Raw genomic sequence first — 56923 nt, forward strand, 5'->3', positions numbered from 1 at the left:
GGGGCGGGACCTGCATGATCTCACCGGTGAGCGCGGCCACGCCCGCCCGGATCGCCTCCTCGGCCACGTCCGCGGCCGAAGCGGTCGCGGTGACCTCGCCCTCGGCGTCGTCGGTGTTCGTGCCCACACCCAGCCGGATCGTGGCCTCGTACACCTTCTCGGTCAGCGCCAGGTGACCGAGCAGCCTGGTCGCCTTCTCCACGCCGACCACGAGCACGCCGGTCGCCATCGGGTCGAGCGTGCCGGCGTGCCCGACCCGGCGGGTGCCCGCCAGGCGGCGCAGCCTGGCCACCACGTCGTGGGACGTCCAACCGGCGGGTTTGTCGACGATGATCAAGCCGCTTTCGGCCATCACGCCTCTCTCAGCAGGGCCCTGAACTTCGCCATCGTGGCCTCGGGGCTGTCGTACGAGGTGAAACCGGCCGCGTTGTGGTGGCCGCCGCCGCCCAGCGCGGCGCACACGTGCGCCACGTCGATGCGGCCCTTGGAACGGGTCGACACCTGCCAGGCGCCCTGGTCGTCCTCCTTGAGCACCGCCGCCACGTCGGCCTCGTCGGTGCGCCGCACCACGTCGATGATGCCTTCGAGCTCGGTGTACGGGAGCCCGTACGCGGCCCGGTCGACCCGCGTCACGTAGGTCCACACCAGGCCGTCGTCGAGCGTCACCCGGCCGAGCGCCGCGGCCAGCACCTTGAGATAGCCGAACGGGGCGCGGTCCCACAGCTCCCTGGCGATCTCGTCGGTGTGCAGGCCGGTGGCCACCAGCCGGGCTGCCATCTGGTGTGCGGCCGGGCTGGTCGAGGAGTGGCGGAACGAGCCGGTGTCGGTGACCAGCCCCGCGTACAGGCAGGTGGCGATGTCGCGGTCGAGCGAGCCGCCGAGCCGGTAGATGAGCTGCTCGGCGAGCATCGCGGTGGCCGCCGCCCGGGCGTCGATGAGGTCGACGGTGCCGAAACCCTCGTTGGACGGGTGGTGGTCGACCACGATGAGCGTGCGGGCCCGGCGGACGCTGCCCTCCAGCAGCCCCAGCCGGGCGATCGACGGCGAGTCGAAGGTGATCATGAGGTCGGGCTCGGCCGGGTAGCGGTCGGGGGGCACCAGCATGTCCTGCCCCGGCAGGAAGCGGAGCAGGCGCGGCACGGTGAAGTCGTGGTCACCGAAGGAGGCGGCCACCCGCTTGCCCATCGAGCGCAGCACGAACCCGACGGCGAGCATCGAGCCGAGCGCGTCGCCGTCCGGCGAGATGTGGCAGGCCAGCGCGACCTCGTCGGCCTCGGAGATGAGACCGACCGCCCGTTCCCAGGCGTCCTCGGACACCGTGACGGAACCGCTCCTGGCCGGACGGCCCGGTCTGTCGCGCACGTCGGGGGTCACAGCGCCGAAGGCCCGTCCTGCTCGTCCTCTTCCGGCTTGCGGTAGGGGTCGGACTCGCCGGCGTAGGAGGCGCTCTGCGCCCGCTTCGCCACCTCGGCGTCACGCGCGCGCGCCGCCGAGATCAGGTCGTCGAGCTGGCGGGCGCTGTCGGGCAGCGGGTCGTGCTTGAACGTCAGCGTCGGGGTGAAGCGCACACCTGTCTGACGGCCCACCTCGGACCTGATGACGCCCTTGGCGCTCTCCAGGGCGGCCGCGCTGTCGGCGCGCTCGGCGTCGGAGCCGAACACTGTGTAGAAGACCGTCGCCTCGCGCAGGTCGGCGGTGATCCGCGTGTCCGTCACGGTGACGAAGCCCAGACGCGGGTCCTTGATCCGGCGCTCCAGCATCTCGGCGACGATCTGCTGGATGCGGTCGGCGAGCTTGCGTGCTCGTGCTGCATCCACCATGTTCGCTCCCCCTCACGCACGACGAGCGGTCGTGCTTTCGTTCAGTCATCGTCGTTGTAGAGCCGCTGCCTGGCGGACAGGAGCTCGATCTCGGGGCGGAAGGCCACCAGCCGCTCGCAGGCGTCCATCACCTCTTTGCAGTTACCCGCGGAGGCGGAGATCACCGCGACGCCGACCTCGGCCCGCCTGTGCAGGTCGAGATGGCCGACCTCGGCCACGGCCACGGCGGGAAAGCGCCGGTGCAGCTCGGCGACCAGGGGACGCACGACGGATCGCTTCTGCTTCAGCGAGTGCACGTCGCCGAGCAGGATGTCCAGGGTCAGGGCACCCACATACATCGTTGGCAACCGCCGCTTGCACTGGTGTCGAGCGCACGCCGGGCCGGTGCGGCGGAGACCGGCCCGGACGCGCGGAAGGCGCCCGGCGGATGGCCCGCCGGGCGCCCGGCCACGGATCAGGCCCGCGGCTTCTCCCGCATCTCGAACGTCTCGATGACGTCGTCGATCCTGATGTCGTTGTAGCCGACGCCGATGCCGCACTCGAAGCCCTCACGGACCTCGGTCGCGTCATCCTTGAACCGGCGCAGCGACGAGACGGTCAGGTTGTCCGCGATGACGACGCCGTCGCGGATCAGCCTGGCCTTGCTGTTGCGGGTGATCACGCCCGAACGGACCAGCGAACCGGCGACGTTGCCGATCTTCGGCACCTTGAAGACCTCGCGGACCTCCGCCGTGCCCATCTGGACCTCTTCGAACTCGGGCTTGAGCATGCCCTTGAGCGCCGCCTCGATCTCCTCGATCGCCTGGTAGATGATCGAGTAGTAGCGGATGTCGACGCCCTCGCGCTCGGCCAGGTCGCGCGCCCGAGGCTCGGGGCGCACGTTGAAGCCGATGATGACCGCGTTGTCGTCGGCGACGGCGAGGTTGACGTCGTACTCGGTGATCGCACCGACGGCGCGGTGCAGGACACGGAGCCTGACCTCGTCGCCGACGTCGATCTTGAGCAGCGCGTCTTCCAGCGCCTCCACCGAACCGGACACGTCACCCTTGATGATGAGCTTGAGCTCGTCGACGCGGCCCTTCTCGAGGTCGCTGAACAGCTCCTCGAGGGTGAGGCGGCGGCTCGACTTCGCCATGTCGGCGCTGCGCTTGCGCGCCGCGCGCTGCTGGGCGATCTGCCGGGCCATCCGGTCGTCGGTGACCACGATGAAGTTGTCACCCGCGCTCGGCACCGCCGTCAGACCCATCACCAGGACGGGACGCGACGGGGTGGCCTCCTCCACCGGCTCGCCGGTGTCGTCGAGCATCGCCCGGACGCGGCCGTAGGCCTCGCCACAGACGATCGAGTCGCCGACGCGGAGCGTGCCGCGCTGGACCAGGACCGTCGCCACCGGGCCGCGGCCCTTGTCGAGGTAGGCCTCGATCGCGATGCCCTGAGCGTCCATCGTCGGGTTGGCGCGCAGGTCGAGCTCGGCGTCCGCGGTCAGCAGGATGGCCTCGAGGAGGTTCTCGATGCCCTGACCCTTGAGCGCGGAGATGTCGACGAACAGCGTCGAGCCGCCGTACTCCTCGGCCACCAGGCCGTACTCGGTGAGCTGGGCCCTGACCTTGCTCGGGTCGGCGCCCTCCTTGTCGACCTTGTTGACCGCGACCACGATCGGCACGTCGGCCGCCTGGGCGTGGTTGAGCGCCTCGATCGTCTGCGGCTTGACACCGTCGTCGGCCGCGACCACCAGCACCGCGATGTCCGTGGACTTCGCGCCTCGGGCACGCATGGCGGTGAACGCCTCGTGACCCGGGGTGTCGATGAAGGTGACCTTGCGCTCCTGGCCTTCGTGCTCGGTGGTGACCTGGTAGGCGCCGATGTGCTGGGTGATGCCACCCGCCTCGCGCGCCGCCGTGTTGGTCTTGCGGATGGCGTCGAGCAGCTTGGTCTTACCGTGGTCGACGTGACCCATGACGGTCACGACCGGCGGCCGCGCGGCCAGGTCGGCCTCGTCGCCCTCGTTCTCGCCGAACTCGATGTCGAAGGCCTCGAGAAGCTCGCGGTCCTCCTCCTCGGGGCTGACGACCTGGATGTTGTAGTCCAGCTCGGCGCCGAGCAGCTGCAGCGTCTCCTCGTTGACCGACTGCGTGGCCGTCACCATCTCGCCGAGGTGCAGCATGATCTGCACCAGCGAGGCGGGGTTGGCCCCGATGCGGTCGGCGAAGTCGGACAGCGAGGCGCCGCGCGGCAGCCGGATCGTCGCGCCGTTGCCGCGAGCGACCTGCACGCCGCCGATCGCCGGCGCCGACATGTTGTCGAACTCCTGGCGCCTCTGGCGCTTGGACTTGCGGCCACGGGCCGGACGGCCACCGGGACGCCCGAAGGCGCCCGCCGTGCCGCCACCGCGACCACGGCCACCACCGCCGGGACGGCCGGCGAAACCGCCGCCGCCACCGGGACCACCGGTGCCCGTGCGCTGACCGCCGCCACCCGGGCGACCGGCGAAACCGCCGCCGCCACCGGGACGACCGCCACCGCCACCCGGACGGCCACCGCCACCCGGACGGCCGCCACCGCCGCCGCCGGGACCACCGGGACGGCCACCGCCGCCACCGGGGCCGGACGGACGGCCCTGCGGCATCATCATCGGGTTGGGACGCGGGCCACCGGGACGCGGGCCACCCGCACCAGGACCGGGACGCGGGCCACCGGCGCCGGGACCCGGACGCGGACCGGCCGCACCGGGCGGGCCGGGACGCGGACCGGGCGTGGGCCTGTCGCCGCCGCGACCCTGCGGCGGGCGCGGAGCGGCGCCGTCACGCGGCGGACCGTCGCGACGGTCGCGCGGGCCCGCGCCCGCACCGTCACGGTTGCCACCGGGACGCGGGCGCGCCTGGCCCATGCCGCTCGCGTTGGACGAGAACGGGTTGTTGCCGGGACGCGGGCCGCGCGGGCCCGGCTTGGGGCCGGGACGCGGGCCGCGGTCCGACGGCGCGCCGCCGGGGCGCGGAGCCTGCGCGGCGCCGCCACCCTCACGGCCGGCGCCGGGACGCGGGGCCGGACCCGGCTTGGGGCCGGGACGGGCCGCGGGACCGGGACGCGGGCCGGGCGTCGGCCGCTGCTGGCCGGTGTCGAACCGGGCCTGCGGGGCGCTGGGCGCCTCGCCGCGGGCGGCCTCGGGCTCCTGTCGCGGCTGCTGCTGCGGCTGCGGTGGCTGCTGCTGCTGAGGCATCGGCACCGGCGGGCGAGGCGTGCCGCCTGCCGGGCCGGGACGCGGACCGGGCTTGGGCCCGGGACGCGGAGGTGATGAGGGGACCGACGCCTGAGGGGCGCCGTTTCCGGCCTGGCTGTCCGCCGGCCGGGGGGCAGCCTTCGGCGGCTGCGGTTTGCGGGACGGCGAACCGCCGCCCCTCGAGGGCGCGCCCTTCGACGCACCCAGAGCTTCGGTGAGCCTGCGGACCACCGGCGCTTCGATGGTGGAGGACGCCGAACGGACGAACTCCCCCATCTCCTGGAGCTTGGCCATGACGACCTTGCTCTCTACGCCGAACTCCTTAGCGAGCTCGTATACCCGGACCTTCGCCACTGCACTCCCTAACTCGGCCCGGGAGGCTGGCTGTGCCGTCCGGACCGTCGCTACCTTGACGTCTTCATCGCCGCGTGCTCATCAGGCGCTCATAGCAATCTGACTCCGCCCCATCAACTCGGCGTCCTACATGACATTTCGTGGTTCTCCTTCAGGTGTGCCCGCACGCGCGAGACGTCGAGCGGCCCCGGCACGCGAAACGCGCGCGGGAACGCCCGGCGACGCTCGGCGAGCTCCAGACAGTTCATGGACGGGTGCAGCGATGCACCCCTGCCAGGAAGCTGTCCTCGCTGGTCGGGGACCACCTGGTCCTCGACCAGCACCAGTCGGAGCAGCTCGGACTTGTCCGTGCGAACCCTGCAGCCCACACAGGTGCGCTGTGGGGCCGCGTGGCAACCATATTCCAGATTACCGTGTCGACGCATCTACGGAACCGGCGGCATCCTCTGCCTGGGTGTCGGGACGGATGTCGATCCGCCAGCCTGTCAGCCGCGCGGCAAGCCGGGCATTCTGCCCTTCCTTGCCGATGGCCAGCGAGAGCTGGTAGTCGGGCACGATGACCCGGGCCACCCGTCCGTCGAGATCGAGAACCTCGACATGGGAAACACGGGCGGGCGACAGGGCATTCCCGACGAACTCAGCAGGGTCCTCGGACCAGTCGATGATGTCGATCTTCTCGCCGTGCAGCTCGGTCATCACGTTGCGCACCCGCGAGCCCATCGGGCCGATGCAGGCGCCCTTGGCGTTGACGCCGGGCTTGCGCGACCGTACGGCGATCTTGGTGCGGTGGCCGGCCTCGCGCGCCACCGCGGCGATCTCGACGGTGCCGTCGGCGATCTCCGGCACCTCCAGCGCGAACAGCTTCTTCACCAGGCCCGGGTGGGTGCGCGAGAGCGTGACCGACGGGCCCTTGTGGCCCTTCTTCACCTGCACCACGTAGGCGCGGATGCGCTCGCCGTGGGTGTATTCCTCGCCCGGCACCTGCTCGTGGGCGGGCAGCACGGCCTCGATCTTGCCGAGGTCGACCAGCACCACCCGCGGATCCTTGCCCTGCTGGATCACGCCGGAGACCAGCTCGCCCTCGCGGCTGGCGAACTCGCCGAAGTTGATCTCGTCCTCGGCGTCGCGCAGCTGCTGCAGGATGACCTGCTTGGCGGTGGTGGCCGCGATCCGGCTGAAGTTGCCCGGAGTGTCGTCGTACTCGCGCGCGATCTCGCCGTCCTCGTCGAGCTCGGCCGCCCAGATCGTGACGTGGCCGGTCGCCTTGTCGAGCTCGGCGCGCGCCTTGGCGCCGGCTCCCTCGGTGCGGAAGTAGGCGATCAGCAGCGCGTCTTCGATGGCCTTGACGACCAGGTCGAAGGAGATGTCCTTCTCCCGCTCCAGGCTGCGCAGGACGCTCATGTCGATGTCCACGAGGCTCCCCCTAGCCCTCGTCGCCGTCGACGTCGTCGATGCGGCGAAACTCCACCTGCACCCGCCCGCGGGCCAGGTCTTGATAGTCGAGCCTGCGAGCGGCGCCGTCGACCTCGAGGTCGACTCCGGCGTCGTCGGCTGACAACACCCTGCCCTCGATGAGGCCGCCGTCTCGCATCTCCGCCTTGACCAGCCGCTTGGCGGCGCGCCTCCAGTGGCGCGGCTCGGTCAGCGGACGGTCGACCCCGGGCGAGGACACCTCGAGCGTGTAGGGAGCGGCGCCCATCGCGTCGTCCTCGTCGAGGGCCGCCGAGACGGCCTGGCTCACGTCGGCCACGTCGTCGAGGCTCACGCCGCCGTCACGGTCGACGACCACACGGAGCAGCCGCCGCTTGCCGGCCTTGGTGACCGTCACGTCCTCCAGGTCGAGGCCCTCAGCGGCGACCACGGGCTCCAGGAGCTTCATCAGGTGGTCGCGGGGTGACGCGCTGCCCATATCGACCTCCCCTATTGTCGAGTCACAGCCGGGCGGACCTCGCCACTGGCTCAGCGTCGCCGGCCCGCTCGGCCAGCGACGACAGTTGACACCCTATCTGTTCGGCGGCCTGCGCAGAGCGTCACTCACCCCGCTCACCGTGATCCCCGCACACGCCGCGCCTGACCGCGTGCGGGGGTGCCAGCCCGTACGATGCTCTCTGCGGTCCGCAACAGTGAAAGGTCCTGCTCGTGCGCCAGCCTCACCTCTCCAGGCGAGCCCTGCTGGCGGGCGGGGCCGTCGTGGCGTTGCTCGCGGGCTGCAGCGCGCCGCCCGACCCCCAGCCGGTACGCGACACCCCCGAGCAGGCGCTGGCCCGCGTCCTCATCGCCGACAAGGAGCGGACGATCGCGCTCTACGCGGCGCTGATCGCCGACGGCGGCAAGCTCACCGCCTATCGCGACCGCCACCTCGCCCACCTGGCCGAGCTGCGGCGGCGCTTCCCCGGGCTGACCGCCCGGCCTCCCGCGCAGTCCCCCAGCCCGGCCGCCAGCCCGTCGGCTACAGCATCGGCCACGGCGTCGGTCTCCCCCACCGCCACGGCCGCGCCCAAGATGACGCTGTCGCGGCTGCGGGCGCTAGAGCGCGAGGCGGCGGCGCGGCGGCCCGCCCAGCTCGCGGGTGTGGCGCCCGCCCTGGCCCAGCTGGTGGCGAGCATCGGCGCCTGCGAGGCCCTGCACGCCGCCTCCGTCGTCAAGCCGCCCCGGCCGCCTGCCGCCGGCGCCCACGGCGATCCTGGAGACGTCGAGAAGCTCCGCAAGGCGCTCTCGGCCGAGCACGCCGCGGTCTTCGCGTACGGCCTGATGGGCGCCCGCACCACCGGCTCCCTGCGCACCCGCCTCACCCGCGCCTTCGACGCGCACCGCGACCGCCGCGACCAGTTGCGCCGCCTCATCACCGCCCGCGGCGGGCAGCCCAGCGAGGCCCAGGCCTCCTACGCGCTGCCGTCCGTCCCGTCGAGCGCTGCGGCGGCCTCCCGGCTCGCGGCCCACGTCGAGACCGGGCTCACCGCGTCCTATCTGGAGCTGGTGGCGGCCGGGGACACCGCGCTGCGGCGCTACGCGGCGGTGGCCGTGCAGGAGGCGGTGGTCCGGGCCCACTCCTTCCACCGGGGCGTCACCACGGCCTTCCCGGGCATGCCGGCGCCCGCCGCTCCCGCCCCGTCCGTCACCCCGACTCCCGGCGGCTGACCTTCGGCAGCGTGGTCCGCTCCCTTGGAGGGCTCGGCGAAGTAGTTGACATCGACTAGCCGACGCCGGATAGTTGATCCTGACTACAGGAGGCGTGATGGCGGGGAAGCGCAAAGTGGGAAACCTGCTGGCGCTGGCCGTCCTGTCCTATCTGAGCCGGCGTCCCATGCACCCGTACGAGCTCGGCCGGACCCTGCGCGAGCACGGGGACGCCCGCAGCATCAAGTACAACCACGGCTCGCTCTACATGGTCGTCGGTCAGCTGGCCCGCGCCGGGCTCATCGTCGAGGTCGGCACGAGCCGGCAGGGACAGTTGCCGGAGCGGACCGTGTACGGGCTCACCGACGAAGGGCGGCGGGAGCTGCGTGACTGGCTCAGCGAGCTGGTGGAGCAGCCGAAGCACGAGTATCCGGGGTTCGTGGCCGCGCTGTCGCTGATCGGCGCGCTGCCGCCGGACCAGGTCGTGGAGCTGCTGCGCAGGCGGCTGGAACGGCTCGCCGCGCAGCGCGCGGAGATCGCCGCCCTGATCGAGGACACGGTGGGCTCCGGCATGCCGGAGCTGTTCGTCGTCGAGGAGGAGTATCGGCTCGCGCTCCTGGAGGCCGAGACGGCGTTCGTCGAACGGTTCGTCCGGCGGATCACGGACCCGGAGACCGGCTGGGGCCCCCAGTGGGCGCGGGCGCACGCCGCCTGGAGCGCCGACGGGGGTGGTCCGCCGGGCTGACCCCGCTCAACGGACTGCCGCCACGGCAGGCCCGAGGGGCAGGACCCCGGTGCGGTGCGGGAACACCGCGACCGGGGTCGGCCTCGTATGCAGATCCCGCGGGAACGGAACCCGGTGCACGAGGTCGGCAACCGCAAGGGTAACCGGGATTCCTCCCCGTGGGGCACGTCGATCACTGGAGGAGTTCTGTCATGTTCCGTCCCGCTTACCCGTTAACCGCTCCATGGATGGCCCTGGGGGCGGTCGCCGGGCCCGCGCTGTTCGCGCTGTCCTGGGTCGTGCTCGGCCTGGTCAGCCCGGGCTACACGCTCTTCGGCCACCGGTTCACCGGATACTCGCCCATCAGCCAGCCCGTCAGCGGGCTCGGCATGGGCGTCACCGGGCCCTTCATGAACGCCGCGTTCGTCGTCACCGGGCTGATGCTGATCGCCGGTGTGGCCGGCGTCTTCCGCACGTTCGCGGGGCCCGGCCGCCTGGCCTGCGTGGTGCTGCTCGGGCTGAGCGGCGTGGGCCAGATCCTCTGCGGGATCTTCACCCTTGAGGAGATGATGCCGCACACGCTCGGCTACCTGCTGGCGATCGGCACGCCGGTGATCGGCTTCCTGGTGGCGGGGAGGTACTTCCGCCGGATGCCCGGCCTGCGCCGGTTCGGCACGTGGCTGCTCGTGGGCAGCCCGCTGACGCTGGTGCTGCTCGTGCTGTTCTTCCTGACCTTCCAGCCCACGGCCGACGGGGCCGAGCAGGGGGTGGCCGGGCTGGTGCAGCGGCTGGGGATCGTCGAGGTGCACGCCTGGTTCGCGGCCATGGGCGTGCTTGCCTTCAGGAGGCGGGTATGAGGACCGCCCGCGAGCGCTGACGCGTCGCCGCCTCGCTTCCGGGCGAGGCGGCGACCCTCCCGAAGAGGTCAGCGGCGGCGGCAGATCATGAGCTCGGTGGTCGGGCTCTCGCGGAGCACCCGGACCAGGCGGCGTTCGAGCGGATGCAGCAGGGCGCCGGCCAGCCAGCCTGTGATCTCGGTCAGCGTGACCGCGCGCAGGAAGCCGCCCCACAGCTTGCGCCAGACGGGGTTGGCGTCCACCTGGGCGTTCATCAGGACGAGCATGGGGACGCGGCGCAGCACCTCGAACCCGGCCTCGTCGAGGGCCGCGGTGATCCACGGCAGCGTGTGGTTGACCTGGTAGTCGGAGCGCTGCTCGGGCCGGTGCAGGAAGTTCTCCGACAGCACGAAGACGCCGCCGGGCTTGACCGCCCTGCCGATGTTGGTCAGGGCGGCGCGGTAGCGCGTGTCGTCGGTGATGTGGAAGAGCATGTCCATCGCCGACACGACGTCGTAGGAGGCGTCTTCGAGTGCGTCGCCGGGGTCGGCGATGTCGAGCCGCAGGAACGCGTCGCGGGGGAAGCGGCCGCGCAGGCGGTCGACGGCCGCCTCGGTGAGGTCGCTGCCCGTGATGGACTCGGCGCCCAGCGCCCGCCACTGGCGGACGTAGAAGCCGGTGCCCGACCCGATGTCGAGGACCCGGGACTTGGGCAGGTCGAGACCCAGGGCGGTGACCTCGCGGCGGAAGCCCTCGGCGCGGACTCGGTACATCCAGATGTTGAACGCCCTGCCGAGGGCCTTGTAGCCGACGCCGCTCTCGGTCCAGTCGGACTGCAGGCGTCGCTCCCAGAAGTCTTTCAGTTCGACGTGTGGCTTCACCGGGTCGAGACTTACAGCCCCCCACCGCCCCGTCAAACCGGGGCGGTGTTTCGCCGGAATTGTCAGGATGAGCAGGCGGCGACGACCCGGTCGGCGGCCTCCGCGAGCGGGATCTCCTGCTTCTCGCCGGTCACCCGGTCGCGCAGCTCGGCCACCCCCTGGGCCAGGCCGCGGCCGATCACCACGATCGTCGGGACGCCCAGCAGCTCGGCGTCCTTGAACTTGACGCCGGGCGACACCTGGGGCCGGTCGTCGACGAGCACCCGCAGGCCGCGCGACTCCAGCTCGGCGGCCAGCTCCAGGGCGGCCTCGACCTGGCGGTCCTTGCCGGTGCCGACGATGTGCACGTCGGCGGGGGCGACCTCGCGCGGCCAGACCAGGCCGAGCTCGTCGTGGGCCTGCTCGGCGATGACCGCCACCGCGCGGGAGACGCCGATGCCGTAGGAGCCCATGGTGACGCGGACCGGCTTGCCGTCGGGGCCGAGCGCGTCGAGCCCGGCGGCGTCGGCGTACTTGCGGCCGAGCTGGAAGATGTGGCCGATCTCGATGCCCCGGTCGATGGAGAGCGCCGAGCCGCAGCGGGGGCAGGGGTCGCCGGCGCGCACCTCGGCCGCCTCGACGGTGCCGTCGGGCTCGAAGTCGCGGCCCGCGACGACGTCGGCGGCGTGCTTGCCCGGCTCGTTGGCGCCGGTCACCCAGGCGGTGCCGGTGACGACCCGGGGGTCGACGAGGTAGCGGATGCCGAGCTCGCGCAGCACCTGCGGGCCGATGTAGCCGCGGACCAGGCCGGGATGCCTGGCGAAGTCGTCGGCCTCGAAGATGGCGGGCTCGCCGGGGGCGAGCGCGGCCTCCAGCCGCTTGAAGTCGACCTCGCGGTCGCCGGGCACGCCGATGACCAGGGTCTCGACCTTGTCGGAGCCGGGCGTGGACACCTTGACGACGACGTTCTTGAGCGTCTCGGCGGCGGTGATCGACAGACCGTGGTGCTCGTTGACGTGCGAGACCAGCGACTCGATGGTCGGGGTGTCGGGGGTGTCCATGACGCGCAGGGCGGGCAGCCCGTCGAGGGCGCGGGCGGGCGGCGCGGGAGTGGTGACGGCCTCGGCGTTGGCCGCGTAGCCGCACGAGTGGCAGGCCACGAACGTGTCCTCGCCGGTGGGCGTGGGCGCCAGGAACTCCTCCGAGGCCGACCCGCCCATCGCGCCCGACGTGGCGAACACGATCTTGTAGCGGATGCCGAGCCGGTCGAAGGTGCGGATGTAGGTCTCGCGGTGCTGCTCGTAGGAGTGCTTGAGGCCGTCGTCGTCGAGGTCGAAGGAGTAGGAGTCCTTCATGAGGAACTCGCGGCCGCGCAGGATGCCCGCCCGGGGCCTGGCCTCGTCGCGGTATTTGGTCTGGATCTGGTAGAGCGTGACCGGGTAGTCCTTGTAGGAGGAGTATTCGCCCTTGACCATGTCGGTGAAGAGCTCCTCGTGGGTGGGCCCGAGCAGGTAGTCGGCGCCCTTGCGGTCGTGCAGCCGGAAGAGCGTGTCGCCGTACTCGGTCCAGCGGCCGGTGGCCTCGTAGTATTCGCGGGGCAGCAGCGCGGGGAAGAGCACCTCCTGGGCGCCCATCCGGTTCATCTCCTCGCGGACGACGCGGGCGATGTTCTCCAGCACCATCTTGCCGAGGGGCAGCCACGAGTAGATTCCGGGCGCTACCCGGCGGACGTATCCGGCGCGAACGAGGAGCTTGTGGCTCGGCACTTCCGCGTCTGCCGGGTCGTCCCGCAGGGTGCGAAGAAACAACGACGACATGCGCAGCAACACGGCTACTCCTTGCTCGAAACCGGCTTGAAGGATTACAGGCTATCGATTCCGAGGAGGCGTACGCGCGCGCTTATCCCCCGGGCAGGACGGCCAGCCCCATGGCGAACAGCCCGGCGATGACGGCGGCCAGCGCGAGAGCGCGCGCCCTGGCCGGCCCCGTGCGGCGCAGCAGGAGCACGGCGGCGGCCGCAAGGGCCCCCACGGGCAGGGCTGGCAGCGGCCAGAAGTACGGCTCGGCGGCGATGAACCCGGGCGTCGCCCGGTCCACGACGTCGGTCACCACGGCGGCGCCGATCACCCCGGCCGCGAGATCGCCCCACCGGTCGTCCCTGCGGGTCGCGTAGGCGAGCAGCCCGAGCCCGACGAGCAGGGCGAACGTCCAGTGGAGCCCGGCCGGCGTGCCACCGAGAAGGGTGACGTCGAGATCGCCGCGCAGGGCGCCGCCGCCCATGGTGGCCACCACGGTCGACACCGCTGCCAGGAACGTGGTCAGCAGCGCCCAACCGAAGCCGGTGGCGGTGGCGCCGACGGCGACCGTCAGGGCCAGATAGGCGTACGGGTCGTAGACCTGGCCAGCCCAGCCGGGGATCCGGCCGGCGCCGAGCATGCCGACGAGGCCGACGGCCAGTCCGGCGAAGAAGGCCACCACCAAGTGGATCTCGATGCGTCGCTGACGACGGTCGAATTCGAGAAAGTAGTCGTGGTCGATCGTGCTTGTCTTCATCTCAATACTCAGGTCATCCCTCCTCAGGCAGACGCCGCGGACGACCAGTTCCACATTATGTGACCGTACAAGAAAGGCAAATTTCGGTTAACCGGAAGTAACGTCAGCCGCCCAGGAGTTCTTCCCACGGATGGCGGGTGTTGGTGCGGCGGGTGGTGTCGAGCGCCTCGGCCAGGCGCCAGAGGCCGGGGCGGGCGCGCACTCGTGCCCGGCCCATCGGGTCGATGGCGCGCAGCTCGAAGCGGACGCCCATGACGTCGAGCACGGCGCAGGAGTCGCCGCTCGTGCCCGTCGTGACCAGGCCAGGCATACGGTCGGAGAGCAGGGCCGCCACCTCGGCGGCGAACGGGCCGTCGCGCCACTCGACGTGCCAGCTCGGGTCGGCGCCGCGCCACCAGGTCAGGTCGCGGCAGGATTCGATGAAGTCGGCCTCGGTCGCGAGCGCGGCCATGACCCGGCCGAACGCCTCGTAATGCACCGCGCCGCCGGCCGGCAGGTCGGCCGCGGCGGGCGGCGTGCCGTCCTTCGTCCGTCGCAGCGCGTGCTTTCGCCTCACGGGCAACACTGTGATCGGCGTGGACGCGTTTCCGCAAGGGGCGGGTGGGTCAGAAGTGCGGGGCCCGGCGGCTGCGGACATAGGCCGAGATAGGCGGATATCGACAGACGTCACGTTCGGGCGGTATGCACGAAGGGCGGGGGTTCATCCGTACGGACGATCGGGGATAAATCGATCACACCGGCAGGTTGCACCTGGTGGGGCGTGTGCCCACTGGTACACAATCTCCGGAACGAGGGAGGCAGCGTGACGTTGCGCGTGGCGGTCATCGGATCCGGTCCTGCTGGGATCTACACGGCGGAGGCCTTGATCAAGCAGTCCGGCGGAGCCGTGGAGGTGGACGTCCTCGAACGGCTGCCAACCCCGTACGGGCTGGTCAGGTACGGCGTCGCGCCCGACCACACGTCGATCAAGTCGATCGCCAACTACCTGCGCAAGGTGCTGGAGCAGCCGGAGGTGCGCTTCCTCGGCGGCGTCACGCTGGGCGAGCACGTGACCGTCGAGGACCTGCTGGCCTGCTACGACGCGGTCGTCTACTGCACCGGCGCGATGGTGGACCGGCGGCTGGGCATCCCCGGCGAGGACCTGCCGGGCAGTGTCGCCGCCACCGACTTCGTGAACTGGTACTGCGGCCACCCCGACGTGGACCCGTCGCGGTTCACGCTCGACAGCCCCGAGGTGGCGGTGATCGGCGTCGGCAACGTGGCCGTCGACGTGGTGCGGATCCTGGCCAAGACCTCCGAGGAGCTGAGCGCCACCGACGTGCCCCACGAGGTGCTGGAGCGGCTGGAGAGCAGCCAGGTCAAGGCCATCCACATGATCGGCCGCCGTGGGCCCGAGCACGCCAAGTTCACCCTGAAGGAGCTGCGCGAGCTGGGCGAGCTCGCCAACGCCGACGTGTGCGTGCGCCCCGATGAGGCCGTCGTGCTCGGCGCCGACTTCCCCCGCCAGATCCGGGGCAACATCGAGGTGCTGCGCTCGTGGTCGGAGCGCAGCCCGGCCGGCCGGCCGCGCCGCCTGGACGTGCGGTTCTGGCTGCGTCCGGTGGAGATCCTGGGCACCGAGCGGGTCGAGGGGCTCAAGCTGGAGCGCACGATCCTCTCGCCGGAGGGCCGCGTGGTCGGCACCGGCGAGTACGAGACGCTGCCGGTCGGCATGGTGCTCCGCTCGGTCGGCTACCAGAGCGTCCCGCTGCCCGGGGTGCCGTTCTCGGAGAAGACGATGACCGTGCCGAACGCGGCGGGGCGGGTTCGCGAGCGCGAGTACGTCGCCGGCTGGCTCAAGCGCGGCCCGACCGGCGTGATCGGCACGAACAAGTCCGACGCCGCCGAGACCGTCCGCACGCTGCTGTCCGACCTGTCCGGGCAGGCGCCGCGCGACCTCAGGCCGCTCGACGCGCTGCTGTCCGAGCGCGGGGTGCACCCGGTGACGTACGAGGAATGGCTGGCGATCGAGTCGGCCGAGGCCGAGCTGGCCAAGTCGCTGGGCCGCGGCGAGCGGGTCAAGCTGACCGGCCTGGAGGCGATGCTGCGGGCCTGCCGTCCCTGAGAGGAACGCATGCGTACCACCGTCCCGTCAGGCGTGCCCGGCTTCCCCGAGGTCTACCGGCTGCAGCAGGAGCGCTACCCCGCGGCCGAGCCCGGCTGGCAGCCCGTGCACACCGTGTACGTGCCCGCCGACCGGTTCGGCGCCGGCACCGTGGCCGCGTGGGGCGACGAGGCGCTGGCACTGGCTAAGGCGCACCTGGCCACGCCCGCCGAGCTGGCCGAGGTGTTCGACGTGCCGGCGGAGCTGTCGGCCGCCGTGCACGAGCGGGTGCTGCGCAAGCTCGCCGGCGAGCCGGTCGAGGACCTGCGGGTGGACTTCGAGGACGGGTACGGCGTGCGCCCGGACGAGGAGGACGGCCACGTCGAGCAGGCGGTCGAGGCGCTGGCCGCGATGCGCGCGGCGGGCACGCTGCCGCGCCGGTGGGGGCCTCGGGTGAAGTCGTTCGCCGACGGGGACCCGGAGCGGTCCGTGCGGACGCTCGACGGGTTCGTCACCGGGATCGTCGAGCGGCTCGGCGAGCTGCCGGACGGTTTCGTGGTGACCTTCCCCAAGGTGCTGATGGAGGCGTACCTCGGGCAGTTCGTCGCGTTCCTGGAGCGGCTGGAGCGGGCGCTGGGGCTCTCCCCGCTGCGGTTCGAGATCCAGGTGGAGGCGCCGCAGACCGTGCGGTTCCTGCGCGCCGAGCTGGCCGGCGAGCTGGGCGGGCGGCTGTCGGCGGCGCACTTCGGGGTGTTCGACTACACCGCGGCGCTCGGGCTGCCGCCGCACGAGCAGCGGCTCGACCATCCGGCCTGCGACCACGCGCGGCACGTGACGCAGACGGCGTTCGCGGGCACCGGGGTGGAGCTGTCGGACGGTTCGCTGGCCGCCTCCCCCGCCTCCGGCTCGTCCGCCGACGTGCGGGCGCTGTGGCGGCGGCATGCGGCGCTGGTGCGTCACTCCCTGGCGCACGGGTTCCACCAGGGGTGGGACATGCATCCGTCGCATCTGGTGAGCCGGTTCGCCACCGTCTACGCCTTCCATCTGGCGCGTTACGACGCCTACCGGGAGCGGGTGCGCGCCTGGGAGGAGCGGCGCGCGGCCGGGGGCGGCGTGATGGACGAGCCGGCGACCGTCAAGACGCTGGTGGCGGCCCTGCGCCGGGCCGACGCGGCCCTGCCCTGACCGGCTAGTCGCGTTCGACGAGCGAGCGCCAGCGGCGGACCAGCTGCGCGTCCACCGGGTCCGTCCAGCTCCGCCGGACCGCCGAGCCGACGTGGAAGGCGCGTACGCCGTAGTCCAGCAGGTCCGCCACGTGCCGGGGCCTGAGACCGCCGCCGGCCATGATGATGGAGCCGTCGCCGGCGTCGGCGCGGCCCTTGAGCACGGGCAGCCCGTCCCCCACGCCGTGCGGCGAGCCCGCCGTCAGCACCGTGGCGAGGTTGGGCAGCAGGCGGACGGCCCGCCAGGAGGCCTGTGTGTCGGCCGCGTGGTCGACCGCCCGGTGGAACGTCCAGGGCAGCGGGGACACCGCGTGGATGAGCGCCTCGGTGGCCGCCAGGTCCACGGCTCCCGCCTCGTCCAGGAACCCGAAGACGAACCCGGCCGCGCCCGCCTGCGCCAGCTCGCGGGCGTCGGCGCGCAGCCTTTCCAGCACGTCGCCGTCCGCGGCGAACCCGCCGTCGCAGCGGAGCATCACCATCTGCGGCAGCGGGCACTCGGCTGCGATGGCCGCGACCGTCTCGGGCGCCGGAGTGAGCCCGCCCTCCGCCATCCCGGTGACGACCTCCAGGCGGTCGGCGCCACCTTGTTCAGCCGCCACGGCGTCACGCACGCCGAGCGCGATGACCTCCAGCAGGGATCCCGTCATGCTGGAGAGGGTATAGGCAGCTCTGCCCTGATTTGCCCGCCGAGGTGGGGAAATCCTCCTGGCGGGCCGGCATACGCCGGACACCCGGGGAGCGCGGGCGACGGCCCGCACTCCCTGTCAGCCACCGGCCGGACCGGCCATGCTGTGAACGTGAACATCGCCGGCCACGCGGAACGGATCCGGAGTCAGGCGACGATCAGTTCCGGTGCCGTGAGGTCGCGGAAGGCCGTGATCGCCGGGTCGGCGGCCCTGCGCTGGAACAGCGCGCCCGACGCGCGATGCGGCAGGTCCACCGTGCGCACGTGACGGAAGCCGCGGCGCCGGTAGTAGCTCTGGAGCCCTTCGTTGCGCTTGGCGCAGTCCAGCCGCAGCCACGGCAGTCCCGACCCGTACGCGGTGGCGCCCGCCCAGTCCAGCAGGGCGTCTCCCAGGCCGCTCCCCGACCAGGGCCGCGCCACGGCGAGCTTGTGCACGTACAGGGCGGCGCCGGGGTCGTCGGCCTCGGTCCAGAACTCCGGATCGGCGTGCCCGTCGAGGGCGATGGTGGCGACGAGCGGCGCCGGCCCGTCGGGGTCGAGCGCGCGCAGCTCGTCGTCGAGCAGGAACAGCACGCGCTCCTCGATCAGCGGCAGGATACGGTCCGGGCCGAATCCTTCGCGGGGCCACTGGCGGACGCCCCGCGAGTGCAGCCAGCCGGCCGTGTCGGCGAGGAGGTCGAGAACCCCCCGGAGGTCGACGGGCTCCGCCCGCCGGAGGGTGAGCGGGTGCAGGAGGGTGTTCGTGCGCATGATTCACCTTTCATTGCGATACGCGCGCGTACGAATACGCAAAGTGATCGATGGATGGGATACGAATCCCAAATGGTGGCCTATGGCCCGATATATCCGGTAGCCCGATATATACGGATAAATCGCTACAAGGGGAGCATTACGGCTCCCCGCGTCCAGCGAGACGGCAGGCTCGCTGGTACCGCGGCCGGCGGGATCACCCCCAACCGAGCTCTGTCAGCGGCGGTCGAGCTCGTATCTGATCAGATGTTTGTCGGCAGGCAGCACCGACACCGCGACGCGCACCGGCAGTTCGTAACGGTCGTAGCCCACGCGCACATAGACCATGACCGGCGTGCCGAGCTCCAGTTGGAGCCGCTCAGCCTCCTCCTGATTGGGCATCCGCGCCCAGATGTCGTCCACCACGCGCACCTGCTCGTGCCCCAGTTCCTCCAGCACGCGGTTGGCGCCTCGCTCGATGTCGCCCGGCCGGGCGATCGCCGAGTCGGCCACCAGCTTCCGCGGGAAGTAGGAGTCGTTGGTGTTGTAGGGCTGGCCGTCCACGAACCGCAGGCGCCGCCGTACCACGGCGAGCTCCCCGTCGGACAGTTCCAGCCTGCTGGCGATCTCCTCCACCGGAGATACGGTCAGAACCTCTATGTACTGGCTGGGCTCGCGGCCTTCCTGCGTGACGGCGAAGGCGAAGGCCTCGCGCAGCTCTCCAGAAGGCTGCGGCTCCAACTCGCGCTGCGGGTAGATGAGCAGCGGCCTGCGATCCCTGACCACCGTGCCGCGCCGTGGCGTACGCGTTACGAGCCCTTCATTCACGAGTTCCCCGAGGGCCAATCGGACGGTGTTGCGGCTCACCCCATGGTCTTCCATGAGTTGCGCCTCTGTCGGCAGCTGTGCTCCGGGGCCGAGTACGCCGGAGTAGATGGCCCTTCTCAGCTCCGAAGCCACCTGCTGATACAGCACCGACCTTGCCACTTTCACCCCTTTTGTTCCAACAATTTAGACGATCTGGTTCTAGCAGACCATCTCCCCCTTGACCGGACGGCATCCGCAGCCGCATCATCCATTCGTTGGTACAAATCCATCGAAAGGCCGGTGAGGGGGTGAGGGCCGGTGATGCCGGACCGCGCGGGTATGCCGTACGTGCCCTGGCGGGACCCTTGCGAAGCAACACGTTTACTGCGTTACGAGTTGCCTCGCCACGGGTTCCTCCACATCAGCCAGTGCGTCCAGCCCGGCAGTTCCGCGCCTTCCCTGTCAGCCGAGCCGAACGTCCGGTGCGAAGACGGGCCCCTCGCCCACGCGAGGGAAGCGCCCCCGCCTGCGTCCCGGAGCAGTGCGGCCCGACAGGGAAAGTGGCATCGCCGCAGCTAGACCAACACCCGGAGTCCTCGCGAGAGGGTCACTCCCCCACCAACTCCGTGTGCGACCACGCGGTTCAGGACTCCATCCCTCGCCGGAGTCCTGGCACCGCCGCTCACGGGGCAGGAAGCGCGTCCTGGCGGGTCCCCCACGCCCGCCAGGGCGCGCGTTCCTCCTTCGGAGGCCTTCCCCTTCCCGCCGTCCAGCCCGCAGGCGCCGCGTCCCGGCTTTGTGTCCCCGCGGCACGGTGACGGTTCGGCGCGGGGCGGGTGATGCTTTTCTCGCCTGCCCACGCGGCCAGGTTTCCCTATCCGAGGACTGACCGTCCGGGGGATTCGGCGCTGACCGTAATAAGGACCTCGACACCCCCTTGACGAGCGGGAGCTGGACGCCTAGCTTACCAAGCAAGCGCTTGGTAAGAGTCAGGGAGGCGGCCATGGCGCAGACCCGTGAGCTACTCACCCAGGAGCGGCGGCTCGCCTCCCTGCTGTGCAGGCCGCGCCCGGCCGCGAGCGACCCCGTGGACCCCGAGACGTTCCGCGGGGTCCTCGGCCGGTTCGCCACCGGCGTGGTCGCCATCACGGCGCTCGACCGCGAGGGTCGGCCCCACGGCCTCGCGGCCAACTCGTTCACCTCGGTGTCGCTCGACCCGCCGCTCGTGGCGTTCTGCGTGGCGTACAGCAGCACGAGCTGGCCCCGGTTACGGGCGGCCAAGGTGATCACCCTGAACATCCTGGCCGAACACCAGCGGGCCGTCTGTGCCCAGATGGCCACCCGCGGCGGAGACAAGTTCGCGGGCCTGACCTGGAGGGAGTCGCCCGGCGGGAACCCGGTGCTCGATGGCGCGCTGGCCTGGATCGACTGCCGGATAGACGCCGAGCATCCCGCAGGGGACCACGTCATCGTGGTGGCCCGTGTGCTGCAGCTCGACACCCACGCCGACGGCGGCCCGCTGGTGTTCTACAACCGCTCCTATGGCGGCTTCGACCCCATATCTTGACGGGCAATATATGTTGGGGGCATGAACGTCACGGAGCCCATGTTCCTCGCGCTCACGGCGCTGGTGGACGGGCCGCTGCACGGCTACGGCATCGTTCAGGAGGTCGAGCGCATCTCCGGCGGCCGCGTCCAGCTCAAGATCGGGAGCCTGTACGGGGTGCTCGACCGGCTCGCGGCGCAGGGCCTGATCGCGCTCGACCGCGAGGAGGTCCGGCAGGGCCGGCTGCGGCGCTACTACCGGCTGACCGACGAGGGCGCCACCGTCCTCCGTGAGGAGGCCGCCCGCCTGGCCGCCAACGCCGAGGCCGCGAACTCCCGCCTGCGAGCCCGCCCGGCCGGCGGCCTCGCCATCCGGATCGCCGGCACGCCTCACCTGGGAGGTGCCGGGTGAGCGAGCTGCTGGAGCGGCGCTACCGATCCGTGCTGCGCCTGCTGCCGGAGGACTACCGGCGCGAGCGTGAGAGCGAGATGGTGGCCGCGTTTCTGGAGGCGGCCGGCGACGTCTCCAGCGCGGACAACCCGCGCCCCGGGTGGGGCGAAGTGGGCAGCGTGCTCGCGCTCGCCCTGCGGCTGCGGCTCGGAGGCCAGGACTCCGCCCCGCGGGCGTTCGCCCGGGGCGAGGCCGTACGGCTGGTGGCACTGCTCGGCCTGGGGTTCCAGGCCGCGCTGTCCGTCGTCACCACGGCCGGCGGGGTGGCGGAGCCTCTCTTCTTCCTGGCCGCGGCGGAGGCCTGCTGCTGGGTCGTGGCGTTCCTCGCGCTCGTACGCGGGCACCTGCCGACGGCCAAGGGCGCCGCGGTCCTCGCCCTGCTGCCGGTCACCGGAACCGTCGCCTTCCAGGCCTCGGACTCCGCGCAGCCCGCGTCGCAGACAGCCTCGTGGCTCGTCCTCACCGTGGTCCCGGTGATCGCGCTGCTGCTCGCCTACCACCGCGACGTCCTTCCGGTGACGCGGCCGTGGTGGCAGGCGGTGCTGCCGCTCACCGTGGCGGTGTTCGCGGCCTCCCTCGCCCTGCTGCCCCGGGATCCCACGTGGTCGTGGTCGTACCCCTGGACGGATCCGATCGGGCTGGGCGTGCTCGCCCTGGTGGCGGGCGTGGCGGCCGGCGCGATCCGCCGGCCGGCGGCGCCCTGGCGGCTCGCCCTGGGCATGGTCGCGGCGCTGCTGATGGCAGTGCGGCTCCTGGACATGGCGGATATGTACGGCGATCTTCTGGTCACGGGCAGCGTCCAGGTGGTGCTCCTGGCCGTCCTCGCGACCGGTCTCACCATCACGGGAAGGCGCGCGCTACCCGAGCCTGTCTAGGCGGGAAGGGTCGGGCGATCTACCGTCCGGGGTATGAGTTCACGCTCCACCTTCCTGCTCGATGTCCTGATGGCGGAGTTCGGCGCATCGATCAAGCGCGACCCGGCCGCGTTCCGGCGCAAGTTCCGGAAGATGGCGGCCTCCCCGTTCGCGTTCTACCGGGGCAGCGCCTGCCTGTTCTACGCGGACCTCACCTCCGGGTACGCGGACGAGGCGCACCTCGACCCGGCGACCAGCCGCGTGTGGATCCACGGCGATCTGCACGCGGAGAACTTCGGCACGTACATGAACGCCTCTGGCGTCCTGGTGTTCAACGTCAACGACTTCGACGAGGCGTACGTCGGCCCGTACACCTGGGACCTCAAGCGGTTCGCGGCCAGCGTGGCGCTCCTGGGGTACGCCAAGGCGCTGTCGGACGAGGCCATCGGGCGGCTCGTCGGCGACTTCGGCGGCGCCTACCTCACCGAGCTGGCCGCGATCGCGCGGGGCGGCGACGACGCCGTCGGCTCGCTCACCCTGGACACCACCTCGGGAGTGCTGCACCGGGTGCTGCAGACGGCCCGGCTGCGCACCCGGGTGGCGATGCTGGAGATCGAGACGGTCATCGACGACTACGAGCGGCGCTTCGCGTTCATGGAAGGCCGCACGCCGGTCACGGACACGACCCGGCAGGCGGTCCGGTCGGCGTTCGAGGACTACCTGACCACGCTGCCCACCCCGTCGAACCCGGTGGAGCACGTGATCAAGGACATCGCGCTGCGCACCGGCGTGGGCATCGGCTCGGCCGGGCTGCCCTCGTACAACCTGCTGCTGGAAGGGCGCTCGCAGGCGCTGGAGAACGACGTGATCCTCTACATGAAGCAGGCCCAGGTGCCGGCGGTGGCTCGGCACATCACCGACGAGAAGGTGACCCGCTACTTCCGCCACCAGGGGCACCGGACGGCGGAGTCGCAGCGTGCGCTGCAGGCGTACGCGGACCCGTGGCTCGGCTACACCACCCTGGGCGGCGCCGGACAGCTCGTCGCCGAGGTGTCACCGTACTCGGCCGATCTGGACTGGGACGACGTGAACGAGCCGGAAGAGCTGCACGCGATCATGCTCGACCTGGGCCGGGCGGTGGCGCGTATGCACGCGGTGGCCGACGACGAGTCCGCCCACGACCTGGTCACCTTCTCCACGGAGGAGGCGATCGTGGGCGTGGCGGGGGACGATCGCGCCGGGTTCATCGGGATGCTGGTGGAGTTCGCGCACCGGTACGGGGCCCAGGCCAGGGAGGATCACCAGCGGTTCGTGGACCTGTTCAGGAACGGCCGCCTCCCGGGCGTCTGACGGGGGATGGCGACCAACCGGTCGGTATGGCATGCTTCCGGAACATGACTCTGTTCTCGGTGGAAGGCAAGACAGTCGTCGTCACCGGCGGCTCCCGGGGCATCGGCCGCATGATCGCGGCCGGGTTCACGGCGGCCGGCGCGAAGGTCGTCATCTCCGCGCGCAAGGCCGCCGAGGTGGAGCGGACCGCCGCCGACCTCGGCTGCACGGCCGTGGTCGCCGACCTGTCCACGCCCGAGGGGGTGGACGCGCTGGTGTCGGCGGTCTCGGGGCCGCTGCACGTGCTCATCAACAACGCGGGCGCGACCTGGGGCGCGCCGCTGGAGGAGTATCCCGGGCACGCCTTCGACAAGCTCTGGAACATCAACGTCAAGGGCGCCTTCACGCTCGTCCAGCGCCTGCTGCCGCGGTTGCGCGAGGCGGCGGGCGAGGACGACCCGGCACGGGTGATCAACGTCGGCTCGGTCGACGGCATCAGAGTGCCGGTGATGGAGACGTACGCCTACTCCTCCACCAAGGCGGCCGTGCACATGCTGACCCGGCACCTGGCCAGGCAACTGGCCCCGGAGCACATCACCGTGAACGCGATCGCCCCCGGCCCGTTCGACTCCAAGATGATGGCCTTCGCGCTGGACGACCCGTCGACCCGGGCCTCCATCGCCTCGAACGTGCCGCTCGGCCGCATCGGACGGCCCGACGACATGGCCGGGGCGGCGATCTTCCTGGCCTCGCGCGCCGGCGCCTACCTGACCGGGACCGTCATCCCGGTGGACGGCGGAATCACGGCCTAGAGCAGCTCGCGCAGCGCCGCGGCGAACGCGGCGGCGGAGCCGGGGACCTGGCGCAGGTAGAGGTACGGCTCGGTCAGCTCCAGCTCGATCAGGGCAGGGGCGCCGCCGGGTAGCCGGACCAGGTCGATCCTGGCGTACAGAAGGGGCTGTGGGATGGCGGCGAGCACCTTCTCGGCGAGTTCGACCTGGTCCGGGGCCGGTGTGCGCGGCTGCGCCCAGATGTTGTCGACGCCCGTCATGCCGGGGGCCAGCATGGGCGAGCGGCGGACGGCATGGCTGAAGCGACGGTTGAAGTAGAGCAGCGAGGTCTCGCCCTCCGCCTCGACCATGTCCAGGTAGGGCTGGACCATGGGGGTGCGGCCGGCGGCCTCGAGCGCGGCGGCGAAGGCCGTGGCCTCGGCGCGGTCGGAGGTCCTGATCGTGTCGCGGGCGCTCGCCGAGATCGTGGGCTTGACGACGTACTCCCGGTGGTCCGGCAGGTCGCGGGAGGACCAGTGGGTGGGCACGATCGGCAGGCCGAGGTCGCGCAGGTAGGTCTTGTCGGTGTTGGACTCCAGGACGGCGGCCGGGTTGAGCAGCCGGGCGACGCGCTCCACGCGCCGGGTCCAGGCCAGGAACTCGGCCCTGCGGTCGCAGTAGTCCCAGACGGATCGGACGACGACGGCGTCGTAGGCGCTCCAGTCGGCCTCCGGGTCGTCCCAGCGCTCGGTCCGGCCTTCGAGGCCGGCCTCGCGCCAGGCGGCCAGGACGAGGTCGCGCTCGTCATCGTGGCCATCCGGGTCGTCGAAGGTGACGTAAGCACACAGAACCATCCGGAGATGGTAGCGCCCGCGCCCCCGGGCAGCGCGGGCGCATCCACCTGCTAGTCGACGTCGACGGCCACGCGGGCCCAGCTGCGGTTGGTCGCCACGACCGCGTTGCCGTTGATGTTGGTCACGTTGGTCGCGGCCGAGCCGCCGCGGTTGCTCGTGCCGATGTTGCTGAAGTTGTTGCCCGTCTGCGACGACTCGCTGTTGCGGCTGTCGTTGTCGATCCGGGTGTCGGCGTGAGCGGGGACGGCCATGAGGGCGAGGCCGGCGGCGGTGAACCCGATGAGCGCGAGCTTCTTGATCATTTCTTGGTGGTCCCTTCGGATCAGAAGAAGATGTAGGTGATGGCGGTGCTGCCGTTGGCCGCCGTGATGGCGTAGCCGTTGAGGTTGTTGACGTTGACCGACCGGCCCCAGCCGTGGTTGGCCGAGCCGACGCGGGAGAACGTGTTGCCCGACTGTGACGACGAGGTGTTGGTGCTCCAGTTGTCGGTCCAGCTGTCGGCGTGCGCCGGTGCGGCCAGCACCGTGACGCCGACCGCTGTCGCCACCACGAAGCCCGTGGCGCACAGCTTCTTGATCACTTCAGCTCCTTCGTCGTGTGAGGGCAGGCGAACGCCCTCATTGACCTGCCTTGACCCGGGGGGGTCAAAGCCAAAGCGATCGTATAACCCTGGGTAGCCAATCAACAGCATATGGTGATCAGAAGATTGTTCTGCGCCATCCCTGACGGAAGACGTCAGTGTCCCGGGCCTAGCGTCACCGCATGATCTACGAGCTTCGCCGCTACACCATGGTGCCCGGCGCCCGTGACGTGCTCATCGACCTGTTCGAGCGGGAGTTCGTCGAGACGCAGGAAGAGGCGGGGATGCGGATCGTCGGCCACTTCCGCAATCCCGACGACCCCGACCAGTACCCCTGGATCCGCTCATTTCCTGACATGGAGGCACGCAAGGCGGCGCTGACCGCCTTCTACTCGGGGCCCGCCTGGAAGGCGAACCGCGACGCGGCCAACGCCACCATGCTCGACTCCGACGACGTCCTCCTGCTCCGCCCCGTCTCCGCGCCCCACACCCCCGCCTGGTCCTGGCCGCGCCCCCTCGCCCCCACCGGCCCGCGCCCGCCGGTGGGCGCCACCGCTCTCCCCTCTTCCCTGTACGTGGCCACGATCTGCCACGTCGAGGACGGGTTCGCGGCGTACTTCGCCTCCCAGGTGGCGCCCGCCCTGGTGTCAGCCGGGGCGCCGCCTCTCGCCTGCTTCGAGACCGAGCCCGCGGCCAACACCTTCCCGGCTCTTCCCGTACGGGAGGGAGAGAACGTGTTCGTCTGGCTGACCCGTTTCGAGCGAGCGGCCGACGAACTCCCCCTCCCCACCCTCGACGCTTACCTGACAGCACCCCCACACCGCCTCCGCCTCACCCCCGCCGCCCGCTCAGCCCTCAGGTGATGGGCGTGCCGCCTCCTCTTCCCCTCCGCCCGCCCGGCCCTCAGCTGACGGGCGCCCCTTCCTCGCCTCTCCGCTTGGCTCCCACGCGACCGGCGCGCAGCCTCCACCTCTCCCCACCGGCCCGCGCGGTCCTCAGGTGATGGGCGTGCCGGCGATTACTTCTGCGGCGGCCTGGCCGCAGACACGGGCGGCGCCGTAAGTGGCGATGTGGACGGCGCCGAGGTCCGCGCGGTGCGGCAGGCCCATCTCCACCACCACCGCGTCCGGGCGGGCGCTGAGCAGGTGACGCAGCGCCTCGGCCTGCCACGGGTGCCGGTGGGCGTCGCGGACCACGAGCACGAGCCCGCGGCCGGTGATTCGGGCGAGCAGGTCCTCGATCGCGGCCCCGGTGGCCTGGCCGGCGGCGAACCGGGTCGCGGTGGTGCCCGGCAGCAGCTCGGCGAGGGGCGCGGCCACGCCCCATGGAGTGGCCTTGTCGATGGCCATGTGCGTCTCGGGGGCGAGCTCCACGACGTGCGGGGCATCGGTCAGCGGCAGCACCGGCGGGCTGGCCCGGCGCGTGACGCGCAGCGCCCGCCGCGCCGCCACCAGCCCGATCCCACCACCGGCCCGCGTGGCACCCGCGGTACCGCCCGCACCGTCTGTGCTGCCCGGGGAAGTGGTCCAGAGTGCCAGCTCGCGGACCCTGCGGGCGGCGTCGGCCAGTCTCTCCTCGGGCAGCAGCCCTTCGGTCACCGCGGCGAGGATGGCGTCGCGCATCGCGTCGATGGTGGCCTCGTCGTAGCTTTCGCCGCCGACGCAGATGGCGTCCGCACCCGCGGCGATGGCGCGGGCGGCGGCACCGCCGATGCCGTACGGACCGGAGACGGAGGTCATCTCGATCCCGTCGGTGACGATCACGCCGTCGAAGCCGAGCTCCTCGCGCAGCAGGCCGGTGAGGACCTTGGGGCTGAGCGTGGCGGGCAGGTGCGGGTCGTACGAGGGCACGAGCAGGTGCCCGGTCATGACGGCCCGCACGCCCTCGGCGATGGCCGCGCGGAACGGCCGCAGGGCCTGCTCGATGCCGCCGTCCGCGACGACCGGCACGCCGTGGTGGGAGTCGACCGAGGCGTCCCCGTGCCCGGGGAAGTGCTTGGCGCAGGCCGCGACGCCCGCGGACTGCAGGCCGCGGATGAACGCCCGGGTGTGCCGGGCGACCAGCTCGGGGTCGGCGCCGAAGGCACGCAGCCCGATGACGGGGTTGCGGGGGTTGGAGTTCACGTCGGCGGAGGGCGCGAAGTCGATGCCGATCCCGACGGCCGCGAGATCCAGCCCCAGGTCGCGGGCGAGCTCCTCGGTCAGGGCGGGGTCGTCCACGACGCCGAGCGCGTAGCCGCCGGGGCGGCTGCTGCCCGTGGCGACCTCCAGCCTGGTCACCTCGCCGGTCTCCTCGTCGGTGCCGACCAGCACGTGCGGGTTCTCGGCGCGCAGGGCCGCCGTGAGGCGGGCCACCTGCTCGGGATCGGCGATGTTGCGGGAGAACAGCACCACCCCGGCCAGTCCGTCGGAGAGTCTGCGGCGCAGCCACTCGGGCGGCGTGTGCCCCGCGAAACCCGGCAGGAGGACGGCGTCGGTCATGCGGAGGAGATCGCGGCTCGGAGGCATGAACCGCAATCTAATAGGAAAGTTTCTTATTTGCTAGAGGCGTTCCCGAACGTCACCCCGTCCCCCGTGATGACGAAGTTGGCCACCGTCACCCCGCGAGCGCCCTTCCACCTAGAAGTCCCGCCGCCGCCCCGCATCTCTTGGTCGCCGCCAGGGCCGGAAACGAACCGCGCCCGCCGCCGGAGGGGCCGCGCTGGTGGGGTGGTCCGGTCCGGAGGATCACGCCGTCGGGCAGCGAACCCCGACGCGACGCCGATAGTGAACGGGTTTGCCGTGTGTTCATGGTGGCCCGGAAGCGCTGGATAATGGCTGGGAGCGGTGGAATCAACTGTTCACCAAGCGCTTGGTCGAGGGCGCATAATGGTGTCCGTGACAACGCGAAAGAACTCCGGCGACACCGCCACCCAGGCGAAGCGTGCCGGCGCCGCCTCCTCCGGGGCGGCGTCCGAGCGCCGCGAACATCTCGTCAGACTCGCCGCGGAGCTCTTCGCCGCCAAGGGATTCCAGGCCACGACCGTCCGGCAGATCGCCCAGGAGGCGGGCATCCTCTCGGGCAGCCTCTACCACCACTTCGACTCGAAAGAGGCGATCGTCGACGAGGTGCTGTCCACCTTCCTCGACGACGTCACCGCCCGCTACCGCGCCGCCGTCGCGGGCGGCGACGACCCGCTCGCGGTGCTGACGGAGATGGTCCGCATCGGGTTCGGCACGCTGGAGCCGCACCGCGCCGCGATCACCGTGATGCAGAACGACTGGAACTACCTGCGTCAGTTCGAGCGCTTCAACTACCTGGTCAAGGCCGAGGAGGAGGTCGAGCAGATCTGGGTGACGCAGATCAGGGCCGGCCAGGCGGCCGGGCAGCTCCGCGACGACGTCGACCCGAAGCTGACCTACCGGATGATCCGCGACACGATCTGGGTGGCGGTGCGCTGGTTCCGCCCCGACGGCAGGCTCGACACGGCCGCGCTGGCCGAACACTTCGTCACCGTCCTGTTCGACGGCCTGGCCACCGGCGAGCGGACCTCGCAGCGGGTATGAGCCTGACCGACGAGGTGCGGCTGGCGTTGCGCAAGGCGGCGGAGCCCGGCAAGGCGGCCGCCATGCGGGCCTACATGAAGTCGGCGATGCCGTTCCTCGGCGTCCAGGCCGGGCCGCGGCGGGCCGCGCTCCGGCAGGTGTTCGCCGACCATCCCCTGGAGACGGCGCCCGAGTGGCGGCGGGCGGTGCTGCGGCTGTGGCGCGAGGCCGAGTTCCGCGAGGAGCGCTACGCCGCGATCGAGCTGACCGGCTTCCGCCTCTACCGCGACTTCCAGACCCTCTACACGGTCCCGATGTACGAGGAGATGATCGTCACCGGCGCCTGGTGGGATCTGGTGGACGAGCTGGCCACACACCGCGTCGGCGGATTGCTGGCCGCCTTCCCCGAGACGATGCGGCCGCTCATGCTGGAGTGGGCGCACGCCGGCGACCTGTGGAAGCGGCGCACGGCGATCCTGTGCCAGAACCGGTTCAAGGCCCGCACGGACACCGCCCTGCTGTACGCGTGCATCGAGCCGAGCCTGTCCGACAACGACTTCTTCGCACGCAAGGCGATCGGGTGGGCGCTGCGCGAGTACGCCAAGACGAACCCGGACGAGGTGGTGCGTTACGTACGGGCCAAGGGCATCTCGGGGCTGAGCCGCCGAGAGGCGCTGAAGAACATCACGTAGCTCATCTGGTCCACAGCGCGTCCTGCATCGCCTGGACGAGCGCCAGCAGCTCGTTCGTGACCCGCTCCCTGGACCAGGCCAGCGCGTACGTGATCTGGAGGTCGGCGCCCTCCAGCGGCACGAACACGACGTCGTCGCGCCGCACGCTCCGCACCAGCAGGTGCGGGATCGGCAGCACCCCCGCCCCGGCGGCCACCAGGTCGAGCGCGGCCCCGAAGTCGTCGTCGCGCACCATGCGCGGATGCCCCGGCAACCCCGCCCACCGCCGTCCACCGGGCGTCAGCACCACCAGCCCGGCAAGCTCCGCCGGCCGCACCTCCCCCCGTCCGGACTCCGCCGGGCGGGGCTCCGCTGGACGGGGGGTGTCCAGCGCTGTCGTACGGGGTGTGCGGGACGGTCTTGCGAGGTGGGGCTCGGGGGCGCGGGCCGCCAGGGGGTGAGTGGGCGGGACGGCGAGGTGGTCGACGGTCACGTGGAAGCGTGCGGCGGTGGTGAAGCGGGCCGGGGCCGGAGTGGCCAGGATGGCGGCCGACACCTCGCCCGCGTCCAGGGCGGCCGCGGCGGCGGCGCGGCCCGCCGCGTGCAGTTCGACCGCCACCGGTGGAGTGCGGCCGGCCATGCGCCGGGCGATGCGGGCGGCCAGCGGGCCGGCGAGCGGTGGATAAGCCAGGTGAATGACCGGCCGGGCCAGCCGGGACGCCTCCGCCGTGAAGGCCGCCGCCGACTCCAGGACCTGCTCGGCGTACGGCAGCAGCGCCGCCCCGGCCGCCGTGAGCCGCACCGTACGGGCGCTGCGCTCGAAGAGGCGGACGCCGGTGGCGCGTTCGAGCCGGGCCACGGCCTGGCTGACGGCCGGCTGGGACATGCCCAGGTCGGCGGCGGCACGGGAGAAGCTCAGCCGCGCCGCCACCCGGGCGAAGCACTGGATCTCCCTGGCCATAAGCGTCACGAATAGATGATGCACGAGGCGGCCGGAGCCGTGCACGATGCCCGGACGTCCACGATCGTCTTGAGGAGCCTCGATGCCCGCTTTCCCTCAGTCCACCGTGCTCGGATACCCGCGGATCGGCCCCCGCAGGGAGTTGAAGCGCGCCCTGGAGTCGTACTGGGACGGCCGCGCCACCCGTGACGAGCTGGAGGCGGCCGGCGCCGCGATCCGGGCGTCGACCTGGCGCAGGCTGGCCGAGCTGGGCCTGGAAGGGCTGCCGTCGAACACGTTCTCCCTCTACGACCAGGTGCTCGACACGGCCGTGCTGCTGGGCGCGGTGCCGGAGCGCTACCGGGAGGCGGCGGACCCGTACTTCGCGATGGCGCGCGGCGCCGACGGGCTGGCGCCGCTGCGGATGACGAAGTGGTTCGACACGAACTACCACTACATCGTGCCGGAGATCGGCCCGGAGACGGCCTTCAAGCTGGACGCGGCCAAGCCGCTGGGCGAGGTGCGGGAGGCGCGGGCGCTGGGGTACGAGACGCGGCCGGTGGTGGTCGGGCCGGTGACGTTCCTGCTGCTGTCGGCGGATCCCGAGGCGGCGCTGGCGCGGCTGGACGACGTGCTCGCCTGCTACGAGGAGCTGCTCGGGGCTCTGGCGGCCGAGGGCGTGGCATGGGTGCAGCTCGACGAGCCGGCGCTGGTGGCGGACCGGACGCCGGACGAGCTGGCGGCGGTGCGGACCGCCTACGAGCGGCTGGGGAACGTGGCGGCCCGGCCGGGGCTGTTCGTGGCCTCGTACTTCGGGCATCTCGGGGAGGCGCTGCCGGTGCTGGCGGCGACCCCGGTGGAGGCCGTCGGGGTGGACCTGGTGCGCGGCGGCGCCGACGGGCTGGCCGCGCTGGCGGGCAAGACGGTGGTGGCCGGCGTGGTGTCGGGGCGGGACGTGTGGCGGACGTCGCCGTCGCGGGCGGCGCGCGCCCTGGCGGCGGTGCGCGAGCACGCGGACCAGGTGACGGTCAGCACGTCGTGCTCGCTGCTGCATGTCCCGTACGACGTCACCGCCGAGCCCGGCCTCGACCCGGCGCTCCGGGGCCGCCTCGCCTTCGCCGAGCAGAAGGTCTCCGAGGTCGTGGCCCTCTCCCGTACGGCCCCGCCGGTGCAGGACGGCGGTGAGGACGCGCGGGCACACCGGGCGGGGACTGCGGATGTGAGCGTGGGCGCGGGGCGGAGTGCGTACGAGGTGCGGGCGCGGGCGCAGGCGGAGCGGCTCAAGCTGCCGCTGCTGCCGGTGACCACCATCGGGTCGTTCCCGCAGACGGGTGAGCTGCGGGCGGCGCGGGCGGGCGTGGCGGCGGGGACGCTCGACGCGGAGGAGTACGAGAGCCGGGTGCGGGCCGAGGTCGAGCGGGTGATCCGGCTGCAGGAGCGCCTCGGCCTGGACGTGCTGGTGCACGGCGAGCCCGAGCGCAACGACATGGTGCAGTACTTCGCCGAGCACCTCGAAGGCTTCGCGGTCACCGCGAACGGCTGGGTCCAGTCGTACGGGTCGCGCTGCACCAGGCCGCCCATCCTGCACGGCGACGTGTCGCGGCCGGAGCCGATCACCGTGCGGTGGGCCGCGTACGCGGGGTCGCTCACGGACCGGCCGGTCAAGGGGATGCTCACCGGCCCGGTGACGATCGTGGCCTGGTCGTTCGTCCGGGACGACCTGCCGCTGCGTGAGGTGGTGCGCCAGGTGGCGGACGCGGTGCGGGAGGAGGTGCGCGACCTGGAGGCGGCCGGCGTGCCGATCATCCAGGTGGACGAGCCGGCGCTGCGCGAGCTGCTGCCGCTGCGCCGGTCGGCGCAGGCCGGCTACCTGGAGTGGGCGGTGGCCGCGTACCGCAGGGCGACCTCCGGCGCGGGCGACCGCACGCAGATCCACACCCACCTGTGCTACTCGAACGCCGACCAGATCCTGGCCGCGATCGACGGGCTGGACGCGGACGTGACCACGATCGAGTCGGCCCGGTCGGGGGCGCGGATCCTGGACGCGGTCGGGTCGTTCGGGCGCGGGCTGGGGCCGGGCGTGTACGACATCCACTCGCCGCGGGTGCCCGACGCGGCCGAGGTCGAGGGCCTGCTACGGCGGACGCTGGCGGTGCTGCCGGCCGGGCGGGTCTGGGTGAACCCGGACTGCGGGCTGAAGACCCGCACCTACGAGGAGGTGGAGGCGTCGCTGGCGAACGTGGTCGCGGCGGCGGCGGGGCTGCGCGCCGAGCTCAGCCGGTGAAGGTCCACTCCAGGTGGGCCAGGGCGGCCTCGGCGTAGCGGGCCGGGCCGGTGCTGAGGCCGTAGGCGAGGTCCTCGATGAGGGCGCAGCGGGCGTAGAACAGCGCCCGCCGCCGGTCCTCGCCGTCGAAGGGCCCGTCGTACGAGGCCAGGACCAGGTCGAGCACCTCCGGCCCGAGGTCACGCAAGATCTTGGCGAAGTCGTGGGCCGGGTCGGTGACGGCGGCGTCGGTCCAGTCGATGACGCCGGTCAGCGTGCTGGTCGCGGCGTCGGCCAGGAGGTGCTCGGCGCCGAGGTCGTTGTGGCAGAAGCGGAGGGTGCTCGGCTCCGGCGGCGGCTCGGCTGCGAGGAACCGCTCCACCAGGGGCCGCTGCCCGGCCGGGACGTGCCGCTCGACGTCGCGGTAGTCGAGCTGGGCGTCGTGCAGCAGGGTCGGCGCGGGATAGAGGTCGGGCGGCGCCAGCTCGCGCATCCGCTCGACCGGGGCGGCGTGCAGCGCGCTGAGCAGGCCGCCGAGCGGCTCGGCCAGCCGCTTCGGGTCGGGCACGGGGTGCTGGTCGAGGGGCAGCCCCGGCAGCGCGTGGTAGGCGATGACGCCCGCCCGCTCGTCGGCGAACAGCACCTCCGGCACCCGCACCGCGACCAGGTCCTTGACCACGGCCAGCAGGGCGACCTCGCGCCGGACGGAGCCCGGGTCCGAGACGCGGGCGCGGACGATGAGCTCGCCGTTGACCAGATGCACGGTGTTGTCCAGGCCGTCACCGCTGGGCACGGCGGTGTGCACCTCGTAGCCGGGGAGGTGGCGGGCCAGCAACGCGCGGATGTCGCCGATCACATCCTGAAGCGTAGGGCCACCACCCCGTGCACGCGAGCCATATTCATGATTGGTTATTTGAGCGCTCCCGCCGTGAGCCCGGCCTGGATCTGGCGCTGGAAGACCGTGTAGACCACCAGCATCGGCAGGATGGCCAGAGTCAGCGCGGCGAACAGGGCCGCCCAGTCCTGGTCGTAGCCCGCCGCGGTCGAGATGTCGGCGATGCCCTGGGTGAGCACCCACTTGTCGCGCTCCTGCAGCAGCACCAGCGGGAGCTGGTACTGGTTCCACTGGCCGAGCACGTTGAAGATGGTGATGCTCACCAGCCCCGGCTTGGCCATCGGCAGCATGATCTGGAAGAACACTCGGGTGTGCGAGGCCCCGTCGACCCTGGCCGCCTCCGCGACCGCGGTGGGCAGCGTACGGAAGAACGCCGACAGGAAGAACACGGTGAAGGGCATCGAGTACGCGATGTACACCAGCACCAGCCCGGCGTGCGTGTTCAGCCCGATGAACGGGCCGACCAGCGGGACGTTCCCCATGTTCTGCACCACGAAGAACAGCGGCGTCAGCGCCAGGTAGACCGGGAAGGCCAGCCCCGACACGAACAGCAGGTAGACGGCCCGGTTGCCGCGGAACGGGTAGCGGGCCAGCACGTAGGCGGCCATCGACCCGACCAGCATGGTGCCGAACGTGCTGAACGACACGACGACGACGCTGTTGAGCATGTACTGCCCGATCTGTGCCTGTTCCCAGGCGCGGGCGAAGTTGTCCCACTGCAGGGCGGCGGGGAGGGACCAGGCGTCGCCGAAGATCTCCTCCTCGCTCTTCACCGAGGCGAGGAACGTCCACAGGATCGGCACCACGGTCAGCACCGTCCACACCAGCAGGGCGATGTGGGTGAGGATCGACAGCGGCCCGAGCCGCCTGCGGCGTTCGCGGCGGGCGAGACTGCGCGAGTTCGCGACCGTCCATGATGTCGTGGTCATTGTCGTCAGTACTCGATTCGTTCGCGGCGGGACAGGCGCAGCGACAGGATCGCGAAGCCGATGGTGAAGAAGAACATCACGACGCCCAGCGCCGAGGCGTAGCCGAAGCGGAAGTACTGGAACGCGTTGCGGTAGATCTCGGTGGCCATCACGGTGGTGGAGAAGTCGGGCCCGCCGTGCTGGTCGGTCATCACCCACACGATCGCGAACACGTCCAGCGCCAGGATGCCCAGGTAGACCCAGGCGACCTGCACGGTGTCCCAGAGCAGCGGCAGCGTGACGCGGAAGAACAGGCTGAACCGGCCGGCCCCGTCGATCTGGGCCGCCTCGAACATGTCGCGCGGGATCGACGCCAGCCCGGCCGAGAACAGCACCACGTAGAAGCCGACCGCCTGCCACACCATGACGCCCAGGACGGACCAGAACGCGATGTCCGGATCCGACAGGAAGCCGACGGGGTCCATCCCGATGGCCATCAGCGGCGCGTTCAGCATGCCGCTGTCGTCGGGCCTGAACACCTGCTGGAACAGCACCGCGACCACGGTCACGGCGAGCACCTGCGGGAAGAAGAACACCACCCGGTAGAACCTGGACCCGGCCACGCCCGCCACGCCCCGCCCCTCGCGTCCCACGTTGAGCAGGAACGCGAAGAACAGGGCGATGACGATCGTCAGCAGCGGCAGCAGCACGAGCAGCGCCGCGTTGTGGGTGACCGCCTTCCAGAAGATGCCGTCGGAGAACAACCGGATGAAGTTGTCGAACCCGATGAAGTTGGGTGTGGCGGTCACCCCCCGCCAGTCGGTCATCGCGATGTAGAACGCCTGCATGTACGGCGAGATCACGTAGACCAGGTAGAGCGTGACGGGCGCCGCCAGGAAGGACAGGATGAACAGGCCCCGGCGGTACGTGTTGAACATCAGCGCTTGTACTTCTTGATCGCGGAGTCGGCCTTCAGCTCGTCCGCCTTCTTCTGCAGCCGCTCCACGTACTTCTCGGGCGTGACGCCGCCGGTCATGAGCTGGCCGGTGGCGGCCACGGCCTCGTCGTGCAGCTGGCCGTACCAGCTGCGCCAGCGGTAGTAGACGGTGTTGGCGCCGGCGGCGGCGAGCGCCTCGGTGGCGCTCTTGGCGCCCGGCGACAGGTCGCGGCCCTCGCCCGCGCCCTTCACCACGGAGACGGTGCTGACGAGCTCGCTGAAGTCGCCGGCCGCCTTCTTCGACAGCATCGCCCGCAGGTACTCCATGCCGCCCTGCGGGTTGGCGCCCCGCGACGGCACGATGAACGACTCTCCCGGCTGGGTGTGCAGGGTGCCGTACGGCATCTTGTCGGAGCCGGTGAAGTCGGGGATGGGGAACATGCCGTACTCGAAGCCCTCGGGCGTGGTGGTCTTCTGCTCGTTCTCCAGCCACGAGCCGCACGGCAGCATGGCGACCTCGTTCTTGTTCTGCGCCGTCTGGGTCTGCACGTGGTCGAGGCCGGCCGTGCCCTGCATCAGGTACTTGGCGCCGACCTCGGCCCAGGCTTCGGCCGCCTGCCGCACCGGCTCGGCGGACCAGGCGCCGTCCTCCAGGTTGTCGATGTTGACCAGCACCTCGTTGCCGCCGATCTTGGCGGCCATGGTGAGAAGCGGCTCGTACAGGTACTGCGGGTGCTTGCCCGCGTATGTGAACGGCGCCATCTTGCCGGCCTTCTTGATCGTCTCGCAGAGGGCGAGGAACTCGTCCCAGGTCTTCGGCACGGTCCAGCCGTTGTCCCTGAAGGTCTTCTGCGAATACCAGATGCCGTGGATGTAGTTGACGTAGCCGAGCACGTGGAACTTGCCGTCGTAGGTGCCGAACTCGACGACGGCCGGGTCCAAGGTGTCCTTGACCTTGACGTTCGGGTCGTCCCAGCTCGGCGCGTCCAGCAGCGGGGCGAGGTCCTGGAGCTGGCCGTCCTGGGCGAGCGCGCCCATGTCCATGGCGTTCGCGCCGGAGTTGTCGATCACGTCGGGCGGGTTGCCGCCGGCGAACCGCGGCTGCAGGACCTTGGTGATCTCCTTGGTGACGTTGTGCTTGATCTCGGCGTCGGGGTACTTGGTCTTGAACAGCGGCTGGTGGATGTCGGTGGCGTAGGCGTTGCCGAAGCCGCCGTCGAAGATCCACACCTCCAGCGGCTTCTTGGCGTCGACGCCGAGCGGGTTGGCCGCGCTGGTGGCCGCCGGGGCCGCCGACGAGGCCGGCGCCTGGGTCTGCGGGGTGGCGCAGGCGGCGAGCGCGCCGGCCACGGGGACCAGCGCCGCGGCGCGGAGAAGGCCGCGCCGGGTGATGTGGGGGGCCATAGGTACTACTCCTGACTTGTCTGGCTCAACGTCGGATGCGCCCTGCGTACCGGCTCTCCAGGGCTCTGTTGTGCTCGTCGCCGCCGGCCACGTTGGCCGACAGGTAGACGGGCGGCGTCTCGCCGAGCGCCACCAGCCGCTCGACCGTCTGGGTGACCATCAGCTGCGCGAGCAGCGCCGAGGTGATCGTGGAGACCGCGCCGTAGGTTCCCCCGCCCGGCAGCTCCAGCACCGCGTCGCCGTACGGGGCGCCGTTGTCGAGGACCACGTCGGCCAGGTCGAGCAGCTTGCCGCCCGACGGGTGGCGTGAGGTCATCTGGACGCTGTGCCTGACCGAGGTGATCGCGATGAGCGGGTGTCCGCGCTCCTTGACGATCGTGGCGAGCTCGACCACCGCGCCGTTCACGCCGGAGCTGGAGATCAGCACGAACACGTCGCGCGGGTCCACGGGCGCCAGCTCGTAGATCCGGTGCGCGATCGCCGGGTCGCGCTCCAGTTCGGAGGTGAGCACGCCGGGCGGCTCTCCCCCGTACAGGACGAGGTCCCTGGGCGAGAGCCGGTTGCTCGGCACCAGCCCGCCCGCGCGTCCGGCGATCTCCATGGCGATGGCCTCGGAGTGGCCGGAACCGAAAGCGTTTACCACACCGCCCGCGCGGAGCCCGGCGACCAGCGCCTCGGCGGCCCGCCCGACCGGCTCCGCTTGGCTCTCCGCGACCTGACGGGCCAGCTCCAGTGCCACGGTTGCGTACGTCATTCAGCCTCTCTCCACCCGGTGACTCTCGACAGCAGTGATCGTCAGCTCGAACGCCTCGTTGGTGCGCTCGTACGTCCGCTGCGCGACCGCCACGTACACCGCGTCCAGCACGAACAGCTGGGAGTGCACGGCGGCCAGCCCGCCGAGCCGGAACGTCGTCTCCCTGCTGGCGGTGGTCAGCACCAGGTCGGCCAGCTCCGCGAGCGGTGAGCGGGCGAACGAGGTGACGGCCACGGTCAGCGCGCCGTGGCTCCCGGCCTCGGCCAGCGACTCCATCACCTCGCGGGTGCGGCCTCTGTGGCTGATGCCGATGGCCACGTCGCCGCCGCGCAGCAGCGCCGCCTCGGACAGGGCCACGTGCGCGTCGTACGCGCTCCAGCACGGGATGCCGATGCGGCGCAGCCGGCCCTCCAGCATGGTCGCCACGTTGCCGCTGGTGGAGACCCCGACCAGGAGCACCCGGCGGGCGGCCACCACGGCGTCGGCGACCTTCGAGACCACCTCGGGATCGAGCTGGGCGGCGGTGTCCTGGATGAGCCGGGTGTCGGCGGCGGCCATCACCTCGATGGCGGCGTCGATCGGGTCGTCGGGGCCGATCTCGTGGCCCACGCCCGCGCCCCAGCCGGCCTGCGCGGCCCTGCCGGTCTCGGTGGCCAGCGCCACCCGCAGCTCGGCGTAGCCGGAGAAGCCGAACGCCCGGCAGAAGCGCGTCACGGTCGCGGGCGAGCTGCCGGCCCGCTCGGCCAGCGCGATGATGGTCGAGCGCGCGGCCTCGGCCGGGTCCTCGAGAATCGCCTCGCCGACCCTGCGCAACGCCTCGGGCAGAGCGGGGAGCTCGGTCTCGATGCGGCCCAGGGCACCTGGAGTCACGAACATTCCTTCCGAACATCCGGCCTTTCGGCGAAAATTATTCTTGCTTACCGGTCACGTCAAGACCCACAATCTGATCGTGACTATTTCGCTCGTGGTCGGGATCGACGCCGGTGCCACCGCCACCCGGGTGGCGGTCCACACCCTCGACGGCGCCCGGGTCGGGTACGCGCGAGCGGGCGCGGGCAACCCGACCGCGCACGGGCTGAACAAGGCGGTGGCCGCCATCACCGGCGCGCTGCGCGAGGCCCTCTCCGGCCACGACGGCTCCCGGGTGGTGGCCTCGCTCGCCGGGGTCGCCGGGCACGTCGAGCAGATGGCGCCCGACCTGGCCAAGGCCTGGGCCGACCTGGGCATCCCGTCCGCGCCCCGGCTGACGGGCGACGTCGAGATCGCCTACACCGCGGGCACCCCCGCCCCCGACGGCTCGCTCCTGCTCTCGGGCACCGGAGCGGTGGCGTCGGCCATCAGGTCCTACCGGCTGCACCGGATCGCCGACGGGCTCGGCTGGCTGCTGGGCGACAAGGGCTCCGGCTTCTGGATCGGTCGCGCCGCCGCCCAGCACACCGCCGCCGCCTTCGACGTTCCCTCCACCCCCGCCTCTGGCGGGCTGGCCGATCTGGTGGTGACCCACTTCCTCGGCGACTGGCGAGGCGCCACGGCGCGCGAGACCGACGACCGGTTCGTCCGCCTGATCCAGGGCGACCACATGCGCCTGGCCGAGCTCGCCCCGCTCGTGAGCCGCGCCGCCGCCGACGGGGACCCGGCCGCGCTGGCGATCACCCGGCGGGCCGCCGAACACCTGGCCTCCACCGTACGGAGAATCCACGTCTCGGGCCCCGTGGTGCTCGCCGGGAGCGTCCTCACCAACGACGGCCCCGTACGCGAGCACGTCCTCGACCTGCTGGCCGGCGAGCAGGTCCGCACGGCGGGCGACGCGGCGGGCGCGGCGGCCTGGCTGGCGGCCCGCGACCACCTGCCGGAGGACCGCGCGAAGGAGGCCCACGCCGCGTTCACCTCCCCCGCCTGAGCCCGCGGCGCGTCAGCCTTTGACGGCGCCCGCGGTCATGCCCGTGCCGACGCGGCGTTGCAGGAAGAGGAAGAGCAGCAGGACCGGCAGGGCGAAGAGGCCCGCCGCCGCCATCGTCGCTCCCCAGTCCGTGCCGAAGACGTCGCGGAAGGACGACAGCCAGACCGGCAGCGTGCGTTTGTCCTGGTCCTTGATGATGAGCACGTTCACGAACGCGAACTCGTTCCACGCCGTGATGAACCCGAACAGCGACGTCGCCATCAGCCCCGGCGCCAGCAGCGGGAACGTCACCCGCCGGAACGCCACCAGCCGCGAGCACCCGTCCACCTGCGCCGCCTCCTCCAGCTCCGGCGGGATCGCGGCGAGGAAGCCGCGGAGCGTGACGATGGTGAAGGGCAGGGTGATCATGAAGTACACCCCGGTCAGCATGGCCAGCGAGTCCAGCAGGTCGGTGTCCCTGGCGATGATGAACACCGGCACCAGCAGCGCCTCCCACGGCGCCATCTGGGCGGCGAACACCATGACCACGAACGCGCCGCGGCCCCGCCACCGCATCCGCGTCGCCGCGAACGCCGCCGCCATCGCCACCACCAGCGCCAGCAGCACGGCCGCCACCGTCACCAGCAGGCTGTTGCGCCAGAAGGTCCAGAACCCCGGCGCGTTCACGGCCGTGACGAAGTGGTCGAGCGTCGGCGAGGAGGGCCAGAAGGTGGGGGTGGCCGCCTGGATGTCCCGGGTCGGCTTGAACGCCGTCAGATACATCCAGTAGACCGGGAAGATCGTCACCACCAGCACGGCCAGCGCGACGGCGTTCAGGGCGAGCCTTCTCATGATCCGACCATCCGTCGCAGGTTGCTGATCAGGGCCACGACCAGGATCAGCACGGTGAGCATGGCGACCGCCGAGCCGAGGTCGTACCGGTGCAGCACCCTGGCGATCTTGAACGCGTACACCGGCAGGGTGGTCGTGGCGTCGCCCGGCCCGCCCTGGCTGAGCACCCAGATCTGCGGGAAGCACTTGGCCACCCAGATCACCTCCAGCGAGACGATCAGGGCGAAGAGGGTGCGCAGCATCGGCAGCGTGACCTGCCAGAAGATCTGCCACCCGGTGCCGCCGTCGATCCGCGCCGACTCGTACAGCTCGGCGGGAATGGTGGTCAGCCCGGCGTAGAGGGTGAGCGCCGCGAACGGCACCGACTGCCAGACCACCAGCACGACGAGCACCGCGAAGGTGGCGTCGCCGTCGGCGAACCAGGTGTAGCCGCGGAAGGAGTCGAGGCCGAGCGTGACCAGCAGCCAGTTGACCACGCCCAGCTCCGACTGGAACAGCCACTGGAAGACGGTGGTGGCCGCGATGATCGGGGTGGCCCAGGCCAGCGCCAGCGCGCTCATCAGGGCCAGCCGCATGCCGCGCCGCAGCCGTACGAGCAGCAGCGCGACGGCGGTGGACAGGACCACGATGAGCACCACGTTCACCGCGGTCCACCAGACGGTGCGCAGCAGCACCGCCCAGAACTCGTCCCCGGACAGCAGCTCCGCGTAGTTGCCGAAGCCGATGAAGGCGGCCCCGCCCTTGATCAGCTCGCCCATGCGGAAGTGCTGGAGGGAGATCACCGCCGCCTTGGCGACCGGGTAGAGCAGGAGGAAGGCCCCACCGGCCACCGTGGGCGCGATGAGCAGGTAGGGCCAGAAGGGACGGCCGCGCACTCAGGACCCGCTGTTGAGGGTGGCCGTGATGGACTCCGACGTCTTCCTCGCCTCCGTCGCGGGGTCGCCGCCGGTGAGCACCGCGGTCATGTACTGCTTGATGACCGAGGTGGCCTCGACGGCGGCCCAGTTGGGGGTGTTGGGGGTGGCCCGGCCGTTGGCGGCGCCGGTGGCCATGGCGGCGGTGCCCTCGTCGCCGGAGAGCACGCCGGCGAGCGAGGTGCGGTTCGGCACGAAGCTCATGGCCTTGGCCAGGTCGGTCTGGAACTCCTCCCCGGCCAGCGCCTTGACGACCTCGTACGCCTCCTCCTGGTGCTGGGAGGCGACCGGGACGATCAGGTCGGAGCCGCCGGTGAACACCGAGCCGGGCTTGTCGGGCGTCTTCCCCGGGATCGGGAAATATCCGATCTTGTCCTTGAGCTCTGGCTCGACCTCCAGGACGCGGGCGGCGATGCCGGGCACCGCGATGATCTGCGCGACCTTGCCCTGGGCGAACACCTCGTGCTGCGGCGGGTTGGCCTCGTCGGCGTCCTTGGGGCCCTTGCCGAGAGCCTGGAGGCGCTGGTAGAACTCCATGCCGGCGAGGGCCTGCGGGGTGTCGAGCGCGCCCTTCCACCGGCCGCCCTCCTGGACGGCGAGGTCGCCGCCCTCGTCCCAGATGAAGCCGGCCAGCGCGTACCAGGTCTGCCCGGTCAGGTAGATGCCCTGGTTACCCCCTTGATTCAGCTTTTTCGTGATTTCCAGCCATTCATCACGGGTTTTCGGTGGCTGGACGTCGGCCTTCGCGAACAGGTCCTTGTGGTAGACCACCACCCGGTTCGCCGCGTACCAGGGGATCCCGTACTGCTTGCCGTCGATGTTCCCCGGCTGGGCCAGGCCGGGCAGCCAGTCCTCGCCCCTGAGGTCGGCGACCTTGGCGGTGAGGTCGGTGACGCCGCCGCTGGCCGCGTACTGGGCGACCTGGGTGTTGCCGACCTCGATCACGTCCGGCGCGTCGGTGCTGGCCAGCGCGGCCGTCACCCGCTCGCCGATGCCGTCCCAGGCCTGGATCTGGATGTCCAGGTCCACCTCAGGATGGGCGGCCTCGTAGCCGGTCTCGAACGTCTTGAGCAGGTCCTGCGTGACGCTGCCGTCCATGATCCAGACGGTCAGCCCGGCGGGGCCGCTGCTCTCGGGCGCCGCGCCGGTCCCGGCGTCCGAGCCGCACGCCGCCGCGGCCAGGGCCAGGGCCGCCACCGCGGCGGTGAGTCGGTGCTTCATCGCGCTCTCTCAGGAGTTGGGGACGGTGTCGCGGAACGAGGTGCCCTCGGCGCGCAGGTCGCCGACCCGGCTCAGCACGCCGGCGGGCGAGACGACCTCGTTCCTGGCGTGGTAGACCCAGTCGACCTGCTGGCGGTAGGTGCGGGTGCCGGTGGCGGCCTGGAGGTCGATGAACCACTGGTTGAACATGATCCACATGGGTGTCTCGGGGTAGTGGATCCCGCCGTGGTCGGCGAACAGGCGGCCGTCCACGTAGTACTTGATCCGCCCGCCCGACACCTGGATCACCAGGTCGTGCCAGCCGGCGAAGCTCGCGCGCTCCTCGGTGTGGGTGTTCACCGCCTGCCACGGCTCACCCTGGTAGGTCTCCCAGCTCGTGGCGTAGAGGATGTTCGAGGGCTCGCCCCAGCCGCCGTTCGGCAGATACTCGAAGTCCAGCTCGCCGTAGTCGGGGTCGAGGTTGAAGCGGAGCGGGGTGATGGTGAAGAACGTCTGCACGACGTGCTCGCCGTCCGGGCCGCTGGTCGGGGCGTCGCTGAAGCGCACCCTGGCCGCGTACGTGCCCTCGAAGAACTTCCGGCCGGCCGTCGACAGCTCGGTGTGCACGGTCCCGCCGGCGGTGCCGTCGGTGCGCGAGTCGAGCGTCAGCAGCCCGCCGGGGAACGTGATCGCCGACGGCGACCAGGTGGCCCCGGGCACGCCCGGCCCGCCGGAGCTGGAGCGCACGGTCCAGCCGCGCTGGGCCAGGCGCGGGTCGGACGAGTTCGTGTACGAGAAGTCGTCGAACAGCACGCCGCCGGGGCCGGGCGGCGGGTCCGTCGGCGTGGGCGTCGGGCCGGGGTCGCTGCCCGAGGGGGTGCCCCAGGCCAGCGTGCCGCCGACGTAGACGGTGACCTTGTCCCAGTCGCTGTAGGAGGTCTGGGGGCCGTAGGAGTAGTCGTCGCTCTGGGTGAACGTCTGCCAGTCGGCGCGGTAGAAGCGGAGCTGCAGGTCGCGGGTGCTCGCGCCGGGGGCCAGGGTGCCCGAGGTGAAGCCCACCTCCAGGTACTGGGCCGGGCCCTCCTGGTCGACGAAGTGTCCCGTCACGGTCGAGCATCCGACCACGGCCCAGGAGCAGGCGAAGCGGTAGGTCTCGGTGCCGGTGAGGTAGTAGCGGATCTTGACCTGGTTCAGCGGGATCGTGGTGGTGCCGTCGTTGATCAGCTGGAGCCAGGGCTCGGCCTGGGCGGTGGTCGCGCCGGGGGCGCTGGTGCGGTACTGGAGGCGTACCGACTGGGCGGCGCCCGCCGGGGAGGCCACGAGGGTGGTGATGAGGAGGGCGAGGGGGAGGGTTAAGGACAGCAGGATTTTTCCGACATTTCGTGACATGGGTGGGGTTCTCCTTGGTGTGCGGTCCCCCGATGTCGAACGGTCCCCCGAGATCGTGGTCAGGTGCCGCGGCGCAGGCGGCCCTCGTACAGCGCTTCGAGCTTGAGGTTGTGCTCGTCGCCCCCGGGCACGTTGGCGGACAGGTAGACGGGCGGCGCCTGCCCCGCCTCCAGCAGGTCGCGTACGGTCCGCGCCACGACGAGCTGGGCGATGAGCGCGGAGGTGATGGTGGAGACCGCGCCGGTGGCGCCACCGCCGGGCAGCGGCAGCACCGCGTCCCCGTACGGCGCCCGGTTGTCGAGCACGACGTCGGCGAGGTCGGTGAGCTTGCGGCCCGAGGGGTGACGGGAGGCGACCGCGCCGCTGTGGGCCTGCGAGGTGATGGCGACCAGGTCGTGGCCGCGCTCCTTGACCAGCGTCGCCAGCTCGACCACGACGCCGTTGACGCCGGAGTTGGAGATGACGACGAAGAGGTCCTCTCGTTCGACCGGGGCCAGGTCGAGGATGGTGCGGGCGACGGCCGGGTCGCGTTCGAGGTCGTAGCGGTCGAGCGTCTCCCGGGGGGCGTTCCCGTACAGGACGATGTCCCTGAGCGCGAGGCGGTTGGTGGGGACGAGGCCGCCGGCCCGGCCGGCGATCTCCATGGCGACGGCCTCGGAGTGGCCTGAGCCGAAGGCGTGGATGACGCCGCCGCTGGTCAACGCCTTGACGAAGAGATCGGCGGCTTTCTGGATGGCGGGGTCGTCGGGGATCTGTTCGACGAGGTCGGCGATATGGTCGGCGAATTTTTCCGGATTTATCGTCATGAATCACCTTCCGAGAGGCGGTGCCCCGCCACGGCCCTGACCGTCACGTCGAAGGCCTGCTTGGTCCGCTCGTACGTACGCTGCGCGACCGACACGTAGACCACGTCCAGCACGAGCAGCTGTGAGTGGATCGCGGCGAACCCGTCGGACCGGAACGTCGTCTCCCTGCTGGCGGTGGTCAGCACCAGCTCGGCCACCTCGGCCAGCGGCGAGCGCGGGTTCGACGTCACGGCCACGGTGATCGCGCCGTGGCTGCCGGCCTCGGCCAGCACCTCGATCGCCTCGCGCGTCCGGCCGCTGTGGGAGATGCCGATCGCCACGTCGCCCTGCCCGAGCAGCGCCGCGTCGGTGAGCGCGCTGTGCGCGTCGGACCTGCTCCAGGTGGGGATGCGGATGCGCTGCAGCCGGTACTCCATCTCGCTGGCCACGGCCGCGCTGCTCGACACGCCGAACAGCAGCACCCGCCCGGCCCGCGCGATGGCCTGCGCCACCTTCTCCACCACGGCCAGGTCGAGCTGGTCGCCCGTCTCCTGGATGAGCCGGATGTCGTTGCCCGACACCACGCCCAGCACCTTCTCCAGGGTGTCGCCGGGCAGGATCTCCTGGCCGATGTCGGTCTGCCAGGTCTGCTGGTTGACCCGTCCCGTCTCGGTGGCCACGGCGACCCGCAGCTCCGCGTACCCGCCGAAGCCGAGGGCCCGGCAGAACCGGGTGATGGTGGCGGTCGAGGTGCCGCTGCGCTCGGCGAGATCGACGATGGTCAGGCGGGCGGCCGCGGCGGGGTTCTCCAGGATGGCGTCGGCCACCTTGCGCAGCGCGTCGGGCATCTCATGCCGCTCGGTCCTGATCCGGCCAAGGAGCTCCATGCGGTGATAATTATGCCCACCGATGCCCCCAGTCAAGCGGTGCAAATAATAATTCTTGACCAATGCACGTTTCTGCACCCTGTCGTAACCTTGCGATCACCTGGAGTCACCAAGACCACGGGAGGAGATCACGCCATGGGCGGGAAGCACGCAGGCAAGCCAAAGAAGGACGACTCAAACAACTCGGAGAAGCCCAACCCGGATTCCCACAAAGCCGCCACCGGCAGACACGCCAGGCGCGACGAGCAGGACGGGAAGAAAAAGTGATCAGTGCAGTCGACCCGGCCGAGGCGCTGCTCCAAGAGATCGGCCCGCTTGACAAGCGGATCGCTGACGCGATGCGGGCGGTGCCGCGGCATCTGTTCATCCCGTCCGTTGCTCTGACGTGCCCGCCTGACGAGCCCGTACGGATCATCGACCGTGAAGCCGATCCCGAAGACTGGTGGGACGCGGTCTATTCCGACAACTCCATCGTCACGCAGCTGGACGACGGCGCGACAGACATCAGAACCGGCTCCGGCGACTACACGTCGTCGTGCTCCGCTCCCGGCATCGTCGCCATGTTCCTGGAACTGCTCGACCCCGAACCGGGAACCCGGGTGCTGGAGATCGGGACGGGCACCGGCTGGACCGCCGCCCTCCTCTGCCACATGGTCGGCGAGACCAATGTGACCTCCATCGAGGTGGACCCCGTCGTCGCCGAACAGGCCGCCAAGAACCTGAGCGCGGCCGCGTTCCAGCCCCACCTGATCGTCGGCGACGGCGCTGAAGGCTGCGCCGCACGGGGACCGTTCGACCGCGTCCACGTCACCTGCGGCATCCGTACGGTCCCGTACACCTGGATCACGCAGGCCCGGCCGGGAGCCGTGCTGGTCGCTCCATACTCGCCGCGTTTCCAGACCGACTTCCAGCTCCGCCTCGTCGTCACCCCATCCGGCGTGGCACACGGCCGCTTCCCCGACTTCGCCTCGTACATGATGATGCGCTCCCAGCGATCCGTGCCCGCCCGGCAACTCCACGAGACCGAGAACAAGCACCATCTCACCACCCGCGTCGACCCCCGCACGATCGTCTGCGCCCCCGCCGGCGCCGACCTCGCCATCGGCGCCATGACCGGGCTCACCGCCCACGACAGCGACAATCCTGACGAGGATGGCGAGTGCCACCGCATCTGGGTCAGCGACCCGCGCGACCCCGAGTCCTGGGCGGTGGCGATCTGGCGTCCGGACTCGGAGGAGTACCAGGTGTTCCAGGTCGGCGACCGGCCCGTCTGGGAGGAGGTCACCGACGCCTACTTCCGGTGGGTGAGCTGGGGTGAGCCCGGCTACGACCGGTTCGGCATGACGGTCGGGCCGGACGGGCAGCGGATCTGGCTGGACCGGCCGGAGCACCCGCTCACCGCCTGTTTGTCCCGCAACTGACATGACGCCCGGTCCGGCTCCGGACCGGGCGAGATGGCATACGTCCAGGGACCCCGGTCACCACACAGTCGGCTCGCACACCATGCTGGCGGAGGACTCGCAGTTGAGCCGGGCGTCGATGATGTGGACGGCGCGGACCCGCTTGTCGTCGAGGAGCAGGCGCAGCTCGCTCGGAGCGGTGTTGTCGTCGACGTACCCGACGATGCGGCCACGTGCGGCGGCCTCCTGCAGGTTCGGCAGTTGAAGCCCCACAGCGGACAGGACGCTCTGGTCGGCCGAGCGGAGCAGGGCGACCCACGCGCGGAACTCCTCGAAAAGGGCCAGGTCCTCACAGTTGCGCGCCACCCGCCGCTGCTCGCATGCCGGGGTCCTGTCCCAGTACAGAGGGACGTCGCCAGTCGGCCCGGAAGAGATGAGAATGTTGTCCCCACGGAGTCCGTAAGCGCTCTCGTACTGTTCGGAGGTCATCGGGGTGCGCAGTTCGACGACGGCCGTCACGGCGACACCGTTGCCCAACTGGTCGAGCAGGCCGGCGCTGTCGTCCGGCTGCTTCTCCGCGCCGAGGCGGCGCAGTACCCGGCACATGCGGGTATCGGGGAACACCGGCTTGTGGATATCGGACGTCCCGGCGGGAGAGATCAGGGTGCTGCCACGGACGTTGCGGTAGATGTCGAATGATTGGACGGAATAAGGCTCCTCCCCGGGGCGGGCCCACTGCGGCTCCGCCGCCACCCGGACGGAATGCTCGTCGGCAGGTCGCCCCGGCCATGACACCGTGGCGAAGCGGAACTCGGGATTCGCGACGGAGATCCCGTTCCTGGCGACGACATAGAAGTGCTCGCGCCCATCGCCCACCTGGACGTCGCGCCCGTCGGACTCGCAGCCGGTCAGGAACAAGAGCGTCAGCGCGACGGGCCGCGCTTCTCCGCAGAATGCCGGCACCGGTCATGACGTCTCCCTCTATGGGAGTGCGCGGCGGTGGCCACCGCACACTCAGGCTACACAGGTTGAATTTATGGAGACGGCCATGTGGTCACGGTGGTCTCCTCGATGATGAGTCCGGCCTGAGCGAGGCAGCCATCAATCAGATGGGGCCGGTTTTGGATCTTCTTGAGCTTTCGCTTGATGATCCGGACGAGTGTGGTCAGGCCGGTGACACGAAGTCGGCCATGGCGCAGTGCATCAGCGACCACCCGCCTTCCGCAGTCTTCAGCTCGGAGGCGTAGGCCCGGAGCCGGTAGACGCGCAACCAGTCAGCGTTGGCCTCGGCGCAGCCGACCAGCCGGCGAACGGGTGCGCATTCAGGTTGTCCCAGCACCGCACCAGCGGCGTGCGGAACTGCTGGTGGACCCACCGTGATCAGGTCGCGGCAGTTGCTCCAGGCTGAGCTCTTGGGCTAGTCCTTGCGCCCGTGATAGATGAGCGGCTTGTACATCAGGTGCGGGTGGTGCCCAGGCCAGTAGCAGTCCACGCCGCCGATGTTGATCCGGCCGCTGCCCCTGCCGCATCATGACCGTCCGCCGGGGCGCCGCGCTGTGCCCAGGTGCGTCCTTTCGGCGGCCTTAGTCTCTGGCCCGCTTCGTCCTCGACGCAGATGTGGGCGCCCAGGTCCGCCGCTGGCTTTACAGCCGGCCACACCTTCCTGCCGCCAGGCGGCGATGGCCTCCTCATTTGTAGTCAGCGACGATCACGCATGGCGGCTTCGATCCGTAGACCGATCCCGATAGCCGCTGCGCAGATGAAAAGAAGCAAGACTTGGAACGGCGGCTCCCAATCAGCGAAGACGAGTGCGGCTATGGCCAAACCACCGTTCGTGAGCAGTAAGGCTGTGCCGACCATACGAAGCATCCCAACAGCCTCTCGGGCCTTCTCTCCGGAAGCATTTTGATCTTCAGTTGGAATTTTCACAGCTAGATCATCTCACAGTATCAACAGGAGGCGAAAGAGTGCCTCCATCCCCAGATGAGCGAGGCAAGACACTCGACCGAAGGACAGCATCAGCCCTGCTGAGACCGTCGGCTTACCGATGTATCAGTAGCGCCTGGAGCATAAAGGCCACACCTCCCACCTGACCCAACCGCAGCAGTCGCCTGTCCAGACCGCCCGAGCACGTCACTGTCCCTCGGCAAGACGACATGAACGCGACCCAGACCGCAAGCCAATATGAAGCGGCCGGCACCACTTTTCACTTTAACTCATAGAGGAAAGCTTTGCATGAGAAAAACCAGCACTTGAGGCCACTTTAATGGTGACCCCAAGTGCAAGCTTCGGGTCACAAAGACCCCTTCACTTCACCCTCGCAACTACGAGCCCGATTCGCATCAATCGGAAACTCACAGCCCCTTGGTGCTACTCCTTGTACAGGCATAAGGAATATGCCTCGGCGGTTTAAGTGGCGCCTCCTGCCCTCTACCTATCTTACAACGCAACGTGTGTCGAATCTTCTCATAATACTCCTCATATATAGGCTCTTTGGTTTTCGGGTCTTCCCTCACTTTATACTTGAAGTTCAGATACGCCTCCGACTGCAGCGTGTGCCTGTAGCGGGTGATATCACATCTATCAAGCCAGCCGGCCTGACATTCAACTTCTATATCAGTGAAGCGATCATCGATTTTCGCCTCGGCGGGTCGCTTATCATGCTTTGCGCTGAATTTGGAGCATTTCTCGCCGACGGCTTGGTCGAGCTTAAGTCCTACACTAACGCCTGCTTGAAGAGGCTGAATGGACATACTCGCACCGATATTTGCTTCATTCGTGGTCTCGCGGTTAACGAAACATGCGGAACCGAGTTTAGAGATTCTCGCATGCTTGTAGAGAGCTCGCCCGAACGGACTATCCTTGCCGTCCGTCTTACTCGTAGGACGTATCGGATAGATTCGCACATAGTCCTGATAGGCGGTGATGTTCCATCTCTGGTTGTAGGGAAGGCCGCCCCCTGCTACCGGTTTCTCGTCCCAGTACGACCTCATCACGGTGTGAAGCTCCCACCCCTTAACGAGTCTGTCCGTCTTCTCGCAGTACTCCATGAATACATAGGAGATGCATGCAGTTGACTTCGGTACAGCCGCACCACCAGCAGCGCAAGGATCTTCCGGCGAGCAACTGTCGCTCGCGTCGGACGCGTCCTCATATGCGGGGTTTGGTGCCTGAATTTCTGACATGTTTCCGCAGCGGTCGAAGACATGAATTGAAATAGTGGATGGGTCGGGTTCGACTTGGCCCGGAGTATCTGCGTTAGCCGCAGCCAAAGCGGCAGCGTCCTCGGTTGAGGTAGCTTGAGGTGTCCACGCCCGTTCCACCTCAGCGAGAACGCGCACTGCACCTGTCGCGTCGTCGATATGGACGGACACGTTCTTCAGCGTGACATTTGAATTCGTTCTGACATGATGGGTTTGCGCCAGACTCTTACGTTCATTGATGAGTTGCTCATTCAAGAGCGAGAGCTTGGCTGTACTCGGGGCATCGAAGGTTACCCCCGGCGCGTCCCAAATCGTTTCTGCCCGATTCTCTAGGACAACGTCCTGCGCCTGATAATACCGTTTGACCCGTTCAACGTAGTCCTGTGCACCCGATTCCGCCGTTGCGGAATCTTTCTGAATTGACGAAAAATCTTCGAGGGTACACCTTACCGCTGGTGGGCGGGGAACCGCCTCGGGAGTGACCGAAATAGTCTCCCAGTCGCTCGCTCCGAATACTGACTTTGCGCGCACTCTGACTGTATATGCTTCCCCGTTGGACAAGCCATCGACAGAGACAAAGGGATCCTTTGCTTGGATATTCTTCACGAGTTGGCCGCTACTATCGCTGACCTCGATATCATAGCCATCCGATAGCGCGAGACTCCCATTGTTCTCGGGAAGTCCCCAGCTCGCGATGACGCTTGCATCACCTGCCTGGACGGTCAGGTTGAGCACCTTCCCAGGCGGCCTCGCCGGGATATACGTGAGGGCCAGCTCCGGCTGGCTACTAGCCGCCTCATCTGCAAACGTGATGAACTCATCCTTGTTAGAGGTGAGCATAAGCCATTGATACTCGCTACCAGCGATATCAGATTGCGGGTCACTCACGGGCAGCATGTACGGCACAACGCTAGTGTCAACGTCGGCCACTAACTCAGATCCCTTGCTCTCGCTAGTCACCGGAGTCTTCAGGGGCGTCGCAGTGATTACGCCATCCGACGGGCAAGTACCAGATGGGCAAGTTGGTGCACCAAGGCGAAGGACGCCATCCGACACGCCTGCACCATTGGGGAGCTCATCTAACTTAAACCCAATTAATGCTGCGGTCTTCTCTACTCCTGTGCCACCAATCCGCATGATGGTCGAGTCCGCCACCATGCAAGGTGACCCACCACATGCAGCAGGATCGGTTTTAGCGCTCTTGATGACGAAGTTGTCCTTACTCAACGTCAGGCTGCGGACGTCCTCAACTGGAGGTGGTGGCGGGGTACCAGGCGTGGTGAAGGTGACCAGAGCGGTCTTGGACGTACAGACCTCGCTGCCTGATCCAGACTCGTTGACTGTTGGCGCGCCGGCCGTCGCCTTTTGTGTACTGCCCGCGCTAGCTGTTCCGGCAAGCGGGGTGTTCATATCGGCCGTGATTTCGGCGGCCGTCTGGGCGCGGTTGTAGACGCGGACTTCGTCGATGACGCCGTCGAAGAACTCGCCGTAGATGGTGTTCCCGCCGATGTGGAAGTCGCCGCCGTCGTCCTGAATGGCTCCGGAGACGGGCTCGTCACCGATTTGATTGCCGTTGAGGTAGAGGCGTGCCCTGGTGCCGTTGTAGGTGACGGCGAGGTGGCTCCAGGTGTTCACCTGGAGCGGGCTGGTGCCGGCCACCTCCTTGGACTGGCCCTGGGTTGTCAACCAGCCGAGAGGAGTGAAGCCGTCGGAGGCGTACAGGGCGTAGGAGAGGTCGTCGAGTGTCTCGTAATCCTTGCCCATGACGGCGTACCAGTCGTCAACGCTGGACGGCTTGACCCAGGCCGAGAGCGTCATGTTGGAGCCGAGTCGGAGCGAGGCGTTGTGGTCGACGGTGACGAGGCCGAAGAGACCATCGAAGGACAGACCCTTGCCGTACTTGCCGGTGACCCACGAGGTGTCAGTGGCAGTGCCGTGGTTGGTGCCCGTCACGTCGTTGACGGTGGTGCCGCTGCCTTCGTTCATTCCGTAGGCGGCGACCAGACCTGACGGTGTGGGCGTCGGAGTCGGTGTCGGCGTGGGATCGGGAGTGGGCGTCGGGTCGGGAGTAGGCGTGGGATCGGGAGTAGGTGTCGGGTCGGGGTCAGGATCGGGCGGCGGTTCCTCGCTTTGCGGGGCGGTTACGCAGGCGGTCATCTGCCACTTGTAGGTGCTGCCGGGCTGCACTGTGTTGGCTGGGATCTGGAAGGAGGCGCGTTCGCCGCCGCTTACGGTACGGCTGCCCAATGGCGCGGAGCCGACGGGAGCGCCGGTGCTGTCGTACAGGTAGTACTTGGCCGTGACCGGGCCTCCCCCTGGCCTGTTGACCATGCCCGACAGGATCGGCTGGGTCGGGTCGGCCATGCCGGTCTCGGTGTCCGACGGGAGCACGGGAGCGTCACTGGTGATGCGGTACGCAGGGCTCTCGTTGCACGACGGCGGGTTGATGCCGGCCCGGCAGGCCTTGACCACGAACTTGAAGCTGGCCGGGTTGTCCAGCGTGAAGACCTTGTCCAGCGCCTGCCCGGACGGGATGTTGTTGTGCGAGGTGGTGCCGGGCACGCCGACCAGTGCGCGGAGCTCGTTCGCGCTGAGCGCCCGCTGGTAGACGTGGATGTCGTCCAGCGACCCCTTGAGGCTTCCGCCGAGAAGACGTGAGCGGCCGATCTCGAAGGCGCCTCGGGCGTTCCAGCCGACGGTGTGGTCCCGCTCGCCGGCCAGCACACCGTCCACGTACAGGCGGATCTTGCCTGCGTCCTTGTCATACTGGGCGGCCACGTGCGTCCACTCGCCGATCTTGGCAAGGTGCTCCGACTGGATGACGGTCTCGTGGATGCTGTCCGGGATGTCCTGGTTGATCATGGACAGCACCCAGCGCTGATCGTACTCCGGAGCCGTGGACGTCTGGTAGGAAAGCGTGAACCCGGGCAAATGAGTGCCCATCTGGGACAGCACGTTCTGCTCTTGCGTGCTGTTGTCCAGGCGCACCCAGGCGCTCGCCGTGAAGCTCTGGTTGGTGTTGATGACCGGGCCGCTGGTCGCGGCGTGGCCTCCGGTGAACGTCACCGCCTGTCCGAGCTGCCCCGGCGTGCGGGTGTGCGCGCCGGTCAGGGCGGCGTTGCGGTTGTTGCCGGAGGAGTCGGTCAAGGCCGTGCCGGAAGCCTCGTCGAGTTTCCAGTACGCGGCCTCACCCGCGGGCAGTTCGGCGGCCGGCGGGGCCATGGTGGAGTCGTTGACCGTCACCGTGTAGTTCAGCGGCGTCGCCTCGGGCACGCTGGACTTGTAGGTCACCTTGACGTTGGTGCTGCGGGCGATCGCGTCGTTGCCGTCCATCGAGTCGATCGACTCGGCGGTCACGGTGGGGATCGCCGGCGGCAGCACCCAGTCCACGCTCAGCTTCGGCAGCACGCCCTGATTGAAGAACTGCGGCCAGAACAGGAAGTCCTCGCTGTAGTTGGGCGGGGTCGAGGTCTCCTGGGTCAGTTTGAGCAGCAGGCCGTGATTGGGTGTGCCGGTGGCCCACAGCCGCGTCATCGCGGTGAGGTTCCAGCTCCAGATCGCGCCGCTGGTGCCGGGCAGCGCGCAGGGGTCGATCGAGGCGCGGCCTTCTTCGGTGCTGGTGGGCTGGTTGCTCCAGTAGGTGTCGTCGGCCACCCAGGACTCGGTGATCCGCTGGGCCGCGATGCCTTGGAACTCGCTGCAGTTGTACACGTCCTCGCGCAGCTGCAACTGCATGGTGGCGTTGGTCACCTGCTTCCCGGCGATCGGGGCGGTGTCGAAGGCCATCAGGGTGCGAGTGGCCTGCTCGGTGGTGGAATACTGCATCCTGCCCACCGAGCCCGGCGACCGCTGCCCGTTCGGGGACACGATGCCGGTCTCTTGGGTGATCCCCAGTGTGGTGGTGGGATCGACGGTGACCGGATACTGCGTCGCGGGGTCGGCCAGCCAGGCCGCGTCCGGCTTCAGCACCAGCGTGGTGGTGCCGTCCTTGGACTCCACGCTGGTCTCGATCTTCTTCTGCCGGCCCGGCTTGGCCGCGGTGGGCTCATCGGCGGCGGCGTCCCACATCAGCGGTGCCGGGGCGGAGGCGACCTTCTTGCCGTTGTCGCCTTTCAGCTTGAGCCCGCCGGCCTTGGTCACCGAGAGCTCGAGTCCCTTGGCCTGCACCGGGATGCGGAACTCCACCGCGTCGGCGGGGCGCTCACGGAGCACGATGTCGTGCCGGAATCCGGTCGGGAGCGCCGTCACGACCAGGTCCCCCGACGGGCCGGCGACGCCTGGGTAGGTTGCCACGTTGCCCTTGATGGTCGGCTTGGGCAGTGACGTGGGCCAGGAGAGACCGAACGAGCGGTCCCTGCTGAGGATCATGGTCGCGAACGGGCCGGACCCGCCCGTGGACAGGCGCACTCTGGCCTTGGCCAGCTTGGGCCTGAGCACGCCGTTCTGCTCGACCAGGGACGGGTCGATCCAGGCCCACGAGCCGTCGCCCTGCCTGAGCTGGGTGGGGCCGGAGTAGGACTCGGTGGTCAGGTGACCGTCCGGGTACGCCCACGTCCGGGAGGTCTCGGTGAAGGCATCCTCGACGGCGACGGGCTTGTTGTCCTTGCGCGCCTGCTCCACCGCGGCGCGGAGGGCCGCGTCCGGGTCCTCGGGGCGCGGGAACGTGGTGACCGCGGGGCCTGTTGCCTTCGCGCTCTGTGGCTCGGGGTCGGCCACGGCCTGTCTGATCGGGCCTGCGACCAGCAACGATGCTGCCACCGTGAGCACCGTTGCGGCCGCGAGCCTTCGTTTGGGTTTGCTGATGATGCGGGGTCTGTTGCCTAACTCGTTCACAAACAACCTCAATCGGGAGTGAGTTTGGCTTGTCGACCTTGATCATCAGACGGAACAACACCATGATCAATATGACATGGATCACAAATAATATTGATATAAAACCTGTAACCCTCTTGGGGTCTCGAACGAAACCCCAACGGGCAAGATTTTCTGAGTAATCGGTAATTCGGATTTCCTTATCCAGATTGCCCTCAGCGTGTAGTCATACAGCCGCGATCAGTGGTGAATAAATCCACCCAGACACCGCATCGGTTGTCTGTGGAGAGAGCCGGGCCCGCCTGAGCCACGTACTTCGCTATGCGCGGAGAACCGTGACCTGGCGGCCGGATGGCGTGGTCGCGAGGTCGAACGCGCCTCGTTGGTTCCACGGCGGGGCCTCGGGCCGCCGGTCGAAGATCACCAGTACGCCGGTGGTGAGGCTGAGGCGGTCCAGGTAGCCGTCGAGCTGGGCGAGCCCCTCGGCCAGCGGGTCTTCCTTGCCGGCCCTCCAGACCTTCAGCTCCAGGGCCTCCCGCTGAACCAGCCGCTCCCCATCCGGCCCGGCGTAAGGCCAGCGGACCAGCACGTCCAGACGTTTGGTGCCTGCGGCGTACTCCCGGTCGAGCTGGCCGCCGCCGTTGACCAGCCGGTGCAGATACGCCATGAGGATGATCTGACAGGCGGCTTCGTGGTAGTTCTCCTGCTGGATGAGCACCTCGCCGTGCTCGCGCCAGAACACGACGAACTCTCGCAGGAGGCGCTCCAGGTCGAAACGGCCGTCTCGCATGACGAAACTGCGCGGATCGGCCATCACGTACTGTTCCGCCGGGTCGCCCAGCACCCGCAGGACGACCTCCCGGTAGATCGGGTTCGCCACCTCCAGCGGGGGCTTCTGCTTGACCAGGCCCAGGTCGCGGACGTACGACAGCGCGTCGGAGAAGGTGGGGTCGACCTCGGGGAACGATCCGGCCACCACGGGCTCCATCACCCGCTTGACCCGGGGCTCGTGCAGCCGGGCCACTAGCGCGTCGAGATGGGTGGCGCGCGCCCTTATCAACCGCTCCTTGGCCTCGTCCACCTGCCCGGCGGTGACGGCGCCGGTCACCCCCATCTCGATGATGATCTCGTGGGCGAGGGCGTTGACCAGCCATGGCTGTCCTTGCGTCAGCTCGAAGACCCTGCCCACGGCGTCCTCGGTGAACTCCTGCCCGGTCGCCTCCGTGTGCTGACCGTACAGCTCGCCGATCTGGCCGGCGGTGAAGTCGCCCAGGCGCAGGGACTTGGTGACGATGTTGAACGGGCTGATCGGGTTCGACCGGTCGGCGTCGCCGCCGCAGGCGACCTTGTAGTCACGCACGTCGCGCAGCCCGCACAGCACCACGGACGCGGGGAACGGACGCCCTTTCGGCCGCGAGTTGTGGCCGTCACGGAGCTGACTGAGAATGCTGACCATGCTGTTGCCCTGCAGGCCGTCGATCTCGTCCATGAGCAGCACCACCCGGCGCGGGCTGCGGCGGCACCACTCGGTCAGCGCCGAATCGAACCTGGTGCCCGCCGGAGCCTGCGGGCAAGAATCCGGCGGCAGCAGCTCCTCCGGCCATCCCGACCACTCGGCGGCCTGGCGAAGGGACTTCAGCAGGATCTCCTCCGCAGCCGCGTAGTCGTCACCGGCCGACTTGGCACGCTCGCAGGAGAACATCAGGGCGGCGATGTCGCCCTCGGCGGTCAGTTCGGACGCCAGGGCTTCCAGCGCGGTCGTCTTACCGGTCTGCCGGGGCGCGTGGACCACGAAGTACCGGTCCATCTCGATCAGCGCTCGCGCCTCGGGAAGCCGCGGAGTGGGCGGCAGCATGTAGTGGAGCTGGGGGTCGCATGGGCCCGCGGTGTTGAAGGATCTCGCTCGGGATGGGCG

At 70.0% G+C, this 56923-nt stretch carries 52 protein-coding genes and 1 pseudogene (2 of these 53 cut by a window edge); 16 read left to right on the forward strand and 37 right to left on the reverse strand.

The window, feature by feature from the left end; all coding sequences use genetic code 11:
- The 8 genes from truB to rimP form a co-directional block, all read right to left on the reverse strand.
- Positions 1 to 352, reverse strand: partial view of a tRNA pseudouridine(55) synthase TruB gene (gene truB, locus ACIBF7_RS24165; protein WP_397198204.1) — the 5' portion only. 524 nt of this gene lie to the left of the window's left edge; 352 of the gene's 876 nt are visible here — the first part of the coding sequence; its start codon is at positions 350 to 352; its stop codon lies beyond the left edge, outside the window.
- Positions 352 to 1362, reverse strand: a complete 1011-nt coding sequence (locus ACIBF7_RS24170; RefSeq protein WP_261808766.1) for a bifunctional oligoribonuclease/PAP phosphatase NrnA — start codon at positions 1360 to 1362, stop codon at positions 352 to 354. Before ACIBF7_RS24170 ends, truB begins: the two co-directional genes overlap by 1 nt.
- 8 nt (positions 1363 to 1370) lie before the next feature.
- The gene (gene rbfA / locus ACIBF7_RS24175) at positions 1371 to 1820 is read right to left on the reverse strand and encodes a 30S ribosome-binding factor RbfA (RefSeq protein ID WP_148033614.1); all 450 of its coding nucleotides are present in this window, start codon (positions 1818 to 1820) and stop codon (positions 1371 to 1373) included.
- Between the two features lie 41 nt (positions 1821 to 1861).
- Positions 1862 to 2158 carry a DUF503 domain-containing protein gene (locus ACIBF7_RS24180; protein ID WP_148033615.1) on the reverse strand — a complete coding sequence of 99 codons (297 nt, stop codon included), beginning with the start codon at positions 2156 to 2158 and terminating at the stop codon, positions 1862 to 1864.
- Between the two features lie 116 nt (positions 2159 to 2274).
- Complete coding sequence (gene infB, locus ACIBF7_RS24185; protein ID WP_364228166.1) at positions 2275 to 5391, reverse strand: translation initiation factor IF-2; 3117 nt, start codon at positions 5389 to 5391, stop codon at positions 2275 to 2277.
- Between the two features lie 113 nt (positions 5392 to 5504).
- Positions 5505 to 5816 carry a YlxR family protein gene (locus tag ACIBF7_RS24190; protein WP_219544224.1) on the reverse strand — a complete coding sequence of 104 codons (312 nt, stop codon included), beginning with the start codon at positions 5814 to 5816 and terminating at the stop codon, positions 5505 to 5507.
- Positions 5800 to 6792 carry a transcription termination factor NusA gene (gene nusA, locus ACIBF7_RS24195; protein ID WP_397198269.1) on the reverse strand — a complete coding sequence of 331 codons (993 nt, stop codon included), beginning with the start codon at positions 6790 to 6792 and terminating at the stop codon, positions 5800 to 5802. Before nusA ends, ACIBF7_RS24190 begins: the two co-directional genes overlap by 17 nt.
- A 22-nt stretch (positions 6793 to 6814) precedes the next feature.
- Entirely contained in the window at positions 6815 to 7300 is a 486-nt protein-coding gene (rimP, locus tag ACIBF7_RS24200; RefSeq protein ID WP_148033618.1) for a ribosome maturation factor RimP, read from the reverse strand.
- Positions 7301 to 7530: 230 nt separating this feature from the next.
- On the opposite strand from rimP, the gene ACIBF7_RS24205 reads away from it, so the two are divergent.
- From ACIBF7_RS24205 to ACIBF7_RS24215, 3 genes are all read left to right on the forward strand, one after another.
- On the forward strand, positions 7531 to 8529 hold the full coding sequence (locus ACIBF7_RS24205; RefSeq protein ID WP_271280457.1) for a DUF4439 domain-containing protein: 999 nt from the start codon (positions 7531 to 7533) through the stop codon (positions 8527 to 8529).
- A 97-nt stretch (positions 8530 to 8626) separates the two neighbouring features.
- Positions 8627 to 9253 (forward strand): PadR family transcriptional regulator, encoded by a 627-nt coding sequence (locus ACIBF7_RS24210; protein WP_148033619.1) that lies wholly within the window; start codon positions 8627 to 8629, stop codon positions 9251 to 9253.
- Between the two features lie 191 nt (positions 9254 to 9444).
- Positions 9445 to 10089 carry a DUF998 domain-containing protein gene (locus ACIBF7_RS24215; protein ID WP_148033620.1) on the forward strand — a complete coding sequence of 215 codons (645 nt, stop codon included), beginning with the start codon at positions 9445 to 9447 and terminating at the stop codon, positions 10087 to 10089.
- A 68-nt stretch (positions 10090 to 10157) separates the two neighbouring features.
- Here ACIBF7_RS24215 and ACIBF7_RS24220 read toward each other — a convergent pair whose 3' ends face one another.
- From ACIBF7_RS24220 to ACIBF7_RS24235, 4 genes are all read right to left on the reverse strand, one after another.
- Positions 10158 to 10949 carry a class I SAM-dependent methyltransferase gene (locus ACIBF7_RS24220; protein WP_148033621.1) on the reverse strand — a complete coding sequence of 264 codons (792 nt, stop codon included), beginning with the start codon at positions 10947 to 10949 and terminating at the stop codon, positions 10158 to 10160.
- 62 nt (positions 10950 to 11011) lie between these two features.
- Positions 11012 to 12757 (reverse strand): proline--tRNA ligase, encoded by a 1746-nt coding sequence (locus ACIBF7_RS24225; RefSeq protein ID WP_148033622.1) that lies wholly within the window; start codon positions 12755 to 12757, stop codon positions 11012 to 11014.
- A gap of 70 nt (positions 12758 to 12827) precedes the next feature.
- Entirely contained in the window at positions 12828 to 13481 is a 654-nt protein-coding gene (locus tag ACIBF7_RS24230; protein WP_148033623.1) for a hypothetical protein, read from the reverse strand.
- A 103-nt stretch (positions 13482 to 13584) separates the two neighbouring features.
- The gene (locus tag ACIBF7_RS24235; protein WP_261808768.1) at positions 13585 to 14037 is read right to left on the reverse strand and encodes a hypothetical protein; all 453 of its coding nucleotides are present in this window, start codon (positions 14035 to 14037) and stop codon (positions 13585 to 13587) included.
- A gap of 246 nt (positions 14038 to 14283) precedes the next feature.
- Here ACIBF7_RS24235 and ACIBF7_RS24240 point away from each other — a divergent pair, with 246 nt between their 5' ends.
- Complete coding sequence (locus tag ACIBF7_RS24240; protein ID WP_261808769.1) at positions 14284 to 15585, forward strand: FAD-dependent oxidoreductase; 1302 nt, start codon at positions 14284 to 14286, stop codon at positions 15583 to 15585.
- Between the two features lie 9 nt (positions 15586 to 15594).
- Positions 15595 to 16749, forward strand: coding sequence for a DUF6986 family protein (locus ACIBF7_RS24245; RefSeq protein ID WP_148033625.1), 1155 nt, complete (start codon positions 15595 to 15597; stop codon positions 16747 to 16749).
- A gap of 4 nt (positions 16750 to 16753) precedes the next feature.
- On the opposite strand, the gene ACIBF7_RS24250 is transcribed toward ACIBF7_RS24245, so the two are convergent.
- The 4 genes and pseudogenes from ACIBF7_RS24250 to ACIBF7_RS24265 form a co-directional block, all read right to left on the reverse strand.
- Positions 16754 to 17434, reverse strand: a complete 681-nt coding sequence (locus tag ACIBF7_RS24250; RefSeq protein ID WP_148033626.1) for a copper homeostasis protein CutC — start codon at positions 17432 to 17434, stop codon at positions 16754 to 16756.
- A gap of 185 nt (positions 17435 to 17619) precedes the next feature.
- Positions 17620 to 18222, reverse strand: a complete 603-nt coding sequence (locus ACIBF7_RS24255) for a GNAT family N-acetyltransferase (RefSeq protein WP_148033627.1) — start codon at positions 18220 to 18222, stop codon at positions 17620 to 17622.
- Between the two features lie 216 nt (positions 18223 to 18438).
- Positions 18439 to 18987 carry a GntR family transcriptional regulator gene (locus tag ACIBF7_RS24260; RefSeq protein ID WP_261808886.1) on the reverse strand — a complete coding sequence of 183 codons (549 nt, stop codon included), beginning with the start codon at positions 18985 to 18987 and terminating at the stop codon, positions 18439 to 18441.
- 6 nt (positions 18988 to 18993) lie between these two features.
- Positions 18994 to 19194: pseudogene (locus ACIBF7_RS24265) on the reverse strand (GntR family transcriptional regulator); the annotation flags it as partial.
- An 817-nt stretch (positions 19195 to 20011) separates the two neighbouring features.
- On the opposite strand from ACIBF7_RS24265, the gene ACIBF7_RS24270 reads away from it, so the two are divergent.
- The 5 genes from ACIBF7_RS24270 to ACIBF7_RS24290 are packed head-to-tail and all read left to right on the forward strand — an operon-like array spanning position 20012 to position 23999.
- Positions 20012 to 20575: a flavin reductase family protein gene (locus tag ACIBF7_RS24270; protein ID WP_148033628.1), complete on the forward strand. Its 564-nt coding sequence runs from the start codon at positions 20012 to 20014 to the stop codon at positions 20573 to 20575.
- Between the two features lie 21 nt (positions 20576 to 20596).
- Complete coding sequence (locus tag ACIBF7_RS24275) at positions 20597 to 20965, forward strand: PadR family transcriptional regulator (protein WP_148033629.1); 369 nt, start codon at positions 20597 to 20599, stop codon at positions 20963 to 20965.
- The gene (locus ACIBF7_RS24280) at positions 20962 to 21879 is read left to right on the forward strand and encodes a hypothetical protein (RefSeq protein WP_271278518.1); all 918 of its coding nucleotides are present in this window, start codon (positions 20962 to 20964) and stop codon (positions 21877 to 21879) included. The genes ACIBF7_RS24275 and ACIBF7_RS24280 overlap by 4 nt, the downstream gene beginning before the upstream one ends.
- Before the next feature lie 33 nt (positions 21880 to 21912).
- Positions 21913 to 23208, forward strand: a complete 1296-nt coding sequence (locus tag ACIBF7_RS24285; RefSeq protein WP_397198205.1) for a DUF2252 domain-containing protein — start codon at positions 21913 to 21915, stop codon at positions 23206 to 23208.
- Positions 23209 to 23252: 44 nt separating this feature from the next.
- Positions 23253 to 23999, forward strand: a complete 747-nt coding sequence (locus tag ACIBF7_RS24290) for an SDR family oxidoreductase (RefSeq protein ID WP_397198206.1) — start codon at positions 23253 to 23255, stop codon at positions 23997 to 23999.
- Here ACIBF7_RS24290 and ACIBF7_RS24295 read toward each other — a convergent pair.
- The 3 genes from ACIBF7_RS24295 to ACIBF7_RS24305 are packed head-to-tail and all read right to left on the reverse strand — an operon-like array spanning position 23996 to position 25391.
- Positions 23996 to 24811 (reverse strand): RimK family alpha-L-glutamate ligase, encoded by an 816-nt coding sequence (locus tag ACIBF7_RS24295; protein WP_397198207.1) that lies wholly within the window; start codon positions 24809 to 24811, stop codon positions 23996 to 23998. The two genes, ACIBF7_RS24290 and ACIBF7_RS24295, sit on opposite strands and share 4 nt — an antisense overlap.
- Positions 24812 to 24861: 50 nt before the next feature.
- The gene (locus ACIBF7_RS24300) at positions 24862 to 25113 is read right to left on the reverse strand and encodes a hypothetical protein (RefSeq protein WP_148033634.1); all 252 of its coding nucleotides are present in this window, start codon (positions 25111 to 25113) and stop codon (positions 24862 to 24864) included.
- A gap of 20 nt (positions 25114 to 25133) precedes the next feature.
- A complete protein-coding gene (locus tag ACIBF7_RS24305) occupies positions 25134 to 25391 on the reverse strand; it encodes a hypothetical protein (protein ID WP_148033635.1) in 258 nt (85 codons plus the stop codon).
- A gap of 182 nt (positions 25392 to 25573) precedes the next feature.
- Here ACIBF7_RS24305 and ACIBF7_RS24310 point away from each other — a divergent pair, with 182 nt between their 5' ends.
- Positions 25574 to 26254, forward strand: coding sequence for an NIPSNAP family protein (locus ACIBF7_RS24310; protein WP_397198208.1), 681 nt, complete (start codon positions 25574 to 25576; stop codon positions 26252 to 26254).
- Positions 26255 to 26386: 132 nt separating this feature from the next.
- Here the strand turns inward: ACIBF7_RS24310 and ACIBF7_RS24315 are convergent, their stop codons facing one another.
- Positions 26387 to 27898 (reverse strand): glycoside hydrolase family 3 protein, encoded by a 1512-nt coding sequence (locus ACIBF7_RS24315; RefSeq protein ID WP_397198209.1) that lies wholly within the window; start codon positions 27896 to 27898, stop codon positions 26387 to 26389.
- Positions 27899 to 28258: 360 nt separating this feature from the next.
- Here ACIBF7_RS24315 and ACIBF7_RS24320 point away from each other — a divergent pair, with 360 nt between their 5' ends.
- Both ACIBF7_RS24320 and ACIBF7_RS24325 read left to right on the forward strand, forming a co-directional pair.
- Positions 28259 to 28936 (forward strand): TetR/AcrR family transcriptional regulator, encoded by a 678-nt coding sequence (locus tag ACIBF7_RS24320; RefSeq protein ID WP_397198210.1) that lies wholly within the window; start codon positions 28259 to 28261, stop codon positions 28934 to 28936.
- Positions 28933 to 29607: a DNA alkylation repair protein gene (locus ACIBF7_RS24325; protein ID WP_397198211.1), complete on the forward strand. Its 675-nt coding sequence runs from the start codon at positions 28933 to 28935 to the stop codon at positions 29605 to 29607. Before ACIBF7_RS24320 ends, ACIBF7_RS24325 begins: the two co-directional genes overlap by 4 nt.
- Position 29608: 1 nt before the next feature.
- On the opposite strand, the gene ACIBF7_RS24330 is transcribed toward ACIBF7_RS24325, so the two are convergent.
- Entirely contained in the window at positions 29609 to 30547 is a 939-nt protein-coding gene (locus tag ACIBF7_RS24330) for a LysR family transcriptional regulator (protein ID WP_397198270.1), read from the reverse strand.
- Between the two features lie 82 nt (positions 30548 to 30629).
- On the opposite strand from ACIBF7_RS24330, the gene metE reads away from it, so the two are divergent.
- Positions 30630 to 32810: a 5-methyltetrahydropteroyltriglutamate--homocysteine S-methyltransferase gene (metE, locus tag ACIBF7_RS24335; protein ID WP_397198212.1), complete on the forward strand. Its 2181-nt coding sequence runs from the start codon at positions 30630 to 30632 to the stop codon at positions 32808 to 32810.
- Here the strand turns inward: metE and ACIBF7_RS24340 are convergent.
- Genes ACIBF7_RS24340 through ACIBF7_RS24365 form a run of 6 tightly spaced genes read right to left on the reverse strand, consistent with a single transcriptional unit; the run spans position 32800 to position 38563 of the window.
- Positions 32800 to 33645, reverse strand: coding sequence for a phosphotransferase family protein (locus ACIBF7_RS24340; protein WP_271278510.1), 846 nt, complete (start codon positions 33643 to 33645; stop codon positions 32800 to 32802). The two genes, metE and ACIBF7_RS24340, sit on opposite strands and share 11 nt — an antisense overlap.
- A gap of 53 nt (positions 33646 to 33698) precedes the next feature.
- Entirely contained in the window at positions 33699 to 34613 is a 915-nt protein-coding gene (locus ACIBF7_RS24345; RefSeq protein ID WP_148033643.1) for a carbohydrate ABC transporter permease, read from the reverse strand.
- Between the two features lie 5 nt (positions 34614 to 34618).
- Entirely contained in the window at positions 34619 to 35530 is a 912-nt protein-coding gene (locus ACIBF7_RS24350) for a carbohydrate ABC transporter permease (RefSeq protein WP_271278509.1), read from the reverse strand.
- Positions 35530 to 36933 carry an N-acetylglucosamine/diacetylchitobiose ABC transporter substrate-binding protein gene (gene ngcE / locus ACIBF7_RS24355; RefSeq protein WP_397198214.1) on the reverse strand — a complete coding sequence of 468 codons (1404 nt, stop codon included), beginning with the start codon at positions 36931 to 36933 and terminating at the stop codon, positions 35530 to 35532. Before ngcE ends, ACIBF7_RS24350 begins: the two co-directional genes overlap by 1 nt.
- 25 nt (positions 36934 to 36958) lie before the next feature.
- Positions 36959 to 37687, reverse strand: coding sequence for a sugar isomerase domain-containing protein (locus ACIBF7_RS24360; RefSeq protein WP_148033646.1), 729 nt, complete (start codon positions 37685 to 37687; stop codon positions 36959 to 36961).
- Positions 37688 to 38563 carry a MurR/RpiR family transcriptional regulator gene (locus tag ACIBF7_RS24365; RefSeq protein ID WP_219544253.1) on the reverse strand — a complete coding sequence of 292 codons (876 nt, stop codon included), beginning with the start codon at positions 38561 to 38563 and terminating at the stop codon, positions 37688 to 37690.
- A 73-nt stretch (positions 38564 to 38636) separates the two neighbouring features.
- On the opposite strand from ACIBF7_RS24365, the gene ACIBF7_RS24370 reads away from it, so the two are divergent.
- Positions 38637 to 39587, forward strand: a complete 951-nt coding sequence (locus tag ACIBF7_RS24370; RefSeq protein ID WP_271275996.1) for an N-acetylglucosamine kinase — start codon at positions 38637 to 38639, stop codon at positions 39585 to 39587.
- Positions 39588 to 39599: 12 nt separating this feature from the next.
- On the opposite strand, the gene ACIBF7_RS24375 is transcribed toward ACIBF7_RS24370, so the two are convergent.
- From ACIBF7_RS24375 to ACIBF7_RS24400, 6 genes are read right to left on the reverse strand one after another with little or no spacing between them, the layout of a single operon-like run.
- Positions 39600 to 40418, reverse strand: a complete 819-nt coding sequence (locus ACIBF7_RS24375) for a carbohydrate ABC transporter permease (protein WP_271275997.1) — start codon at positions 40416 to 40418, stop codon at positions 39600 to 39602.
- Entirely contained in the window at positions 40415 to 41293 is an 879-nt protein-coding gene (locus ACIBF7_RS24380; RefSeq protein WP_271275998.1) for a carbohydrate ABC transporter permease, read from the reverse strand. The genes ACIBF7_RS24375 and ACIBF7_RS24380 overlap by 4 nt, the downstream gene beginning before the upstream one ends.
- Positions 41294 to 42553, reverse strand: coding sequence for an extracellular solute-binding protein (locus tag ACIBF7_RS24385; protein WP_364228145.1), 1260 nt, complete (start codon positions 42551 to 42553; stop codon positions 41294 to 41296).
- A gap of 9 nt (positions 42554 to 42562) precedes the next feature.
- The gene (locus ACIBF7_RS24390) at positions 42563 to 43921 is read right to left on the reverse strand and encodes a cellulose binding domain-containing protein (protein WP_397198215.1); all 1359 of its coding nucleotides are present in this window, start codon (positions 43919 to 43921) and stop codon (positions 42563 to 42565) included.
- Between the two features lie 59 nt (positions 43922 to 43980).
- Positions 43981 to 44727, reverse strand: a complete 747-nt coding sequence (locus ACIBF7_RS24395; protein ID WP_397198216.1) for a sugar isomerase domain-containing protein — start codon at positions 44725 to 44727, stop codon at positions 43981 to 43983.
- Entirely contained in the window at positions 44724 to 45593 is an 870-nt protein-coding gene (locus tag ACIBF7_RS24400; RefSeq protein ID WP_397198217.1) for a MurR/RpiR family transcriptional regulator, read from the reverse strand. The genes ACIBF7_RS24395 and ACIBF7_RS24400 overlap by 4 nt, the downstream gene beginning before the upstream one ends.
- 263 nt (positions 45594 to 45856) lie before the next feature.
- Here ACIBF7_RS24400 and ACIBF7_RS24405 point away from each other — a divergent pair, with 263 nt between their 5' ends.
- Positions 45857 to 47014 carry a methyltransferase domain-containing protein gene (locus ACIBF7_RS24405; protein WP_397198218.1) on the forward strand — a complete coding sequence of 386 codons (1158 nt, stop codon included), beginning with the start codon at positions 45857 to 45859 and terminating at the stop codon, positions 47012 to 47014.
- Positions 47015 to 47071: 57 nt separating this feature from the next.
- Here the strand turns inward: ACIBF7_RS24405 and ACIBF7_RS24410 are convergent, their stop codons facing one another.
- The 4 genes from ACIBF7_RS24410 to ACIBF7_RS24425 form a co-directional block, all read right to left on the reverse strand.
- Complete coding sequence (locus tag ACIBF7_RS24410) at positions 47072 to 47911, reverse strand: hypothetical protein (RefSeq protein WP_397198219.1); 840 nt, start codon at positions 47909 to 47911, stop codon at positions 47072 to 47074.
- 780 nt (positions 47912 to 48691) lie between these two features.
- On the reverse strand, positions 48692 to 48922 hold the full coding sequence (locus tag ACIBF7_RS24415) for a hypothetical protein (RefSeq protein ID WP_378524881.1): 231 nt from the start codon (positions 48920 to 48922) through the stop codon (positions 48692 to 48694).
- A gap of 425 nt (positions 48923 to 49347) precedes the next feature.
- A complete protein-coding gene (locus ACIBF7_RS24420; RefSeq protein ID WP_397198220.1) occupies positions 49348 to 55029 on the reverse strand; it encodes a LamG-like jellyroll fold domain-containing protein in 5682 nt (1893 codons plus the stop codon).
- A 298-nt stretch (positions 55030 to 55327) separates the two neighbouring features.
- On the reverse strand, positions 55328 to 56923 hold the 3' portion of the coding sequence (locus ACIBF7_RS24425) for an AAA family ATPase (protein ID WP_397198221.1). The gene runs 3 nt beyond the window's last position; 1596 of the gene's 1599 nt are visible here — the last part of the coding sequence; its start codon lies off the right edge, out of view; it ends in the stop codon at positions 55328 to 55330.

The sequence above is a fragment of the Nonomuraea sp. NPDC050478 genome (assembly GCF_044458265.1).
Classification (GTDB): domain Bacteria; phylum Actinomycetota; class Actinomycetes; order Streptosporangiales; family Streptosporangiaceae; genus Nonomuraea; species Nonomuraea ferruginea.

Coding starts and splice junctions, on each gene's coding strand:
- ACIBF7_RS24350 (WP_271278509.1), bottom strand. CDS start 35,530: ATGTTCAACACGTACCGCCGGGGCCTGTTCATCCTGTCCTTCCTGGCG.
- ACIBF7_RS24270 (WP_148033628.1), top strand. CDS start 20,012: ATGGCGCAGACCCGTGAGCTACTCACCCAGGAGCGGCGGCTCGCCTCC.
- ACIBF7_RS24245 (WP_148033625.1), top strand. CDS start 15,595: ATGCGTACCACCGTCCCGTCAGGCGTGCCCGGCTTCCCCGAGGTCTAC.
- nusA (WP_397198269.1), bottom strand. CDS start 6,792: ATGAGCGTCCTGCGCAGCCTGGAGCGGGAGAAGGACATCTCCTTCGAC.
- ACIBF7_RS24390 (WP_397198215.1), bottom strand. CDS start 43,921: ATGTCACGAAATGTCGGAAAAATCCTGCTGTCCTTAACCCTCCCCCTC.
- ACIBF7_RS24255 (WP_148033627.1), bottom strand. CDS start 18,222: ATGCGCACGAACACCCTCCTGCACCCGCTCACCCTCCGGCGGGCGGAG.
- ACIBF7_RS24250 (WP_148033626.1), bottom strand. CDS start 17,434: ATGACGGGATCCCTGCTGGAGGTCATCGCGCTCGGCGTGCGTGACGCC.
- ACIBF7_RS24275 (WP_148033629.1), top strand. CDS start 20,597: ATGAACGTCACGGAGCCCATGTTCCTCGCGCTCACGGCGCTGGTGGAC.
- ACIBF7_RS24345 (WP_148033643.1), bottom strand. CDS start 34,613: ATGACCACGACATCATGGACGGTCGCGAACTCGCGCAGTCTCGCCCGC.
- rimP (WP_148033618.1), bottom strand. CDS start 7,300: ATGGGCAGCGCGTCACCCCGCGACCACCTGATGAAGCTCCTGGAGCCC.
- ACIBF7_RS24290 (WP_397198206.1), top strand. CDS start 23,253: ATGACTCTGTTCTCGGTGGAAGGCAAGACAGTCGTCGTCACCGGCGGC.
- ACIBF7_RS24215 (WP_148033620.1), top strand. CDS start 9,445: ATGTTCCGTCCCGCTTACCCGTTAACCGCTCCATGGATGGCCCTGGGG.
- ACIBF7_RS24310 (WP_397198208.1), top strand. CDS start 25,574: ATGATCTACGAGCTTCGCCGCTACACCATGGTGCCCGGCGCCCGTGAC.
- ACIBF7_RS24180 (WP_148033615.1), bottom strand. CDS start 2,158: ATGTATGTGGGTGCCCTGACCCTGGACATCCTGCTCGGCGACGTGCAC.
- ACIBF7_RS24365 (WP_219544253.1), bottom strand. CDS start 38,563: ATGTTCGTGACTCCAGGTGCCCTGGGCCGCATCGAGACCGAGCTCCCC.
- ACIBF7_RS24395 (WP_397198216.1), bottom strand. CDS start 44,727: ATGACGATAAATCCGGAAAAATTCGCCGACCATATCGCCGACCTCGTC.
- metE (WP_397198212.1), top strand. CDS start 30,630: ATGCCCGCTTTCCCTCAGTCCACCGTGCTCGGATACCCGCGGATCGGC.
- ACIBF7_RS24315 (WP_397198209.1), bottom strand. CDS start 27,898: ATGCCTCCGAGCCGCGATCTCCTCCGCATGACCGACGCCGTCCTCCTG.
- ACIBF7_RS24295 (WP_397198207.1), bottom strand. CDS start 24,811: ATGGTTCTGTGTGCTTACGTCACCTTCGACGACCCGGATGGCCACGAT.
- ACIBF7_RS24230 (WP_148033623.1), bottom strand. CDS start 13,481: ATGAAGACAAGCACGATCGACCACGACTACTTTCTCGAATTCGACCGT.
- ACIBF7_RS24400 (WP_397198217.1), bottom strand. CDS start 45,593: ATGGAGCTCCTTGGCCGGATCAGGACCGAGCGGCATGAGATGCCCGAC.
- ACIBF7_RS24285 (WP_397198205.1), top strand. CDS start 21,913: ATGAGTTCACGCTCCACCTTCCTGCTCGATGTCCTGATGGCGGAGTTC.
- ACIBF7_RS24190 (WP_219544224.1), bottom strand. CDS start 5,816: ATGCGTCGACACGGTAATCTGGAATATGGTTGCCACGCGGCCCCACAG.
- ACIBF7_RS24325 (WP_397198211.1), top strand. CDS start 28,933: ATGAGCCTGACCGACGAGGTGCGGCTGGCGTTGCGCAAGGCGGCGGAG.
- rbfA (WP_148033614.1), bottom strand. CDS start 1,820: ATGGTGGATGCAGCACGAGCACGCAAGCTCGCCGACCGCATCCAGCAG.
- ngcE (WP_397198214.1), bottom strand. CDS start 36,933: ATGGCCCCCCACATCACCCGGCGCGGCCTTCTCCGCGCCGCGGCGCTG.
- ACIBF7_RS24320 (WP_397198210.1), top strand. CDS start 28,259: ATGGTGTCCGTGACAACGCGAAAGAACTCCGGCGACACCGCCACCCAG.
- ACIBF7_RS24300 (WP_148033634.1), bottom strand. CDS start 25,113: ATGATCAAGAAGCTCGCGCTCATCGGGTTCACCGCCGCCGGCCTCGCC.
- ACIBF7_RS24360 (WP_148033646.1), bottom strand. CDS start 37,687: ATGACGTACGCAACCGTGGCACTGGAGCTGGCCCGTCAGGTCGCGGAG.
- ACIBF7_RS24330 (WP_397198270.1), bottom strand. CDS start 30,547: ATGGCCAGGGAGATCCAGTGCTTCGCCCGGGTGGCGGCGCGGCTGAGC.
- ACIBF7_RS24385 (WP_364228145.1), bottom strand. CDS start 42,553: ATGAAGCACCGACTCACCGCCGCGGTGGCGGCCCTGGCCCTGGCCGCG.
- ACIBF7_RS24375 (WP_271275997.1), bottom strand. CDS start 40,418: ATGAGAAGGCTCGCCCTGAACGCCGTCGCGCTGGCCGTGCTGGTGGTG.
- ACIBF7_RS24210 (WP_148033619.1), top strand. CDS start 8,627: ATGGCGGGGAAGCGCAAAGTGGGAAACCTGCTGGCGCTGGCCGTCCTG.